The following is a 53550-nucleotide window of genomic DNA, read 5'->3' on the forward strand; positions in this document are numbered from 1 at the left end:
ATGATGAGACATGCAGGCTCGAACCACTCCAAAACCCCTTCGGGCCAAAAGTGTTACCCATGTCTCCGATATAAACCGTAACCTATGTGTCCGGAATGGACCCCGGCAAAATTGGCGATCCCGACAGGATTCGAACCTGTGACCATCGGCTTAGAAGGCCGGTGCTCTATCCAGCTGAGCTACGGGACCGCTGGCCGGCATTTGATATCTTGGCCGGCTGGTGTCTATGTGCCAGGCGCTGACCGCCGGTCAATGCGTCCAGGGTATCCTGCGGTCATAGCGGAAATTTTCCGCATAGGAAATCTGCCGGCGCTTGGTCTCTTTCGGCTCCTCGACACGGAAGGCCAGGCCCTGCTTTTCGGCATAGGCCACCGCCTCTTCCCTGGTGTCGAAGGTCAGCCTGATCTGGCTCAGCATGTCGCCCGATGTGGTGTAGCCCATCAGCGGGTCGATCTTCTTGCGTTGGGCGGGATCGAATTCCAGCACCCAATGGCCGGTCTTGGCCTTGCCGGACTGCATCGCGGTTTTGGCTGGGCTGAAAATTCGCGCGGACATGGGCACCTCGTAGCTGCGTTGGCGGTAGCGCCGCCTTATTTCAGTCAATACTGTGCAACACTGCCGACGGCAAGGCCGAAGCGGCCTGCAACCAGGCCGCTTCGGCAGCGGCATCGGCCCGATACACTGGCGTAGCATCAAAAGTCATGGTCATGATGGCGACACAAAGAGGCATGGACGCAGGGATTTTGCACGCCGAGGCCGACAGCCAAGCGATTTTCGACGGCGCGATCGTGATCGGCGCCGGGGCAGCCGGCTTGACCGCAGCCCATGCGCTGCTCAAGACCGGCGTGCCTGTGATGGTGTTGGAAAAGGAAGCCCGGCTGGCCGAGCCATGGCACGGGCGGCACGAGCGACTGCATCTCAACACGCATCGCGACCTTTCGGCGCTGCCGGGCGTTTCCTTTCCTGCCGGCACCCCTGCCTTTCCGCACCGAAACACCATCATCGGCCATTTGAACGAATTCCACGCCATGCACCGGCTGCCGGTCGAGTTCGGCATCGCGGTCGAGGAGATTGGCTTCGAGGGCGACCACTGGCTTGTGCGGACCAGTGCCGGGCCGCGGCTGGCGCGCCATGTCGTCATCGCCACCGGGCGCGACCGGCAGCCCTTCATCCCGGCCTGGAAAGGCATGAAGGCCTTTGCCGGACGCATCATCCATTCGGCCGCATTCGGTAACGCCAAGGCCTATGCGGGCAAGAAAGTGCTGGTCGTCGGCGCCGGCAATTCCGGCTTCGACGTGCTCAATCACCTGGTGGCAGCCGACGCGGGACAGATCTGGCTGTCGGCGCGCAACGGTCCGGCACTGCTGCCCAAGCGCCTCGGCCAGATCGCCGTCCACCGGTTTTCGCCGATCCTGGCGCGGCTGCCGTTCAAGCTCGCCGATGCGGTGATGGCGGCGACGCAGCGATGGGCCTTCGGCGACCTCACGGCCTACGGCCTGCCGCCGACGCCTTCGGGCGGCGCAAGCCGGCTGGCGTCGGATTATACCGCCATCGCCACCGATGACGGCGCCGTCGATGCCATCAAGGACCGCAGGATCATCGTGCTGCCAACCGTGCGGGAATTTACCGGCGACACGGTCGTTTTCGACGATGGCGCGACGATCCAGCCCGATATCGTCATCGCCGCGACCGGCTACCGCACCGGGCTCGAGGCCATGCTGGGCAGGCTCGGCGTGCTCGACCAAAAGGGCGTGCCGCTGTTCAACGGCGCCGACAGCGACCCGAAACTGCCGGGCCTGTGGTTCACCGGCATGCGGCCAAGCATCCGCGGCTGCTTCGCCAATGCTCGCATCCAGGCCAAGGCGATCGCAGCCAGGATTGCGCGGGAGCGCATACCGCCAAGCCCCGTTTAATGTTTTAGGGGTTGCGCGACAGGGTCCGGAACCGTATACGCCGCAGGGCCTCGGAGTGTAGCGCAGCCTGGTAGCGCATCTGGTTTGGGACCAGAGGGTCGGGAGTTCGAATCTCTCCACTCCGACCATTTTTTCCCACAAAGCCAGTCCTTGCCCAAGGTATCACTCCCAAGGTCGCCAATGGCTGCCTCGCCGGTAGCGCATGGCGGCACGCATTGCCCAAGCAGCAGCCGCTCGCCGATCGGACCCTACATTGGAACACCAGTTCGCTCCGAGAGTTGTGTATGTTCAACCCAAGGAGCAAACAATGAAAACCCTTCTCGTCGCCTCGATGATCGCGTTCGCCGGAACGGCGGCTTTGATCGCACCGGCGCAAGCCGCCAGTCTGACTATCCAGTCCGATGACGACGATCAATATTCGTCCGACGATGGCGATATACAGATTCTTCGCCATCACCAGCGCCACAAAGACTATAGCGACGACTATGGCGACGACTACAGCGACAACCAGGATGGCCAATGGCGGCGCCACCATCGCCATCACCGCTGCCATATCGAACTGGTCAGGCACTGGCGCCATCACCACAGGGTCGTCGAAGAGGTCAGGGTCTGCGGCTGATCCGATCGCTTTAGACCTGCTACGGCCGAGTTTGGCGACCGGAGCACCAATCTGACCTAAAGCGCGCCTCATTTGAACGGACTCACGCGACGCGCTTGAGGTCTTGTTTGATGCATGTGGTTCTCTCAAAACCGGGGCCACTTGAGCGGCGACATCAGGCGCCCGTATCATCGAACAGCATCCCTTCTGCGGGTTTGGCTGAAAATCCGACGCAGGGATAATCCCCCCGCTTCCACCTCTACCGCCGGTCTAAAAGTACGTCGCGCTGAAACGTATCCAGGTGATGCATGTCGTTCTCTCAAAACCGGGACCACTTTTGAGCGACATGCATTAGACTCCGGGCAAAGGGGAGATTCTGGATGCTTGGTCTCGAGACATGGCTTTCGCTGATTGGCCCTGCCTACTTCGCTTACATCGGCATCACGGTTCCGTTCGTCGTCGTCTGGGCCATTATCTGTGCAGCCCTGTGGATCTGGAACAACCGGCCGAGCAAGAGGCAAGGCCGTCCCCGCTCGTGGCCCGCCAGCGTCCTGTTCTTTGTCGTCGTCGCCGCGTGCTACGTGGCAGCGCATACGGTGGTCTATCTGCTGGTCCGGTATCTGGCGGCGTTGTGGGCATAAACGTAGCTCTATAGAGCGCTCTCGATATCGGTCTTCGAAAAATCGTCGCCAACATAGAGCAAGCGGCAGGCTCGATCCTTTGCCACTTCATAGGCAAAGCAATCGCCGAAATTGAGCCCGGCCGGATGAATACCCTTGCCCCATCGCCCATACGCCTCGGCTATGCGTCGGCCAGAGGCTGGTGTCACCGCCGTGACCTCGAAGCCGAGCCCGTCGATCAGGCCGGCCATTTCCTCACCGACATTGCGCCTATCCGCCACGATCAGCGCCTCGGCCACTGTGCCAGCCGAGATCAAAATATCGTCTTCGGCTTCCAGCGCCGCAATGCAGGCACTGGATTGAGATTCGGCAAGAACGATCGCCATCAGGGCCGAGGTATCGACCACGATCATTCGGGCAGGCCATCAGCGCCATAGAGGAAATCCTGGCTCCGCGCGGCATCCGACCCGGCCTTTGCCTTGGCAGCGCCGGATGCTCGCATTGCCTCCAGCAATGCCCGGCGGCCTTTCCTGTCAGGGGCAGCCTTCACGGGAACAAGGCGCACGGCTGCATGACCATGGCGGGTCAGGATAATTTCATCCCCAGCCTCGGCACGACGCACCAGTTCGGTGAGCTGCCCCTTGGCGTCTGTAACGGATACCTGCATTGACCGCTCCTTTATGGACCATGCTCTGGTCCATATCCAAAAAGTAGACCATCTAATGGTCCATTTCAATGCAGGACGATGAGATCTTGCGGCTTGGTGAAGTCTGAATGACAGCTGGCGCGCAATCGTAGGCCTTGCGGCGATTCTATCTGAAGGTAAGCTCGCCGGGCGAGAACCCCAATCATCACTCCCGGCGAGCCTACAACCCGATCAGGAACGCGATCAGGACCGGGGTCAGCCGGCAAACGCAGTGTTGCAAGATGGATGCCAGAGGTTTCTTCTCGAAATGGGACAGGAGCGGAGTCTTCTCCTTCCACTGCCTAAACCTCGAACTCGCCCTGCCCTTCATCCATGGCGCTGACGATCTCGGCGGCGAGCGCCCTGGTGATCGGCGTCTTGCGCTCAAGCGCCGTGCGGTCGAGGCGTTCGACCACGCGCATGGCGGTGGCCAGCGAGCGCTCGATGCGGCGCACCAGATATTGCACGACATGCGGCTCGACCTCGACCTGGCGGTCGGCGAAGAGTTTGGCGATGACACCGGCCAGAAGCAAATCGTCCGGCTCATGGATCTCGACGGTTGCCGCCGCCTTCAGCCGCGAGGCAAGATCGGGCAACGTCACCCTCCAGGCGGCGGGGAAGCGCCGCGCCGTCAACAGCAAGGTGGCCCCGGCGCCGCGCACTTCATTGATGAGATGGAACAGGCCCGCCTCGTCGATGGCTGTCTTGTCGACATCGTCGATCAGCGCGGGCCTGCCGCCAAGCCCGGTGATGGCATTGCCGATGCGCTGGGCATCGACCGCCACAGCGTTGGCCCGCGCCTGCCAGATCGAGCCCAGATGTGTCTTGCCGGAACCGGCCGGGCCAGCGAGCACGATCACCGGCGACGGCCAGTCCGGCCAGCGATCGACAAGGGCTGCCGCCTCGCGGTTGGTGGCCGACACCACCAGTTCGTCGCGCGAGTAGCCGGTGCCGTGGCCAAGGTCGAGCGGCAGTTGGCGCGGCGGTTCGGTCTTATGATCCGTCACGTTCAGCCGCGCGGCGACCGGTGGCCGCCGCCGCGAGCGGCGGGCAGCGGCGGGACTGGCTCGGTGGAGTGTCCCTTGTAGAGCGGCGATTCGAGATAGCGGGCAATGGCAAAGCGCACCAGCACGGCAACCGCCGCCGAAGCAGGAACGGCGATCAAAAGGCCGACGAAGCCGAACAGGGCGCCGAAAGCGAACAGCGCAAACATCAGCCAGACCGGGTGCAGGCCGACGCTTTTTCCGACCAATCTGGGCTGCAGGATGTTGCCTTCGATGAACTGGCCGATGAAGAACACCACGGCGACAGCAACGATCATGGTCCAGTCCGGCCAGAACTGGACGAAGGCGACGCCGACGGCCAGGACCAGTCCGGTCAGCGAGCCGACATAAGGGATGAACGAGATCAGCCCGGCGAAGAGGCCGATGAGGATGGCGAAATTCAGCCCGGTCAGCGTCAGGCCGGTGGCATACATGCCGCCGAGCACCAGGCACAGCGTGCCCTGGCCGCGCACGAAGCCGGCGGTCGCGGTGTTGATGTCCCTGGAGATCGCCCTGACCGTCCCGACATAATCGCGCGGCACCCAGCTGTCGACGACCGCCACCATGCGATCCCAGTCGAGCAGCATGTAGAAAGCGACAACCGGAGTGACCACGAACAGGCTGACCACCGACACCAGAGCAACGCCGGAACTCCAGATCGAGGTGAAGACGGTGCTCAGCAGGCCGAAACCGGAAGTGAGCAGCGAATTCAGCCCGTCGCGCAGGCCATTGGCATTGACGCCGAATTTCTGCTCCAGCCATTTCGGATCGAAGCTGGTGATCAGCGACTGCAGCCGGGTCAGATATTCCGGCAGCTTGCTGGCGAAATCGGCCATCTGCGTGGCCAGTACCGGAACCAGGATGACGAAGGCCAGCACCAAAAGGACGATGAAGGCAATCAGGATGACCACCGTCGCCATCAGCCGGGAGAGGCCGAGGCGTTGCAGCCGGTCGGCGACCGGGTCGAGAAAATAGGCCAGCACCATGCCGGCAACGAACGGCAACAGGATGCTGGAAAAAATGTAGAGGAACAGCGCCAGGAAGATTGCCGTGCCCAGCCAGAAGAAAATCTGGCGGCGAAACGCCAGGGACGCAGCCGCCTCTGCCAGCGCGGCAGTCGCGGCATTCTTGTCAACTACCCGGGGTGGAGCCTTCGCCATAGCCGCTCATATGCCTCAGCCAAGCCACGAGATAGGCCGCGGCCGAAGCCACGGTCAAGACCCCGGACAGCAATATGAGCGCAGGCCTGAGCGGGTCGAGGTGGAGGCCAAGGGCAAGTTCGCCCAGCACCACGGCGCCAGCACGATCTGGGCGGCGGTGTTGGCCTTCGACACATAGAGCGGCTTCATCTCGACCGGATGCGCCATGACCGTGGACAAGAGCACGGCGCAGATGATCAGCGCATCGCGTGACACCATGGTCACCACCAGCCACAGCGGCAATTTCCCGATGAAGCCCATGACCACGAACACCGAGACCAGAAGCACCTTGTCGGCCATCGGATCGAGATAGGCGCCTAGTCTCGATTGCTGGTTGAAGCGGCGGGCGATGAAGCCGTCGACGCCATCGGAAATGCCTGCAACGAGAAAGCCGGCAAAGGCCCAGTCCCAGCGCATGTTCAGCATCGCCAGTACGACGGCCGGAACCAGCACGAAGCGCAGGATGGTGATGAGGTTGGGAATGGTCAAAGGCATGTCCCGCCATGCTTATTCTGCAGATAGATGATGGAGTTGGATTGTGGGTGCAAGGACCAGCGGTGAAGGGGCGACTGTCCACGTATTTATCTTGGGCAAAAGCCCGGTATCCTGTCGTCATCCTTGCCCCCCGAAACCATTCATGCGAAGAGCCGCCGAGGGAAACAGGGATGCGCCGACGATGAGCAAGGGCGACCGGGCCAAGCGCAAGAACGGGCTCACCTATGCCGAGGCGGGCGTCGACATCGATGCCGGCAACCTCATGGTCGAGAAGATCAAGCCGCTGGTGCGCGCGACGCGCCGGCCGGGCGCCGATGGCGAGATCGGCGGTTTTGGCGGCCTGTTCGACCTCAAGGCGGCGGGTTTCACGGATCCGGTGCTGGTTGCCGCCAATGACGGCGTCGGCACCAAGCTGAAGATCGCCATCGATGCCGGCAAGCACGACACGATCGGCATCGACCTCGTCGCCATGTGCGTCAACGACATCGTCGTGCAGGGCGCCGAGCCACTGTTCTTCCTCGACTATTTCGCCACCGGCAAGCTCGACCCCGACCAGGGGGCGGCAATCGTCGGCGGCATAGCAATCGGCTGCCGACAGGCCGGCTGCGCGCTGATCGGCGGCGAGACGGCCGAAATGCCCGGCATGTATCACGACAAGGATTACGACCTGGCCGGTTTCGCCGTCGGTGCTGCCGAACGCGGCCAGTTGCTGCCGACCGACGATATCGTCGAAGGCGACGTGCTGCTTGGCCTGGCTTCCTCGGGCCTGCATTCGAATGGCTTTTCGCTGGTGCGCCGCATCGTTGGCGTCAGCGGTCTTGCCTGGGGCGATCCGGCGCCGTTCAACGATGAGGCGACGCTGGCAGAGGCGCTGCTCGAGCCGACCCGCATCTATGTGAAGTCGGTCCTCAAAGCGATCCGTGGCACGCACGGCATCAAGGCGCTGGCCCACATCACCGGCGGCGGTTTCCCCGAAAACATCCCGCGCGTCCTGCCAAAGGACTTTTCCGCAGAGCTCGATCTCAATGCCATCGATGTGCCGCAGGTGTTTTCCTGGCTGGCGAAGACTGGCGGCGTGGCGCCGGAGGAGATGATGCGCACCTTCAACTGCGGTATCGGCATGATCCTCGTCGTCGCCTCCGGCCAGGCCGCACAGGTCGCAGCCGTGCTGCAGGAGGCCGGCGAGACGGTGACGCCGATCGGCCGCATCGTGCCGCGCCGCGACGCCGGCGTTATCTATCGGGGCTCGATCGGCCTATGAGCAGGAAACGCACGGTTGTTTTGATCTCGGGACGCGGCTCGAACATGACGGCGCTAATCGCGGCGGCGAGCGACCCGGCCTATCCCGCCGAGATCGTTGGCGTCATTTCCGACCGGGCCAACGCCGCCGGCCTCGGCATCGCGGCCGCGCGCGGTATCCCGACCAAGGTCATCGTGCGCGCCGACCATGCCAGCAAGGAAGCGCATGATGTGGCGATCGACGCCGCTCTGATTGCGTTCAACGCCGAGATCGTGGCGCTGGCCGGCTATCTGCGCATTCTCTCCCGCGGCCTGGTCGAGAAGTGGCAAGGGCGCATGCTCAACATCCACCCTGCCCTGCTGCCGGCCTTCAAAGGGCTCGATACGCATGCGCGCGCCCTGCGCGCCGGAATTCGCATTCATGGCTGCACGGTGCATTTCGTCACATCAGAGATGGATGACGGCCCGATCATCGCGCAGGCAGCGGTGCCGGTGATGGTCGGCGACAACGAAGACACGCTGGCCGCCAGAGTGCTGAAGGCCGAGCACCGGCTTTATGCGCTGGCGCTCGGGCTGGTCGCCGACGGCAAGGCGCACATGGAAGGCGGCCGCACCGTGCTGGCACATTTCGCCGACGATGCCGAAAACGGAACTTCCGTGGTGATGGCCCCCGACCCGCTGCGCGAAGAGCGCGATCTCGAACATCTGGCGCGGATCACGCCGTAGGCGCTTCAGGACCTGAAAGCCCTTGGATATTTTTGACAGCGCGATCCGGGGAAAAGGCGATCTCGCCGGCGTCTTTGAATATGACGACACTGAAGGGCCAGCAAACGCCACGGCTTATTTTTACCTATACGAAGCGCATGACGAGGTAGTTGGGCGGATCATCGGCGCAATTCATATTCGATCGGGTGCCTGGGCGATCACCGAAGCGGATATTGCCGTCCAATGGGACAAAGATGAGAGGCGCGTCGGCCTGTTCGTCTTCGGCACTTTGTCGGCAGCCTTTGATGCCGCTACGGGCGCTAAATACGGTGGCGGATACGGCAAGGACTTCCAGCGCGAAATTCCCTGGTCCTGAGATCTAACAGATGAAACAGCTGCTTCTTCTTCGCCACGCCAAGTCGAGCTGGGACGACCCGGCGCTTGCTGATTTCGACCGGCCGCTCGGGCCGCGCGGGCTGAAGACGGCGCCGATGATGGGGCGCGAACTGGCCCGGCGCAGTTGGCAGCCTGACCTGGCGCTGGTGTCGCCGGCGCTGCGCACGCGCGAGACATGGCGGCTGGTCTCGGCGGAACTTTCGGCGAGCGTAACGGTGGAGTTCGCCGAGGCGCTTTTCGAAGCCACGGCTGGCGACATTCTGGCAGAGGTGCAGCAGGCAGTCGCATCGGCTAGCTGTCTCCTGGTGCTCGGCCATAATCCCGGCCTGGAGGACTTTGCCCGCCGGCTCGCCGGTCCGCGATCGGGTGTGGCTGCTCTAAGGAAACTTGAAGAGAAACTCCCGACCGGCGCCCTTGCCCGCTTTGTCATCGACGGCGACTGGGCGGATCTCGGCTTCGGCGCGGCCCGGTTGACGCATTGCATCAAGCCGAAGGATCTAAGCTAGACCAAGCTGCTTAACGGGCTAGCCGCAGGTGACAGCCGCAAACCGTGTTTTGAAAAGACCACGGTCAAACAAGGAGATAGGACCAATTGCTGGCGGATTGATTCAAGATCTTTGCGGCCCGAGTCGATTGCATAAAAACAAGAGCGGTGGGCCGGGCCCACCGCTCTTTGTGGTCGTAGATTTCTCAGAAAATCAACGACCCCAGATGCCCTGGCCGGATTCCGGCTGGTTCGAGTCGCCCTTGATCGTGAAATCGCCGAGGCTGGCCGGCTTGCGGATCGAGGCGGTATAATTGTGATCGATGTTGCCGGCGGGCGCTGTCACAGCAGGCTGGTTGACGCCGTCGGAGCCGTAGTGGTCGCTGCCTGCGAAAGCGGTGCCGGTGGCAAGGAGGATGGCAGCAGCGGTAAGTGCGATCTTGGTCATTTCAGGTAATCCAGATTTTTCAGTTCTGTCCGTCAAGTGGCGTGCCTTGGGAGGAATTCGCGTCGCTCGGACCACCCCGAAGTGGGTGTGCGTTGCTGCCATTGCCAATCACAAAAATGTGCGAACCGAACCGTTCGGTTCGGTGTTGGAAGGCGCGAAATGGCGTAGTTGTTGCTATATTCTATTCTCTAGGCGGCTCCGACCTCCAACGCCCCTCGTTGCGTTACCCTTGCATCTCAAAAGGTCGTGAAGCCCAGTACGTCGCGCATGTCGTATTCGCGGGGCGGCCGGACGGCGACCCAGCGTGCTGCCGCAATGGCGCCGCGCGCGAACATCGAGCGGTGGCCCGCCGAATGGGAAAGCGTGAGCGTCTCGCCCTCGGCCAGCAAGCTCACGCTGTGCTCGCCGACGATGCTGCCGCCGCGCAGCACGGCAAAGCCGATCTCGCCGGCAGGGCGTGGACCTGTAAGGCCGTCGCGGATGCGTTTCGCCACATCGTCCAGCCTGACGCCATGTCCGCGAGCGGCCGCCTCGCCCAGCATCAGCGCCGTGCCCGACGGTGCGTCGACCTTCATGCGGTGATGCGCTTCCAGGATTTCGATGTCGGCGGCGGGACCAAGTGCTCGCGCCGCCTGCTCGACCAGCCCGGTCAGCATGCTGAGCCCGAGCGAGTAGCTGCCGGAGCGAACGATGGCGACGGACTTCGAAGCAGTAGCGATGGCGGCGAGATCGGCCGGCTCGAAGCCGGTCGAGCCGATGACCAGCGCCGGGCCGCCGCGGGCCGCGCAAGCTTGTGCAAGATCGACGGAGGCCGAAGGCGTGGTGAAATCGATGACGACATCCGCAAGCGCCAGTGCTTCGTCGCGCTCGACCAGCCCCTCACCGATGCTGCCCGGCCTGTGAAAGCGGGCGACGAGCGTCAGCCTGGGATCGGCCTCGACGGCCAGCGCCATCTGGCTGCCCATGCGGCCGAGCGCACCGGCTATGGCTATCTTCAACAGATGCGGCATGGCGGCTTTCACTGGAAATGCGAGTCACAACAATGATCTACCATGCCGCCCTGCCAGATTGATTCAGCCGGCGCCATGCGTCTTGAGCATCATGCCGGCGATCTCCTTGACCAGCTTGGCGGCAACCAGCGCGGTGAGATTGGAGACATCCTGGCTTGCATTGTATTCGACGACATCGGCGCCGACGATGGGCTGGTCGATCCGCTGGATCAGGTTGATCACTTGCCGGGTTGTAAGACCACCGGGTTCGCGGTGCGACACGCCGGGCGCACAAGCCGGGTCGAGGCCGTCGAGATCGACCGAGAGATAGACCGGCGTCTTGAGATCGAGCTGCAGATCCTCGCTGAAATGCCGCGCCTCGATCATTTCGACGCCGAAGCGCTTGAGCTGGTCACGAAGCTCATCATTGAGGGTGCGCAGGCCGATCTGGATCAGCCGGCCAGCCAGCCCCTCCTCCAGGATGCGCGCGAAGGACGAGGTGTGGGACCGCCTGTTGCCCTGATAGGCATCGTAGATGTCGGGATGGGCGTCGATCTGGACGATCGTTAGCCTGGCATGGCGGCGGCGCACGGCACGCAGCACCGGCCAGGCGATGGCATGATCGCCACCGAGGCTGATCAACGGGTGGCCGGCATCCAGCGCGCGGCCGACCTCGGCCTCGATCCGCTCCCATGGACCGCCGGCGCCTGAAAAGTCGATGTCGCCGTGGTCGACGAAACTGTCCGCCACATCGAAGCCGGTTTCGCTCCACGAGCTGTGCGCGTCGCTTTTGAGTTCCCGCCGGATCAGGGCCGGCGCTGCGGCCGCGCCCTTGAGATAGGACGAGTTCTCGTCATGCGGTATTCCCAGAAGCGAAACCCTGGTCATCGGCGTGCGATCTCCGGCAACAGGCAATCTCCCTAAACCCGGCAGCTGGCTGGCGATAGCAGTGCCGCTTGGGCCAGTTGCGAAGGCGATCAGGCGTCATTTCCCGATCGCGCCGCACAGTCTTTGCCTGACGATCGCGATATGGAAATCCGTGCCGTGCAACAGCCCGTCATCGTTGAAGTCGTAGCTGGAATTGTGCAACGGCGGCGAGGTCTCGCCATTGCCGAGAAAGACGAAGCAGCCCGGTACGTGATCGAGGAAGCGGGCGAAATCCTCCGAGGCGGTCATCGGCTCCGCCGCGATGCTGGCGGCGCCATAGGCCAGCACGCGCCTTGCGGCGACAAAGGCCGCGTCCACCAGGTCGGCATCGTTCTGCAGCGGCACGAATTCCCTGCTATAGGTCACGTCGGCGGCGACATTGTAGGCAGCGGCGGTGCCTGCCGCGATGACCCGCATCTGGCGCTCGATCTCGGCGCTGACCTCGGGACGAAAACTGCGGGCGTCACCGAGGATGCGGGCGAGGCCGGGCAATGCGTTGCGGGTGCCGTCGGTGATCAGCTCGGTCACCGAAACCACCGAAATGTCGGCGGGACTCAGCCGGCGCGAGACGATGGTCTGCAGATTGGTGACCAGCGCGCAGGCGGCGACCAAGGTCTCGTTCCCGGAATGTGGCCGCGCCGCATGGCCGCCGATGCCCTTGAGCACGATCTCGAAATTGTCCTCCGCCGACATGAATGGGCCGGCACGGGTCTCGAAATGCCCGACGGGCAGGCCCGGCATGTTGTGCAGGCCAAAGATCTCGTCGAAGGGGAAGCGCTGCAGCAGCCCGTCATCGAGCATTGCCAGCGCGCCCTTGCCCCACTCCTCGGCCGGCTGGAAAACGAAACGCACGGTGCCGTCGAAACCACCCTCGGCGGCCAGCAGCTTTGCCGCGCCGAGCAGCATGGTGGTGTGGCCGTCATGACCGCACGCATGCATGATGCCGGGGTTCTGCGAGCGATAGGCTGTCGCGGACTGCTCGGTGATGCGCAGCGCATCCATGTCGGCCCTGAGCGCAATCGCCCGGTTGCCGCTGCCGCGCTTCAATGTGCCGACGACGCCGGTGCCGCCGACCCCCTCTGCAACATCGTCCAGCCCGAATTCGCGCAGCTTCGCGGCGACAAAGGCAGCGGTGCGCTTTTCCTCGAAGCCGAACTCGGGGTGCGCGTGCAAATCGCGCCGCCAGCCGGTCATTTCCTGCTTCAGCACATCACGATCGAGCTCAGCCATTTTCTCCCCGACCTATTTTGCAAGCTCACTGGCGACATCAAGCAGGATGTTGGCGCCGGCGACAAGCTCGGCATCTTCAGTGTGTTCGCGCGGATTGTGGCTGATGCCACCGGCGCTCGGCACGAAGATCATTGCCGCCGGCGCGAGGCGGGCCATCATCTGCGCGTCATGGCCGGCGCCCGATGTCATGCGCCTGACGCCGAGACCGCGGTTCTTCGCGGCCGCCTCGATCAGTTCGACGATGCCGATGTCGAATAGCACCGGTTCGAAGCGGGCGAGCCGCTCGACCGAGATCGATACGTTCTCCGAAACCTCAAGCTCCTCGAGATAGGCAGCAAGGGCCGCCTCATGCGCCTGCAGGCGCTGTTCGTCGGGATCGCGCAGGTCGATGGTGAAGACGGCGCGCGCGGGAATGACGTTGATGGCGTTGGGTTCGAAGCGCATCGTGCCGACCGTGGCCACGGTTGGCCCATTTGAAGCCCTGGCCCGATCGTGCAGGAAGGTGATGATGCGGGCGGCGGCGTGGCCGGCGTCGCTGCGCATCGACATCGGCGTGGTGCCGGCATGGTTGGCGGCGCCGTCGATGGTGATGCGCTGCCAGGAAATGCCTTGCAAATTCTCGACCGCGCCGATCGGCACGCCTTCACGCTCCAGCACCGGCCCTTGCTCGATATGAAGTTCGAGATAGGCATGCGGCTTGAGGAAGCCGGGTTCGCGGTCGCCGGCATAGCCGATGCGGGCGAGCTCCTGGCCGAGCACGCTGCCATCCGTGCCGATGGCGGCCAGCACGGCCTCGGCGCTGACGCCACCGGCATGGCATAGCGAGCCCATCATGTCAGGCGTGTAGCGCACGCCTTCCTCATTGGTGAAAGCGGCGACCGCGACCGGGCGCGACGGCGAAAAGCCCGAAGCCTGCAGCCTCTCGATCACCTCCAGCCCGGCCAGCACGCCGTAGCAGCCATCATAGATGCCGGCATCGATAACGGTGTCGATATGCGAACCGATGAGCAGCGGCGCCTGCCCGGCATTGTCGGGGCTTTGCCAGATGCCGAAGATATTACCGACCCGGTCGATGGCGACTTCCAGCCCGGCCTGCCTGAGCCAGCCGACAAAGAGGTCACGGCCCTGTCTGTCTGTGTCGGAGGCGGCGAGCCGGATCAGCCTATCCTCACTGTCGCGGCCAACGGCGCCGAGTTCCCGGATGCGGCCAAGCAGACGCTGTGCATCGATCCCGATCATGGCTATGCCTCGGCCTTCAGCTTGCCGGCCAGCACATCGGCGGGGCTCTGCCCGACCAGCTCGGTATAGCGATGCGGGTCTGTGGCGCCTTCGGTGTTGATCAGCAGCACGCGGGATTTGTCGTCGAGCCCGAGCGCGGCCTTGTGGTCGGCCACCGCCCGGATCAGCCCGGCCAGACCGACGCCGCCGCTTTCGCCGGCGACGATCACTGGATCATTGCCAGCCGGCCGTGCCAGCCGCCGCATCACCGCGACCGCCTCCTCCTCATCCACTGTCATGAAGGCATCGGCAACCCGCGCCAGAACGCGCCAGGCAACTTGCGAGGCCTCGTAGCATTCGAGCATCGCCATCACCGTCGGCTGATCGTGTGCGACCTTGACCACGTGGCCCGCCCGGGCGGCTGCGACAACGCAGGCGGCGCGGGCTGGCTCGACGACGATGAAGGTCGGCCTGGCGTCACCGAGCACGATGGCGAGATGGCCGGCCAGGGCGGCGGCAATGCCGCCGACACCGGCCTGCACGAAGACATGGGTCGGCGGCTGCGGCAACTGGCGCAAGGCTTCGCGCACGATCGCCGTATAGCCCTGCATGACCAGACCGGGGATGCGCTCGTAGCCCGGCCAGGAGGTGTCGGACACCACGGTCCAACCTTGCTCAGCTGAAACCTCGGCGGCCTGCCTGACCGAGTCGTCATAATTGCCGTCGACGCGGATCATCTCGGCGCCATAGCGGGCTATTGCTGCAATGCGCGCCTCGCTGACGCCGGCGTGAACGAAGATTGCCGCTTTCGCGCCAACCAACTGTGCACCTTGCGCGACCGAGCGGCCATGATTGCCGTCGGTGGCGCAGGCAACCGTCATGCCGGCAGCGACCGCCCGGACGTCGAACCGGTTGAGATCGGCCACGTCAACGGGCCGACCAAGCGATCGGCTCGCCTCCTCCAGCACCAGTCGAAAAACGGCATAGGCGCCGCCGAGCGCCTTGAAACTGCCGAGACCGAGGCGAAAGCCTTCATCCTTGATGTGGACGGCGCCAAGGCCGAGTTCGCCGGCCAGCGTCGGCAATGCATGCAACGGAGTTGCGAGGTGATTGTCGCGATGGGCAAGAAAGCGCTCGACCTTATCGGCACCGGCATTCCCCAGCGTTTCGGCATCGACCGGATCGAGCGGCCGGCGGTGCAAGGCATTGCTGTTGAGCAGGAACACGGGTGGCCTCCTTTGGGTGTGACGAAATCATATTGCAGCCGAGGCGCAAATAGCGCTGTTATTGGCGCTTCGAAATGCAAGTTTGTTTCGCCAGGATAGCGCTTTGCCTCGATCGCCTTCGCTCGACAGTTTCGACCTCGCCATCCTTGCCATCCTGCAGCGGGACAACACGACGCCGCAGCGGCTGATCGGTGAAGCCGTCAACCTGTCGGCGCCGGCGGTGCAGCGGCGCATCAAGCGCATGGAACAGTCCGGCGTCATTGCCGGCAACGTCGCTGTCATCAACCCCGTTGTGGTCGGCCAGCCCATCACCATTTTCGTCGAGGTCGAACTGGAGAGCGAACGCTCGGACCTGATCGACGCGGCCAAGCGGCAATTCTCGGCAGAGCCCGAAGTGCAGCAATGCTACTACGTCACCGGCGAGGCCGACTTCATCCTAGTCATCACCGCGGCCGACATGGGGGCCTATGAGGCCCTGACGCGCAGACTGTTCTTCGACAGCAAGAATGTCCGAAAATTCCGCACCTTCGTTGCCATGGACCGTGTCAAGGTGGGGCTGACGGTGCCTCTGCCGGGATAGCCAGTCTCTTTTACGCAATTCCGGACGGAAAACCGCTCACACTTTTCCTGGAATTGCTTTAGCCCGCCGGCCGCAGCCAGACCTTGTTGTCGTGAAAGGCAGCGCCGCCATAAGGTGCCGGCGCATCGGCGCCGGTGAGCACATTGATGCCTTCGCCACGCTCATGGGCGCTGTTTGGCCAGATGCCCTCGCCGATCACCACGCCGCGCTTGAGGCCTTCGAACAGCTTTGCGTGCAGCACCACCTCGCCACGCCGGTTGCCGACCTCGATACGGTCGCCGTCGCCCAATCCAAGCGCGGCGGCATCGTCCGGGTGCACCAGGAGTTCCGGCCGGCCTTCCTTGGCTCTCGACACAGGTGTCTCGGCGAATGTCGAATTGAGAAAGTTGCGCGCCGGCGATGTGGCGAGCCGGAACGGATGCTCCGCATCCGCGACCTCGATCAGGTCGACATGGTCGGGGAATTCCGGGAGCTCCGCCACCGGCCCGAACAGGCCCATGATTTTCGGCGGCCGGTTGGGCGCCGCCTGCCCGCTCCAATTGGCGCGGAAGTGAAATTTCTTGTCGGCATGGCCGAAACCATCGATGAAATGCGCCGCCTCGAAATCCGGCTGCAGGTCGACCCATTTGTCTTCCTTGAGGCTGGCGAAGGAGCCCAGCCCGCGCTTGCCGAGGATGATGTCGATATGCTGCTGCTCGGTCAGGCCAAAGCCCGGCCGGTCTGCGACGCCGAGACGTTGCGCCAATTGCTCGATGACGAAATGGTTGGTGCGCGGCCCTTCCGGCGGTTCGATCAGCTTGGGGCCGAGCGTGATGTGCTGGTTGCCACCGCCCTTGTAGACGTCGTCATGCTCGAGAAACATCGTTGCCGGCAAAACGACATCGGCGAGCTTTGCCGTGTCGGTCATGAACTGCTCGTGCACGCAGGTGAACAGGTCGTCACGCAGGAAACCCTGCTTCACCAGCCGCTGCTCGGGCGCGACATTCACCGGGTTGGTGTTCTGGATCAGCATCGCCGTCACCGGCGGGCCACCGTAAAGCGCGTCCGCTGCACCGGTCAGCACCGGGCCGATACGCGACTGGTCGAGATGGCGAATATTGGGATCGCGCATCGCGGCGCCTTCCAGCACATCCTGGTTGAGCTTGAAGATGCCGGAATTGGAATGGAAGGCACCGCCACCCTCATATTGCCAGGCGCCGGTGACGGCGGCGATGCAGGATGCCGCGTGCATGTTGACCGAGCCATTGCGCTGGCGGGCAAAGCCATAGCCGAGGCGGAAATAGGTTTTCCTCGTCGTGCCGACGAGGCGTGCGAAAGCCTCGATCTCGGTGACGGCAAGACCGGTGATGGCGGAAGCCCATTCCGGCGTGCGCGTCTCCAGATGCGCTTCCAGCCCCTTCGGATCGTCGGTGTATCTTTCGAGATAGGCGCGGTCGGCCATGCCTTCCCTGAACAGCACATGCATGACCGCGCAGGCCAGCGCGCCATCGGTGCCGGGCTTCAGCACAAGGCCTATATCGGCCTGCTTCATCGTCGCGTTCTCGTAGACATCGATGACGACGATCCTGGCGCCACGCTCCTTCCGCGCCTTGATGGCGTGGGTCATGACATTGACCTGCGTGACCACGGCATTGGTGCCCCAGATCACCACGCAGTCGGACTTCGCCATCTCGCGCGGATCGGGACCACGCAAGGCGCCCGCTCCCATCATCCAGCCGGTCCAGGCCAGATTGGTGCAGATCGAGCCGAAGAAGCCGGAGTATTTTTTCGCATGGCGCAGCCGGTCGATGCCGTCGCGCTGCACCAGCCCCATCGTGCCGGCATAGAAATAAGGCCAGACGGTCTCGGAGCCGTATTTTTCCTCGGCCGCGATGAATTTCTCGGCGACGAGGTCGAGTGCCGCTTCCCAGCTGGATTCTTTCCAGATGCCGGCGCCCTTGGCGTCGGCGCGAACAAGCGGCTTCAGCAGCCGGTCGGGATGGTGGACACGGTCGGCATAGCGCGCGACCTTGGCGCAGACCACACCAGCCGTATACGTATTGGACTTGGCGCCATGGACACGGCCGATGCGGTTGCCATCGAGCAGTTCGACCTCGAGCGCGCAGGTCGAAGGGCAATCATGCGGACAGGCGGAGTGGCCGATTCTGACCTTGGCGTGCTGGTTCATGCGGCGTTTTTAGCGGGTTTCGCGGGCGGCGTGTAGGGCCAGATCTTACCCTCCCCTTGATGGGGAGGGTCGGCGCGCAGCGACGGGGTGCGGCGCGGACCCCCACCCCGCTCCGCTTCGCGGATCGACCCTCCCCACAAGGGGGAGGGTAAATCACTCCGCCGTGCCTTCCTCGTACTCGGCCGACATGGTCAGCCACTTTTCCTCGTGGCCAGCCAACTGCTGTGCCAGCTGCGAGCGCTCCTTGGCGAGCCGGGTCGCGGTCGACGGATCCTTTTCGTACACCGCCGGATTGGCGAGTTCATCCTCGATCAGGTCGATGCGTTTGCGGATGCGGTCCATCAGCGCTTCGGTGGCGCGGATTTCCTTGGCCAGCGGCTCGAAGGCGGCGCGGCGCGCCGCGGCATCGCGGCGGCGATCGGCCTTTGATGCCTTCTCGGCCTCGCGCTTGCCGCGTCGATCGCCGGACACGCCGGTGACGAGCGTCTTGTAGTCCTCTAGGTCGCCGTCATACGGGTTGACCGCACCATCCTTGACCAGCCACAGGCGGTCGGCGGTCGCTTCCAGCAGATGCCGGTCATGCGAGATCAGGATGACGGCGCCGGGAAACTCGTTCAGCGCATGGATCAAGGACTCGCGGCTGTCGATGTCCAAATGGTTGGTCGGTTCGTCGAGGATGAACAGGTTTGGACCCTCGAAGGCCGACAGGCCCATGAGCAGGCGCGCCTTCTCGCCGCCGGACAGGTCCTTGGCGGCGGTGTTCATCTTTTCGGTGGTCAGACCGAACTGGGCGACGCGGCCGCGCACCTTGGATTCCGGCGCTTCCGGCATCAGCCGGCGGACATGCTCATAGGCGTTTTCATCCGGGCGTAGGTCGTCGAGTTGGTGCTGGGCGAAGATCGCCACTTTCAGGCCCGGCGCCACCGTCATGGTGCCGCTCTCCTGCTTCAACCGGCCCGACAGAAGCTTGGCGAAGGTCGACTTGCCGTTGCCGTTGGCGCCGAGCAGGGCGATGCGGTCGTCGGCATCGATGCGCAACGTCATCTTCTTGAGGATCGGCTGGCCCTCGGTGTAGCCGACATTGACGTTGTTCAAGGCAATGATCGGCGACGCCACCGTTTTCACCGGTTCGGGGAAAGAGAACGGCCGCACCGTGTCGTTCACGATCGCGGCAATCGGCTTCATCTTCTCCAGCGCCTTGATGCGCGACTGCGCCTGTCTCGCCTTCGAAGCCTTGGCGCGGAAGCGTTCGACGAAGGACTCCATGTGTTTGCGCGCGGCTTCCTGCTTGACGCGGCCCTTCTCCTGCAATTCCTTCTGCTCGGTGTACTGGCGCTCGAACTGGTCGTAGCCGCCGCGCCAGAAGGTCAGCTTCTTCTGGTCGAGATGAACGATGGAATTGACGGCGCGGTTGAGCAGGTCGCGATCGTGCGAGATCAGAAGCACGGTGTGCGGATATTTCGACACGTAGTTTTCCAACCAAAGCGTGCCTTCGAGATCGAGATAGTTGGTCGGCTCGTCGAGCAGCAGAAGGTCGGGCTCGGCAAACAGCACCGCGGCGAGCGCCACACGCATGCGCCAGCCGCCGGAGAAGGACGAGGCCGGGCGGCGCTGCGCGGCGTCGTCGAAGCCAAGGCCGGCGAGGATGGTGGCCGCGCGGGATTCCGCCGAATGCGCATCGATATCCGCCAGCCGCATATGGATGTCGGCAATGCGGTGCGCGTCGGTGGCGGTCTTTTCCTCCTCGAGCAATGCGGTGCGCTCGAGATCGGCCTTGAGCACGATCTCGATCAGCGGCTCCTCGGTGCCGGGCGCTTCCTGCGCCACCTGGCCGATGCGGGTGTTCTTGGGCAGGCTTATCGAGCCGGTCTCGGAGGGAAAGTCGCCGGTGATGGCCTTGAACAGCGTCGTCTTGCCGGTGCCGTTGCGGCCGACGAGGCCGGCCTTTGTGCCGGCCGGCAAGGTCAGCGAGGCATGATCGAGAAGCAAGCGTCCGGCCATGCGGAGCGAAAGATCGTTGATGATAAGCATGCCGGGGCTTTTGCACGGGAGGGCGGCGCTTCGCAAGGGCCTGGGCGCCGGCGGGGGCATAAGGCATGAAAACGGCGCGCCTTAAGCGCGCCGTCCATTGCAAACAGCAGACCGACTTTTCAGAGGCTGCCTGGTTCAGGCTTTGGGTTTGCGCTTCGTCACCTTGGCCGCGGCGGCCGGAACGGCCGGCTTGCGGCCGAGGCCCGAGGACTTGGCCAGTGCCGAACGGGTCGCGGAGTAGTTCGGCGCCACCATCGGATAGTCCGACGGCAAGCCCCATTTGCCACGATATTCCTCCGGGCTGAGACCATGGTCGGTCATCAGGTGGCGTTTCAGCGACTTGAATTTCTTGCCATCTTCCAGACAGACGATGTGGTCGGGAAACACCGACCGCTTCGGATTGACAGCGGGGTTCAGCGCGGGGCTTTCCACGGCGGCAATGCTGCCCAGCTTGCGCACCGATGCGCTGACGCTGGCGATCAGATCCGGCAGGCCGGACGCAGGGAGAGGATTGTTGCCGACATAGGCCGAGACGATGTCAGCAGTCAGTTCAATAGCGGTCTTGCTGTCGATGGTGTGCAATTCTGTTTCTCCCCGCCGGTCATGAAGTTGCCGGCTTTTTTTAAGACTTCTCTTGATGTATCGACCTAGCTGCACCCCCCAACGGGTCGCTAAGTCTCAATAAACGATCAAGAATCGGAACAGGAGGATGTTTCCACAACAGGTTGCAACGTTGCAAATTAGAAAATCTAATACTTGGAAACGGCCGACTTCGCGCCAGCAGATTTCAACTGCACGGACCCGGCAGGTTTGGAGTCGGCCAGTATCTCCAGAATGCGCTTCCAGCGGGCGCACCGGCCGAAATCTTTTTGCTCTATCGCCTTTTCGGCCTTCATGGCGGCATAGAGCGGCGCCTCGGCGCCGAACTCCTTGATCAGCCAGAATGCTTCCTGTCTGGCGAGGCGTTCATCGTCGTCAAGCATGTTCAGCCTCCGAGCGTTCTATGCCCACCGCAATACAGCTGCCGATGACGAGGACCGCACCGGCTATCGCGGTCAGCGTCAGCCTTTCGCCTGACAGTGTCAGCAGCAGCGTCGACGCGATCGGCGTCAGATAGGCGATGACCGCAACCTTGCCACCGCCTTCAAGCTTCAAGGCGCGCGACCAGAAATAATATCCCAGCCCCATCGGACCGGCGCCGAGATAGAGGCCAAGCAGGAGGTGCTCGCTGGATGGCCAGGCTGCGCCGTCGTGAATACACCACAGCAAGGTCAGGCCGACGCCGACCAATGCCGAAGGCAAAAGCAAACGCTCCGACGGTGTGGCCAGGCGGGCGACCGCAATCGAATAGAAGGCCATGCACAGCGCCGAGCCGAAGGCAGCGAGATAGCCGACGATGCTGCCCTGGAGAAAAGGCTGGCCGCGGCCACCCGAGATCACCAGCGCCACGCCGACAAAGCCGAGCACGGCAGTCAAACCCAGAAGCACGGGGCGTTGCCGCTTGCCCAGCACGATGACCGCCGCCGCGACCATCAGCGGCCAGGTGTAGGCGACGAGATTGGCCTCGATCACCGGCATGGACGCAAAGGCGATGTATTGCAGCACCATGGTGCCGACCAGGCCAATAAAGCCGACCGCGACCGGCGCCAGGGTGCCGTCAGCACCCTTGGAAAAGGCTGCGTCTTGCAGGCCCCTCTTCCGGCTCGCCAGATGGATGACGGCGAACACCAGAGCCGCTCCACAAAATTGCAGCAACTGCACCAGCGACACCGGATGGCTGGCCAGCAGCGATTTGCCGACCAGCGCGTTGGTCGACCACAGGGCGACCGCGCCGGCGGCGAAGACCAGGGCCGATGGCGAGCCCGATCCATCCCGGAATCGCCGAGACGGTGCCTTGTCATTATCGCCGACCATGATGTTACCGACGGCCAAACCGGCGTCCACTTCTATGCTCTGGCTACCAGGATTCCCTTGACCCGCCCGGGACCGGCGCATCGGCCGCCGCCGTAACCGGACGTTCTTCCTCGAAGCGGCGATAGGCCGGCAGCTGGTTCGTCCAGACGTCTTCGGCCAGTTCGTTGACCCATTCGCGATCTTGATCATTGTCGGCTGCGAGATAGAACATGCGATTGTCGTCGACATAAGGCTTGGCCACCGAGCGCTGGTTGAGGACCAGCGTGACGCGCGAGCCGAGCTGGATCGGCGCGGTGCGGTGCAGGACGCCGAGAAACTGGCCGAGCGTGGCGTAGTTCATCTTGTGGTCGATGCGCATGACCTGGTTGCGCGGAATCTCGCGGCCGGATTCAAGGATGGCGCGGCCGGTCTCGGAATCGTCGCAGTAGATTTCGAGATGGCCGCCGACCAGCGGATTGCTGATCGACAGCGGAATGAGTTCGGTGACCGGGACACCGTCGCAATGCCAATCGACGGCGCCGTCCTTGGGATTCATGAAAGTGACGGTCGAGCCGACGATCGACAGCGGATAGGGCTCGAGCTTGGTGCCCATCATGTCGGACAGACGTTCCAGGCGCAGCTTGTCATGCAGCAACTCCTTGATCTCCGGGATAAAACGGTCGGCGCCGGTGATGAAGGTAAGGTCGAGGTGCTTGTGCACGGCGTGGCTGGCCTTGAGCTTCAACGCCGCCTCTTCGATCGCCGCCAGCAGCGCCGGGTCGTAGCCATGCAGATACTGCGCAACGCCGAAACCGGACACTTTCCAGGCCGTCTCATGACCGATAATGGCTTCTCGGCTCATCGCGTAGCGCAGTTCAGGTATGGTATGGGCGTTCATTCTACTTCTCCAGGATGGGGGCATCACTTGGTAAACTGTCGATTAATTTCCCCACCCCTGTAAAATTAGGAATGCTGGTGCTAGTGTAAGCCCAGCTTAAGGTCGAAACGCGTGCGTCTGCTCAGTCAGGTCAACCTCAATTCGCTGAAGATTGTCGAAAGTGCCGCCCGGCACCGTAACTTCACGCGCGCCGGCGAAGAGCAGTTCATTACTGCTTCCGCCGTCAGCCAGCGCGTTAAAAGCCTCGAGGACCAGCTGCGCTTCAAGATCTTCCAGCGCGGTGGCAATGCGGTGTCGCTGACACCCGAAGGCGAGACCTATGTGTCGCGCGTTCGCGAGGCGCTGGAGCGCATCGTGGCGGCCAGCATGGAGGCGACCGGACAGTCGCAGGCGCATGTGCTGAAGATTTCGGTGCTGCCGACGTTCGCGGCGCGCTGGCTGTTTGCCCGCCTGCCGCTGTTCCAGCGGCAATATCCCGAAATCGAGATGCGCGTCTCGACCTCCTACGCCACCAATGAGTTCGCCACCTCCGAGTTCGACCTCGAGATCCGCTATGGCGACGGCAGCTTTCCCGACCTCAAAGCGGACCTGCTGTTCAAGGAGGATTTGACGCCGGTGTGCAGCAGGAAGCTGTTCCACGAGGTTCTCGGCGATAGGCCGCCGTCAAAGGTGACGCCCGACGACCTCAGGCATTTCACGCTGCTGCATTCCGACACCTGCACGCAGAACTGGCAGTCGTGGCTGGGTTTTGCCGGCGCGAGTTCCGTGCTCGGCGAGACCAAGAGCATCTATTTCGATTCCTGCATGATGTCCTATGAGGCGGCCAATGCCGGCATGGGCTTTGCAGTCGCCAACCGCGCCTATATGGCGAGCGAGATCCGCGCAGAGAGACTGGTGGCGCCGTTTGCCGTGCATCACCCCAACACCGCCGGCTGGTATTTCGTCTGCCCGGTCACCGCGCCCTACACGCGCAAGGTGGAACTGTTCAAACAGTGGATCATGGCCGAGGCGGCGCTGACGCAGTGCCAGCTGGACGCCGGGATTGCCAGCGGCCCGGTGCTGCGCAAGGCCATTGCCTGAGGTCGGATTCTTTCCGCGGCCTTGCGGGATTTGCGGCCGTTTCAGCTGGTTTTGCGCAGACGGCACGAGCAGAACCGGCACGAAAACTGCCACCTCATGACGCAGGCGAGAGACTCAGCTATCTTCGGTTGTTGCGGCGGACCTGATATCCGCCTGGCCGGCGCTATCAGCTCACCTCCCAAGCGGCGCCGGCCTTCTTCTCCCGAAGGCTACCTTCAGCCTTGTCGTCCCGCTAAAACGATCATTGCGCCGGCTGATCGCCGCTGGCCGCCGGCTTTGGCGCCGAATCCGTCTGCGGGGTTTGATCGAGCACCGGGGCTTTGGTTGGCTGGATGTCGCCGTCGCAGGCGGCGAGCGCCAAGCTGGCGGCCAACAGAATCAGAAGCCTCTTCATGGCGACCTCCTAGGTCTGCCCTCTCCTTCGTAAGGCAACGAGGTGGTTCTTCGTAAGGCAACGAGGTGGTTCGGCTTTGGTTGCACGCTCGCAAACGACGCCGCGTCGGCTGGAACCAAACGGCGGCTCTGAGGTTGGTTGCCCAAAGGAGATCGCGCCATGATCCGTCTGCTCATTACCGGCCTTTTCGCTTACGCGACCTATCGCATCGCCAAGGAGATCATCAAGGACGTGCCTGACAATTTGGATCCGTTGCCGGTGCCTGGCGACGAACGCGCCGCCTTGCGGCGCCAGTCGGCGGCAACGGGTGTCGCGCCACGGCGGTAAGGGCGACTTCCGCCCGTTGCGAACAAAGCGGAAACGATGCTTGATAGGCGATGACCATCGCCATCAATGATTCGTCCTTGCGGCCCGCCTATCTGGCGAAGCTCAACGCCGAGCAGCGGCTCGCTGTCGAACATGGCGACGGCCAGATCGCCGGGCCGCTGCTGGTGATCGCCGGCGCCGGCTCCGGCAAGACCAACACGCTCGCCCACCGGGTTGCGCATCTGATCGTCAAGGGCGCTGATCCCAGACGCATTCTGCTTATGACATTCTCGCGCCGCGCCGCCACCGAAATGGCCAGGCGGGTCGAACGCATCGCCGGCGAGGTGCTGGGCCGAGACGCGTCCGTCATCGCCGATGCGCTGGCCTGGGCCGGCACGTTTCACGGCATCGGCGCCAGGCTGCTGCGCGACTATGCGCTGACGATCGGCCTCGACCCGGCCTTTACCATTCACGACCGCGAGGATTCCGCCGACCTGATGAATCTTGCCCGGCATGAACTTGGATTCTCGAAGACCGAAAGCCGTTTTCCGACCAAGGGCACCTGCCTGGCGATCTATTCGCGCGCTGTCAACGCGCAGGCGCCGCTTGGCGAGGTGCTGGGTTCGGCCTTTCCGTGGTGTGCCGGCTGGGCCGAACAACTGAAGGCTCTGTTCGCCCGATATGTCGAGGCCAAGCAGGCGCAGAACGTGCTCGATTACGACGACCTCCTGCTCTACTGGGCGCAAATGGCCGCCGAGCCGGAGATCGCGGCGCATCTGGGCTCGCGTTTCGACCATGTGCTGGTCGACGAATACCAGGACACCAACCGGCTGCAGGCCTCGATCCTTTCGGCGCTGAAGCCGGACGGCGCCGGACTGACAGTGGTGGGCGACGACGCGCAGTCGATCTATTCGTTTCGCGCCGCGGAAGTGCGCAACATCCTCGATTTCCCGCAACAATTCGCGCGAGCCGCCGATATCATCATGCTGGAGCGCAACTACCGCTCGACCGTGACTATTTTGGCGGCAGCCAACGCGGTCATCTCGGAGGCGTCGGAGCGATTCACCAAGAACCTCTGGTCGGAGCGCAAATCCTCGCAAAGGCCGAAACTGGTCAGCGTGCGCGACGAGGCCGAGCAGGCGAACTATGTCTGCCAGGCCATCCTGGCCGAGCGCGAGGCCGGCACGGTGCTGAAATCGCAGGCGGTGCTGTTTCGCGCCTCGCACCACAGCGGCCCGCTGGAGATCGAACTGACGCGCCGCAACATCCCCTTCGTCAAGTTCGGCGGGCTCAAATTCCTCGACGCCACCCATGTCAAGGACGTGCTTTCGGTGCTGCGCTTTGCCGAGAACCCGCGCGACCGCGTCGCCGGCTTCCGCGTGCTGCAGCTCCTGCCCGGCATCGGCCCTTCGGCGGCGAGCACCATCGTCGAGACCATGGCGACATCGCTCGACGAGGAAATGGGGCTGGCCCGCTACCGGCCGCCGCAACGCGCGGCTGAGGACTGGCCAGCCTTCGTTGCGCTTTATTCCGGCCTGCGCGCCCGGTCGGGGAAATGGCCGGCCGATCTCGAACAGGTCAGGCTGTGGTACGAGCCGCATCTTGAGCGCATCCACGAGGATGCGACGACGCGGCGAGCCGACCTCATGCAGCTCGAGCAGATCGGTTCCGGCTATGCTTCGCGCGAGCGCTTCCTGACCGAGCTGACGCTGGATCCACCGGATGCGACCAGCGACCAGGCCGGGCCGCCGCACCGCGACGAGGACTATCTGATCCTGTCGACCATTCATTCGGCCAAGGGCCAGGAATGGAAGAACGTCTTCGTGCTCAACACCGTCGATGGCTGCATCCCGGCCGATCTCGGCGTCGGCACCAAGGAAGACATTGAGGAGGAGCGCCGGCTGCTTTACGTCGCAATGACGCGGGCCAAGGACGGCCTGCATCTGGTGACGCCGCAGCGCTTCTTCACTCACGGCCAGGCAGCGCGCGGCGACCGCCACGTCTATGCCTCGCGAACCCGTTTCATCCCGGCCTCGATCCTCGGCGCTTTCGAACAGACCTCTTGGGCGAGCGTCCACGCAAAGGACGATCCGCGCCACAGACCTGAAGTCCGCGTCGACCTCGGCGCCCGCATTCGCGGCATGTGGAAATAGCCGCAACCGCGAATTGCCGGCCGGGGAGCGACTTCAAGAAGCAAATCGTCCTGTCATGGCATCTCTCAGGGAACCTCGGGCCGCCGGCCGCGTTTTCTGGCGTCCAACCCGCGATCGGAGGGCGGCGGCCGCCGCCCTTCCGCCCATCCAGAGAGGCCAGAATGCACGACGCGATGTTCTTCACCCCGGTTGCCGTTAGCGTTGGCGCCGGCCACAAACGCATGCTCGCCTCGCTGTTCGACATGCATGATTTCCTGACCGAATTTCCGCCGTCACGCCGGCGCCTGAGCTATGGCGCGGCCGTGAGGGCTTGCGAGGCGGCGCGCGCCGGAGAAATCTCGACCGAGGCCGCACGCGATGCCCTGATCACCTTTGCGGTCACGGCAGGCATCCTCTGGCCCGCGGTCCAGCCGGCCGTCTCGGTCAAGCCGGTCGCACACGGTTATGGCGGCTACGCCGTCTGAGACGGCCGGGACCAGGCCTGCCCAGCAAAAAAGATCACTCGGACTTGCCGGCAGACGTCGGCGAGGCCTCTGCCAGCCTTGCCGGCGGGGCGGTCTGTTCGGTGTTGCCGACAAGAGTTGATCGCCGACAAAGGGATAGGCAAGCTGCTGATGATAGAGCGAGGGAACCGGGTCATCGGTGTCGTATTCTGCGGCATCCTTTCGGGCATGAACAATGTGCCTCCCAGCATGTCGAGCAAAGGCAGCTGCCCGGCGAAATTCTTGTCCCAGGCTTCGCGCTCATTGGCATGATGCCAGTGATGAAATTGCGGCGACGCCAGCCATTTCAAAGGCCCGAACCCGCCTTGAGGTCTACGAGATTGGATACCCTGCCCTCGTTGTGGCCGAAGATCAGCTCGCCAGAGATTAACTCCAAGGAATAAACGGATTGCTGACGGCTGGCGGCTGCTGATCGCCATAAAATCGAGATTCCGAGCTTTAAGCGATATTTCCAGCCACTTTCATGCAATATCGCGACTAATCGCGAAGTCGTTCCCAGAAGCGGTAGTTTTACCTGCAACAGGCGAACAAATATGTTTGCCGGTGCTGCACCAAAAATTCGGCCGCATTTTCGGTTTTTTTCTTCACGAAAACTCGCGCCCCACGTAGATCAATCCAAGATGTACATAACTCTCTAGAGCATATTGTGCGATCAAGCTTTGGGGGCTAACGTGCCTTGGGGTGACGGGGAGGACGATCAAGCGACCTGTGCGCTGAACACGTTAATAAACGTAAACTCATAAGTATATCAGCGTAGAAATGGGTGGAATCTTGCAGAATATACAAGGGGTATTGACGTTTAGATCGGGTCATTTTTGGAATAGAGCCAATTTTGGCTCGCTGTTCACAACAGCTGAACGATTGGGTGTTCGGCGGCTTTTTCCCGCAATAGACGAGCGCTTTCGAAACCTTGACCGGCTGCGAGGCTTCGCCGCTGTGGTGGTGCTACTAGGACCGGCACCGCTATCCGGGGTCGATGCAATAGCACCCTTTAAGCGCAACTCCGCCACGATCGGAATCGGCCATGCTGAACAGGACTGAGTTGCTTCTTTCAATGTTCGACGCGAGCGGCTTCGGTCTGGAAGTAGGTCCAAGCTACAATCCTCTGTTGCCAAAATCACGTGGCTACAATGTTGAAACGATCGATCATGCCGATGCCGCCACCTTGCGCAAGAAGTACAGCGATAACGCATTACAGATTGAAGAGGTTGACTACGTTTCGGATGGACGCAGCCTCAGCGAGGTTATCGGTAAAAAGGAGAGGTATGACTTCATTTTCGCTTCCCATGTGATCGAGCATGTGACCGACATTGTTCGCTTCCTCCAGGACTGTGAAACCCTGCTAAAGCCGAATGGCCTGCTGGTTCTGGCCGTGCCCGACAAACGGTTCTGCTTTGACGCACTACGGCCACTGTCCACCGTGGGGCAAGCGCTGCAGGCATATATCGAGCAGCGCAAACGCCATACGCCCGGAACTCTATTCGATCAGGTCTCCTACGTTTGCACAAAGGCTCAACAGATCGTCTGGATCGAACCAACATTCGATGATGTTGCCTTGCTGCAGAGCAGTGAAGAAGCAAAGAGCCTGTTCGAAAGCGCGCAGTCCAGCGCAGACTATCACGACGTCCATGGGTGGCAGTTCACGCCGACCTCGTTTCGATATCTGATCAAGAAACTTCGCTCACTCGGCTACATCAAATCAGGCGAGATTGCTTTTCACAAGAATGACTCGATCCAGCTACACATGCACGAGTTCTACATCAGTCTGTCGAAGACAGCTCCTGTCCTGCAAGAAACCGATATCGATCTGCTCAAGGAGACGGAAAGGGAACTGCACGAAATTTCTGTTAGTCGGCAGGATTTGAATCTGAAACATGAAGTTGATGCCTTAAGGCGCCGTGTCGCGGCCGTGGACCAACAAATCGAGTGCGCAAACCTGCAGATCCAGAGCCTGACCACCAGGACCGATGCCTTGCTGCGTTCGACCTCCTGGAGGGTGACAGCCCCCCTCCGCTATATCAGGTCGGTGTTCCTATGATGCACGTGTCCCCCAAACTTTCGAAGCTCTCGTCGAAAAAAGCCCTGACCGTGGTGGTTGTCATCCCCTACTATAACGGGTCGGCATTCATAGAGAGATCGGTCAAAAGCGTCCTCAACCAGACGGTGCCGCCCAACGAGTTCATCGTCGTCAACGATGGCTCGACAGAGAGCGAAACCGCGTTTCTGCACAAGTTGGCCAAGCGACTGGATTTCAAGGTGATCGACCAGCCCAATGGCGGTCAGGGGTCGGCCAGGAACGCCGGCGTGCGTGCGTCGACTTCCAACTACATCAGCTTTCTCGATCAAGACGATTTCTATCGGGATACGCATGTCGAAGCGCTAGTGCGGGCAATTCCGGCCGACGATCCGCATTTTGGCTGGGTCTATGGCGATCTCATGGAAGCAGATGGCGCCGGCAATGTGCTGCGGACAGCGACCGTGAAACGTCACAGCGCCCACCCTAAACGAGATATCGAGCAGATGGTGGGCTACGACATGCATGTCCTGCCGTCCGCATCGCTGATTTCGCGTTGTGCCTATGAGGCCGTAGGCGGTTTCGACCCTCAGTTCATCGGCTATGAGGACGACGATCTTTTCCTCCGGATTTTCCGACGGGGCTACAGCAATTACTTCGTCGACCAGCCGGTCACCGTCTGGTGTATCCGCCCCAACAGCACATCTTATACGGTGATGATGTCACGCAGCCGGTTTCGATACTTTAATAAACTCCTGGAAATGTTTCCAGACGACCGCAAGATGGTGCGTTATTACATGCGGGATTTGCTGATCCCTCGCTTCCACTCGCAGTTCGTTCACGACGCCGTCAGATGGGCTATTCAGGAGGACAATAATCTTCCCGAGCACAAGCACGAGTTGCTGTCTATCTTTAATGGTTATGGGCGGGCCGTGTTCAGCAACAAATCAATACCCTGGCGTTTCAAGGCAAAGGTCTGGCTCGAGCGCCTTGTGGTGAACACCAATTCCAAAATGATCATCCTTACGGCGATCAGGCTGGCCCAAGCCGGCCACGGCCTGCGCGTGTTCTTCTCTCAGTCGCTGCGCTAGCGAGAGCGTAGGGAAATGAGAGAGCAGTTGCCATTCATTCAGACGCTGCGGGCCGTCGCTGCAATGCTGGTGTTGTTCGACCATTCGCCGAACCATCTGTGGTTCTTCAAGCTGGGCTATTCCGGAGTGGATTGCTTCTTTATCCTGAGCGGATTCATCATGGTAGTGAGTACGGCTGACCAGACTGGAGCCAAAGCTTTCAAGCTGTTTGTGATCAATCGTTTTGCGCGAATATGGCCAGTCTATGCCGTTACCAGCGCTGTGATGGCGGTTGCCTTCTGCTTCATTGGGACTGTCTCATCGCAAGAAGCACTAACGCGATTGGTCCACGACCTGACTTTTCAACCGGCGTGGAACAGCCCGCCGATCAACGCACCCGGCTGGTCCCTAACCTTCGAGATCGTTTTCTATACTCTCTTCGCGGTCAGCCTGCTGTTCGGTCGCTGGCGCTATCCGATTCTGCTTGGGACAATGGGGACGATGCTGCTCTTTAGTGGCCAATCCGCCCGAATCGACGGTCTGTGGGGTTATGTTGCTCTTGCGACAAATCCGATATGCGGATGCTTTGTAGTGGGAGTCCTCTGTGGCCTCATTTATCGCGCCAAATGGCGTGGCATACCTTACTCCATTGCGGTCTGCCTGCTTGCAACGTTCTCAATCTTTACCACATACCTGCTGTTTTTCAGTCTCCGCGAATTCAATCATGGTTTTATGTGGGCGACTGCATACGGCGGCATCGTCCTGTCGCTGACGCTGATGGAAAAGCATTCCCCTGTGTGGGTACCGATATCGTTGGTTCGCATGGGAAACGCATCTTTCTCAATCTATATTTCGCAGTGGCTGGTTATCATACCCTTCCTCAAATACGCGCCGCAGGCAGCCGATTCCACGCAACTACTGACGCTGGGCGGGGTGTTTCTTCTGATGGTAGCAGCTGTGTCATTCCTGACATATCGTCTCCTGGAAAAAGGCCTCTCCCAGTGGGCTCGGGAACAACTCCAGCGTATCTTCCTAACCCCAGGTCGCCAACCCGACGAAGCCAGCCCCAGCATTGTTCCCGCTCAATGATATCGGCGACGCTCAAACCCACTAGTGCAATTCCAGGAAAAGTGTGTGCGGTTTTCCGTCCGGAATTGCGTAGAAACAAAAAAATAGAGCGGTTCGCCGTTTCCGCGAAGCGGTGAAACGCTCTAGCGATATCCCGATATCGGAGATCGATTTTCAGATAGCCAAGTGACGGATTTCTACACTGCTACTATCTCAACACGGGGGGAAGCAGCCACTATTTCGATATTTACGAACGCCATTTCGAGCGAGTCAGAGGAAGAGCACCGACGATCCTTGAGATAGGCGTGTTCGGCGGCGGCTCCCTTCAAATGTGGAAGGCTTGTTTCGGCCAAGGCGGACGAGTGATCGGAATAGACAATGATCCAACCTGCGAAGCGCACGAAGAAAGACGGAATCGAGATATTTATCGGTAGCCAGGAGGACCCGGCACTGATCGATCAGATTGTCGACAAATACCATGCCTTCGACATTGTCATCGCGATGGAAGTCACGTTATGCGACACACAATGAAGAGCTTCGAGCTGCTGTAAGACAAGGTCGACCCTCACGGCGTTTACCTCGTCGAAGATCTCCATACTGCGTATTGGGATGAATATGAGGGCGGCCTGAAGCGAGCCGAGATTTTTATGGAATTCGTCAATGATAAGCTCGATAAGATGAATGCGCCACACAAGGGGTGCGATCCCCGTCTCCACATTTACCCAGTCGACAACCTGCATCGCCGTTTACGACAGCGTGGTCGCGTTCGAGAAGCCTCCGCAGGGGCGGAAAACCTATATCGCGATCGGAATGGGCCGTGCTGTGGGGAGGGCTGAGTTTCTCGGATGCCGATACCGCGAAGGCGCGCGGAAAGTTGGCCCGCTCGAATGTCGAAGCCAGGCTCGTACACCTATCTGGCGCCAGTCCTGGTCTCAATGCAGCGTCGGGTCGCCGGACAGCAGGCCGCGCGGCCCGGTCGTTTCGAAACTGACCTGGTCGCGGCCGTTGGACTTGGCCTTGTAGAGGTGCCGGTCGGCCGTCAGGAACATGTCGGCATAGGTGGTGGGTCCGCTGAAGGCGACGCCACCGATGCTCACCGAGAGGGGACAGGGCCGTCCATCCGGGGCAAACTCGACCTCGCGGATGCGCCGCCGGATCCCCTCGGCAACCAGCCAGGACTGCGACGGGTCGGCGCCAGGCAGGAAAATGGCGAACTCCTCGCCGCCGATGCGCCCGACGATGTCGGCGCCGCGCAGCTGGGCCTTGATCGTCTGCGCAATCAGCTTGAGCGCCTGATCGCCGCAATCGTGGCCCAATCGATCGTTAATGGTCTTGAAATGATCGGCGTCGACGATCAGCAGGGCGCCGGCATCGACGACGGCCTGGCTGCGCGCCTGTTCGAGATAGGCCTCGACCAGCATCGAAAACGCGCCGCGGTTGAACACCGCGGTCAGGCTGTCGGTCGCCGCGACGATGCTCAGATTCTTCTGGGCGATCGCCAGCTGGCGCATCTTGTACATCAGGAAAGAGAAGAACGATCCACCCAGCACGAGCGGCAGCAACAGGTCGGTGAGCTGCGCCCAGCGCAACGCTTCGGGCGACAGCGACGGAAAATTGTAGGAATCGACAAGGAAGGCCGCCGCGATACAGATCGCCGTGCCGACAACCGTGACTGCTATGACCCTGCCCAAGCTCGTGGGCGAAAGATCGACCCGCATGCCATTTCTCCCACTGTGTTCGCCATTTTGCAGCGGGAACACAAATGAAACCCTAAAATCTTACCTGCAATTCGAATGTGGTTAACCAGAACAATTCCAGGAAAGTGTGAGCAGCTTTCCCGGGAGAAGCGCGTGGGCGCTTTCCCTGAGAATTACCAAGACAAAGGGATAGCGCGTTTCACCGTTTCCGTTAAACGATAAAAAACTCCGGCAATCGAAAGGCGCGATCGGTTGCCTTGTGAGTGGCGACAAAAAGCCCGCCACTTGCGCGGCGGGCTTTCCGACTGGCCGGAGGCTTCTCGTCAGCGCATGTCCCTCGGGAAGTCTGGGCCATGCGGTAGGAGAGTGCCGTAAAGCCTCACGGCTGGCTCGACACTCCCGGCGAAACCTGTCTCAGCGACGCGAGATCATAAGGCATAGCTGCCGCAGATCGCTGTCGTAGGTGCCCTCGCTGGCGAGCACATCGACGCAGCGCTTCTTCATACGTGTCAGCTGGCTGTTCGACATGCTAGCGACGATACCGGGTGTCCCAGGGGTGCCTGGTGTTCCAGGAGTTCCTGGAGTGCCGGGGGTACCGGGCGTGCCCGGCGTTCCGCCAATGCCGACGCCGACACCGACGTTGATGCCGCTGCCGACGTTGACGCCGACACCGGCATTGATACCTCCGCTGCCGCCGACCGTGGCCCCAACACCGGCATTGATGCCACCGGCTCCGCCGACCGTCGCGCCAGCGCCAGCCTTAATGCCGCTGCTACCGCCGACTGAGGCGCCGAGGCCTGCTGTAACGCCGCTATTGCCGCCGACCGTTGCGCCAGCACCCGCCTTGATACCGCCGCTGCCGCCAACCGAGGCGCCGGCACCGGCCTTGACCCCGCCGCTGCCGCCGATCGAAGCGCCAACACCGGCATTGATGCCGCCAGCACCGCCGATAGATGCGCCGACACCGACGCCAATTCCGCCGCCTGCATTCGCGGGAGCGGCAAAAATGACGATAATTGCACCCGCCGCCAGTGTTCTAGCGATTTTTTGAGTGATATTAACCATGACACTCTCCTTGTTGCCGTTCTGCTTTGTGCATTGCAACATGCCAGCAAACCAAAGCAGACATATGCTTATGCACTCACAGCTACGCACGAGTCTTCCTTATAGTTTCTTTATTTTTTCCAAGAATAAGGATTGTAGTTCTCAAGGCGTGCACTGGTCTGCTAAAAAAAAATATGTTTTTGCTTCAATATTTAAACTTTGTTTAATTCTCTCGACCGAAATTCCACCGGAGTTGGAGCGGGTTGTGGCTGCGGCGGCCTGGAGCCGAAGGCCCACAAAAGGCGGGCCACTGACAGCCCAGCCATCTGGCCCAGTCACCGGGCAGCGTTGTGCCGACAGGGTCCTCAAACCCGGCTTGGATCCAGAGCTGGTGCCGGGCATCGACGGCCGCGCAAATGCACCGGTTAACGCTCCCGTGCGTTTAAACGGGAAGCGCGGTCAGGAGATCAGGCGTAGGCGCGGCCTTCGTCGGTGCGTTGGAAAAACGCCAGGTCGAGCTGCACCGAAGGCCGGCCGAGAATGGTCAGGATGGTATGCGCCTGGCCGCGGTGATGGGTCTGGTGGTTGAAGACGTGTCCCAGCGCCGGCGCCAGCCGCTGCGAGACGGTGCGCATGTCGGAAACGGTCATGTAGGAGAAGCGGCCGGACAAAGCCTTTTCGGTCAAACCGCCGACCCAGTCGACGATCCGCCTGTCCTCGGCCTCACGCGCCAGCTTTAGACCAGGCAATGCGCGGTGCAGGATGGCGTCGAGCTTTGCCGGCGCGTCGCCCTCGCCGGTGAAGCGTTTCATCCAGATGCGGTCGGTGGCCAGCAGATGGTTGAGCGTGCCCATCATCGAGCCGAAAAATGCGCCGACATCGCGGTTGAACTCTTCTTCGTCAAGTGCGGCGACGGCATCGTAGATGCGGCCATTGGCCCATTGATTGTAGGCCGCGAACATCATGAAATGCTGTTTCATCTTTTTCCCGCCGACGAGTTCCGCTTCAGCCGCAGGCGCCTAATTAGACCGCGAGGACGCAGCCGCCAATGACCATTCTGTTCTATGAACTCGCCGGACACGACGCGACCCGTCCGTTCAGCCCGCCTTGCTGGAAGGAGGCGGCGGCCGCAGCTTAGGGAATAGGCAGTAGGCAATAGGGTCTGAGGGCTGTACTGCCTACTGCCTACTGCCTACTGCCTACTGCCTACTGCCTACTGCCTACTGCCTACTGCCTACTGCCTACTGCCTCTTCCCCACACAAGTCTCCTGATCGCCATGCCACCACCCCCCGATTTCACCGATGATTTTCGCGCCGGGCTGGTCACGTTGCTGCGCTGGCGCCGGGATGTGCGGCGCTTCGAGCGGACGGCTTTGCCCGAGGGTACGCTGGAGCGGCTGCTGGAGCTTGCCAGCATCGCGCCGTCCGTCGGTCTCAGCCAGCCGTGGCGCTTCGTGGTGGTCGAGAGCGCCGAGCGGCGGGGCGCGGTGAGAGACTGTTTCGAGCGGTGCAATGCCGAAGCTCTTGAATGCTTTTCAGGCGAGCGCGCCGCTCTCTATGCCCGGCTGAAGCTCGCCGGTCTCAATGAAGCGCCCTGCCAGTTCGCGGTTTTCGCCGACCGCACGACGCAACAGGGCCATGGGCTCGGCCGCATGACGATGCCGGCAACCATCGACTATTCGGCCGTCATGGCGGTGCACACGCTGTGGCTGGCGGCGCGGGCGGAAGGCATCGGCATGGGCTGGGTGTCGATCCTCGACGCCGCCGAGATGGCCGCAATCCTGGACACCCCGCCTGAGTGGACGCTGATCGGCTATTTCTGCCTCGGCTATGCCAGCGAGGAGCATGATCTGCCGACACTGGAACGCGAAGGCTGGGAGCGGCGGCGGCAGCCGGTGGTGATCAGGCGGTAAAGCTGCCCATCACTTCGTCTCTTCCTTGGCGATGAGCTTGACGCAGATCGGGTCGCCCTTCGGCATCGGAGTGCACTGCCATCCAGGCCCGAAACCGAAATTCGTATCTGTGCGGCGACCCGAAAAGAGCAGCAGAACAAGGCCCACGGCAGCCAAGATGCCGATAATCCAAAGGCTCCCTTTTATGTCGCCCGGTCTGAGGTGGAGGTGGGGCCAGCGCGTCCCGTCAAACATGGTCCGATGTCTTTCCGTTCCGCTGATTTCCGTTCGAAACCGTGCGTGCCTGCGCAATCACCATTTTCCCGCAAGCCTTGCCTTTGACCAGAGCGTTGCGAACAGCCATGCTGGCGGTCGCGGCCGAATAACGCTGCCGGGGCGCGTCCCCTTGGCAATGGGCCGGGCGGCTTGTATAGAGCCCGCCACTCCACATTCCGATCTCAAGACTTTCCATCTCAAGACAAGGACGACCCCATGGCGCTCGAACGCACCTTTTCCATGATCAAGCCGGACGCGACCCGGCGCAATCTTACCGGCGCCATCACCAGGATGCTGGAAGAGGCCGGCCTGCGCGTCGTCGCCTCACGTCGCGTGTGGATGAGCCGCCGCGAGGCCGAAGGCTTTTACGCCGTCCACAAGGATCGTCCGTTCTTCGGCGAACTGGTGGAATTCATGTCGTCGGCGCCGACCATCGTGCAAGTTCTGGAAGGCGAAAACGCCATTGCCAGGAACCGCGAAGTTATGGGCGCGACCAACCCCGCCAACGCCGCCGAAGGCACCATCCGCAAGGTGCACGCGCTGTCGATCGGCGAGAATTCCGTGCACGGCTCCGACGCGCCGGAAACCGCCGCGCAGGAGATCAAATACTGGTTCTCCGACACCGAGATCGTCGGCTGAGCCGACGCGAACCAATGTATGCAAGAGGCCGGCACTTCGCCGGCCTTTTTCTTTGGTCAGGTCCCGGCTTCGGCTTCATGCCGCTTTCAACGGATCAGCGGCGTATCCCAGAGGTCGCCGAGCAGCGTTTTCAGCTCCGTGAAACGCTTCTCGCCCAGTTCCTCGGCCCATTCCCGTTCGACGTCGAGCAGGATGTCGGCCATCTTCTGGTATGCGGCGCGCCCGCGGTCGGTGAAGTGGACGACGGTCCCGCCGCTCTCATCGGGTGCCGCCGAGCGAGTGATATAACCCATCGCTTCCAGCGTCTTCAGCAGTTGATTCATGGCCTGCTTGCTCATCGCGGCGCGCTCGGCGAGCGCGCTCGGCCGAAGACCATCCGGGCCGGGATATTGGATCACCGCCATATGCGGCGGGCTGAGGTCCTCGAAACCCGACGCCCTGAGATCCCTGATCAGCTTGCGGTGAATGGCCATGGCCGGAACGCGCAGCAGTGCACCGATCAGCGGTGGCTTCTTTGGCGGTTCTTCCCTGGATAATGGCATTGACACTCTGGTAAATCGAGTTTACTCATTTCGGTAAATCGGATTTACCACATGGGAGGGTGAAATGCTAGACAGAGCTAGCCAGATCAGCGTCAATCCGGCCGACGAGACAATCAGCCATGGCGGCCTTGCCGTGCGCTTCCTGCTTACCGGCGACCAGTCGAACGGCAGCATCGCCGCCTTCGAACTGACGGTCGCCGGCTCGCAGCGCCTGCCCGCCCCGGCGCACAGCCACGATCACTATGAAGAGACGATGTACGGGATCGAAGGCGTGCTGATGCTGACCGTCGACGGACACCGGCACGATATCGGGCCGGGCCAGGCGCTGTGCATTCCGCGCGGCGCGGTTCACCGCTTCGACAACGACACCGCCACGACCGCCAAGGTGCTGTGCGTGGTGACACCGGCGGCGATCGGCCCGGACTATTTTCGCGAGGCCTTCGCCATCTTCAGCACTGGCGGCCCGCCAGACCGCACCAGGCTGATGGACCTGATGCGCCGGTTCGGCCTGACGCCGGCGCCCCCGCCGCCGCCGCAGTCTTGATCTTAACTCGCTGCGTTGAAGCGCAAGATATCGTGGCCGTCCTTGTCGGCGATGATCAGCTTGCCGCCATCGACACGGTATGACGCCGCCTTGGCGAGCGCCTCGAACAGCGCCTTTTCCTCGGCCATGATCTCCGGCGCGCAGGCTTTGTAGGTCGAGCCGATGTCGCTGATGACGATGGTCTCGCCATCGACCTTGGCGGTGGCGAAATAGGCGTTGCACGGGCCGCTGCCGCCGGCCTTGCCGGCTTCGCTGACCCGGAACGTCGCCTGCGGCTCCGAAATCACGCCGATACCGTCGATATACTCGACCAGCCAGCTCTGGCCGAACAGCGAGGCCGAGGTCGGCTTGTCGCTCGGCGCCACCATTTTCAGCACAATGGCCTGCGGCGCGTCGCTGAGCGGATCGACCTGATAGCGCGAGTCCGTGACGAACAGCAGCTTGTCGTCGGCGGTGATGCGCGCCTGCAGCGCATAGGTCATGTTGGGCCGGATCACCGTTGGATCGAAGCTGATCTCGAACTTGATCGGCACCTGGCCGGCCGGCGCTACCTTGCGCTCGCCGACAATGGCGGCCGGCGCATCGGCCAGCGATACATCGGCAAGTTGAATCGACAGCACGGCGTTGGGCGGCAGCGCGATGCGCTCGCGATACATCACCTCGCCCTTCAGGGTTTTCTCGGCGGCGACGGAAGGCTCGGGAACGGCCAGAACGCCGATAACCAGCGGCACAAAACCGAAAATGAAGAACTCGGCGATCCTGTCCAGCATGCCCTTGCTCCCTTTTTGCCGATGCGATTTGGCCAAGGGAATGCGGTCAATACATGGCTGCGCCGAGATTTATTCGGGCCGCGCCTTCCAGCGCGCCGCAGCCTGGTCGTCGGCGTCCTTGGCCTCGACCCAGCCGCCATCGCTGCCGTCCACGCGGTGCTCCTTCTTCCAGAAAGGCGTACGCGATTTCAGGAAATCCATCAGGAAATTCGCCGCCTCGAACGCCGCCTGCCGGTGTGACGACGCCGCCACCACCAGCACGATGTTTTCGCCCGGTGCGATCTTGCCGTGGCGGTGGATGACGGTCAGGCCTTGCAACGGCCAGCGCTGAAGCGCCTCGCCGGCGATCCGGCTGATTTCGGCCTCGGCCATGCCTGGATAGTGCTCGAGTTCCAGCGCCGACAGCTGGCCCTGCTCGTCGCGGCAAAGTCCTGAGAAGGACACCACGGCGCCGATGTCGGCGCGACCCCCGGTCAGTTTCGCGATCTCGGCGGCAACGTCGAAATCGTCGCGCTGGATGCGCACCGTCGGCGCGCCGGACATGGTGTCAGCCCCCGGTCATCGGCGGAAACAGCGCGATCTCGCGCGCGCCGGCTATCTTCTCGCGATGCTCGACATGTTCCTGGTTGATGGCGACGCGGATCACATCAGGATATTGCAGCGCGTGCTCATATTCCTCGCCACGCGATTTCAGCCAGCGCAGGAGGTCGGCCACCGTCTCGATACCGGCGGGCAGTTCGACATCCTCTTCCGGCTTGCCGATCCGTTCGCGCACCCAGGCGAAATAAATGAGCCGGGTGATCATCTCACTCGTCCATGATGTGCTTGAGGCCGGCGCGGAAATAGTCGTAGCCGGTGTAGAGCGTGACGAGGGCTGCGATCCACAGCAGCACCAGTCCGGTCTGCGTGGTCAGAGGGAAGATCTTGTCGCCGGCAGGCCCGGCCAGCAGGAAGGCGATGGCGACCATCTGGATGGCGGTCTTCCATTTGGCCAACTGCGTCACCGGCACCGAGACTTTCAATGCCGCCAGATATTCGCGCAGGCCCGAGACCAGGATTTCGCGGCACAGGATGATGATTGCCGCCCACAGCGACCAGCCTGCGATGCCGGCATGGCGGTCGGTATCGGCGGCGAGCAGCAGCAGGCAGGTGGCGACCAGCAGTTTATCGGCGATCGGGTCCAGCATCTTGCCGATGTTGGACGTCTGCTGCCAGGCGCGCGCCAGATAGCCGTCGAGATAGTCGGTGATCGAAGCCAGCAGGAAGATGATCAACGCCGACCAGCGGGCGAAGTCGCTCGATTTCAGATGCCCCTCGAGAAAAAAGCACAGCACCACCAGCGGCACCGCGACGATGCGGGCATAGGTAAGCATGTTGGGCAGGTTGAACGCGCGCTTGGCCATATCTCAGGGACTCTTTCTGCCTGCGTACTCAAATCAGAACCGGATGTAGGGGGTCAACAGGCGAGATTCGATTGGCCAGACGAAAATAGCACCCCGGCAGTCAGCTTTCGTGGAAATGGTTGTAGACCAGTTTCGCCACCTGCTCGGAAATGCCGTCGACCTTGACCAGATCCTCGACAGCCGCGCGGCTGACCGCCTTGGCGGTGCCGAAGGCGAGCAGCAAGGCGCGCTTGCGGCCGGGACCGATGCCGGCGATCTCGTCGAGCGGGCTCTTGACCAATTCCTTCTTGCGCCGCGCGCGGTGCGAACCGATGGCAAAGCGGTGGACCTCGTCGCGCAGCCGCTGGACGAAATAGAGCACAGGGTCACGCACGGGGAGCGAAAACGAGTCCCTGCCCTTGACGAAGAAGCGCTCCCGGCCGGCGTCGCGGTCCTGGCCCTTGGCGATGCCGATCGCGACGACGCGGTCCTCGATGCCGAGATCGGCGAGGATCTTGCGCACCGCACTCATCTGGCCCTGGCCGCCATCGATCAGGATAACGTCGGGCCAGGCCGGGAAACTGCCGGAAATGTCGTCCTCGATATCGTCTGCCGCCTCGCCTGCGGCCGCATCGTCGGCCACGGCGACATCGCCATGCTCCTTCAGCAGCCTTGAAAAACGCCGCTCCATCACCTCGCGCATCATGCCGAAGTCGTCGCCGGGGGTGATCTCGGTCGAGCGGATGTTGAATTTCCGGTACTGGTTCTTCACGAAACCTTCCGGCCCGGCGACGACCATGGCGCCAACGGCGTTGGTGCCCATAATATGCGAATTGTCATAGACCTCGATGCGCACCGGCGGCTTCGGCAGGCCGAAGGTCTCGGCAAAGCCGGCGAGCAGCCGGCCTTGCGTGGAGGTTTCGGCCAGGCGGCGGCCGAGCGCCTCGCGGGCATTCTGCAGCGCGTTGTCGGTCAAATCCTTCTTCTCGCCGCGCTGCGGCACCGAGATCGACACTTTACGGCCGGCGCGGGTGGACAGCGCTTCGGCCAACAGTTCCTGATCCTGGACGCCTCGCGACAGAAGGATGTTCCGTGGCGTCGGCTTGTCGTCATAGAACTGCGCCAGGAACGAGCCCAGCACTTCCGCCCCCTCCAGTGCCGGATCGGCCTTGGGGAAATAGGCGCGGTTGCCCCAGTTCTGGCCGGTGCGGAAGAAAAACACCTGGATACAGACCTGGCCGCCCTCCTGATGGATGGCAAAGACATCGGCCTCGTCGACCGTGGCCGGGTTGATGCCCTGATGGCTCTGCACATGGGACAGTGCAGCCAACCGGTCGCGATAAATGGCGGCGCGCTCGAAATCGAGCTCCTGCGAGGCCTGCTGCATGGCGGCAGAGATTTCGGTCTTCACCTTCTGGCTGCGGCCCGACAGAAAATCCTTCGCCTCGCTGACCAGCTCGGCATAGTCGCGATGCGAGATTTCGCCGGTGCAGGGACCGGCACAGCGCTTGATCTGGTAGAGCAGGCACGGCCGGGTGCGGTTTTCGTAGAAGGAGTTGGTGCAGCTCCTGAGCAGGAAGGCGCGCTGCAGCGAATTGATGGTGCGCCCGACCGCGCCGGCCGACGCAAAAGGTCCGAAATAGTCGCCCTTGCGCGAGCGCGCACCGCGATGCTTGTAGATGCCGGGCGAGACGTGATCGCCGGTCAACAGGATGTAAGGGAACGACTTGTCGTCCCGCATCAGCACATTGAAACGCGGCCGCAAGCGCTTGATGAGATTGGCCTCGAGCAGCAGCGCTTCGATTTCGGTGCGGGTGACGACGAACTCCATCGTCGATGTCTCGCGCACCATGCGGCCGATGCGGGCGGTGTGGAACCGGCCTTGCGCGTAGTTGGTCACCCGCTTCTTCAGGCTGCGCGCCTTGCCGACATAAAGCACGTCGCCGGCAGCGTTCATCATGCGGTAAACGCCGGGCGCATTGGGCAGCCGCTTGACCAATGTCTGGATGACCTCCGCGCCGACCATGCCGTCGGCGTCGCCGGCATGCGGCGCCCAGTCTATCGCTGTGAAGGCGACATCGGGCCCGGTGGCCTCGGGCTCGACGATCTCCTCGACCGCTTCATCCTCAAGCTCGATGTCGGGCGGCATATCGTCGGCGGCGCCGGCGCGCGTCTTGTGTTTCTGGTCTGCGGGACTCATTCCACCATGCCTGTCACATCCGGCGTCTGCCATGCAAGATGCTGGCCGCCGTCGAGCGCGATCATCTGGCCGGTCACCGAGCGCGCCTCCCAGAGATAGCGGATGGTGGCGCCGAATTCGGCCAATTGCGGGCCGCGCTTCAGAATCAGGCCATCGACCTGCTTTTGGAAATCATCATCGTCCTGGCGGGCATTCTTCAGCGCCGGACCGGGACCGATGGCGTTGACGCGGATGCGCGGACCGAGCGCCTGTGCCAGCATTTCGGTCTGCGTCCACAGGGCCGACTTCGACAGCGCATAGGAGAAATAGCGCGGCGTCGGCCGCCAGACGCGCTGGTCGATGATGTTGACGATCAGCCCCTCCTGCCCTTGCGGCAAGGCGCGGGCGAAGTTTTGCGCCAACAGCGCCGGCGTCTTCACATGGATGGCGAAGTGAAGGTCCCATGCCGCCCAGTCGAAGTCCTCGACGCTATCGTCGACGAACAGCGACGCATTGTTGACAAGAAGCGTGACCGGGCCGAGCGCTGCCGCGGCGCGGCCGACGAGATCGCCAACCGCATCCATGTCGGTCAGATCGGCGGCTACCACGCCGGCGCGGCCGCCTCCGTCCCTGATGCTCGCAGCCAGCGCGTCGGCCTCGGCGGTCGAGCGGTTGGCGTGGATGGCGACGGCAAAACCGTGCGCGGCCAGATCCTCGACGATCGCCTTGCCGATCCGCCTCCCCCCGCCCGTCACCAGCGCCGTTCCAGCGGCTTCGATCATCTGTCAATCCTCAATCTGCGCCTCAATTCGGCTGGCGGCACATTGTGACGCGTCCAGGGGTTAAATGCCGTTTCCACCTGGGGCAGGAATGTGGCGAAACGGCTTTTTCGCCGCCGGCACCGCCCCGGATTCGGGTCGGCAGGACCGCAATATAGGACGCTGAACCCGTTGCACCAAGCCGAGTGCAGTGCAGCATCGCCTGCGTACTGACATTTCGCTGTTGCGAAGATGCAACGTCAAGCTTCGGCCTCATTCGTGCCGGGGAATGACCCATTTTCAGGTTCGCTGCCGCCGCATTTTGACACGACATTCGGAACCGTTGAGTGCCAGATCCGTTTCACCCCCCGGACGGGTTGATGGCGCTCAGGACAAACAAGCCTACGTGTCTTGTGGCTTAAGGAGTAAACAACAATGCAAACCAATCTCAAATTCGCGCCGCTCGCGGTTGCGCTCGGGCTCTTCGCCCTCAGCGGTACCGCTTTTGCTGCCGATGTCGTCTCGGAAGAGCCCCCGGCGCCGGCCCCGATCGCCGAGCTCCCCGTCGCTTCCTGGGCCGGCCCGTATGCCGGTCTCAGCGCCGGCTACGGCTTCAGCGGTCATGCCAAAGTCCAGGACGGCGGCCCCGACATCAAGACCAAGGGCTTTGTCGGCGGCGTTTTCGGCGGCTACCAGTGGCAGCAGGAAAACTTCGTGTACGGTGCTGAAGCCGATCTCGGCTACAATGGCGTCAAGGGTGACAGCGGCGGCGTCAATTCCAAGGGCGGCTTCGAAGGCTCGCTGCGCGCCCGTCTGGGTTACGCCGTGACCCCGGAAATCCTGCTCTACGGCACCGGCGGCGGCGCCCTGAAGAACCAGAAGGTCTCGGTCCCCGGCGACAGCGACAGCAACACCATGCTCGGCTGGACGGCCGGCGTCGGCACCGACATCAAGATCACCGACAATGTGTTCGGCCGTGTCGAGTACCGCTACACCGACTTCGGTTCCAAGAGCTTCGACAGTGTCGGCACCAAGGTCAAAGAGAGCGACAACCGCGTCACCTTCGGCGTCGGTATGAAGTTCTAACTGTCGTTCAAGCCACGACACAAGAAAGCCGGGCCTCGCGCCCGGCTTTTTTTGTTTCGCCCGTCAGGCCGGCACAGCCACCTTCAGCCCCGGAAACTTCTCATCGAAACGCGCTGCCCAGCGGGTCAGGCGGCCGCGGCCCTTTTCCCATTTGCCGGCGAAGCGCAGAGAGAGGTAGCCGAGGCAGGCACGCAACGCCAGCTGGCCAAGCGTGATCTTCTTCGGCAGCTTCGGCGGATTGGCGTTGAGGAAATCGAGTGCGGCGGTGATCTTGGTCCACTGGCGATCGAGCCAGGGTTGATAGACCATCTCCTCCGGACGCGTGCGCCGCTCATAGACCATCGACAGCGCGCAGTCGCATATGCCGTCGGCCAGCGCCTCCAGCACTTCGGCCTCGAGGCGCTTGTCGGCATTGCGCGGCAACAACAGGCTCTTCGAAGCGCGGTTGAGATGCTGAGTGATCGCGCGGCTGTCATGGATCGAGCGGCCGTCGTCGAGCACCAGCACCGGAATCTTGCCGAGAGGATTGGCTGACATCAGTTCAGCAGGCTTGTCCTCGGTCTTGACCGGCACGAGCTCGACGGCAATGCCGGCATGGAGTGCTGCCATGCGCACCTTGGAACTGTAGGGGGATGAGGACGCGTAGAGCAGCTTCGGCATGATCGGTTCCCTGTTTTCGGACGGCCAGTGCATGTCGCTCAAAAATGCGATTCCGGTCTTGAGAACGACGCGCGTAAAACAAAGGTCTAGAGCGTGTCGCCTGAACCCCATCGAATGCGACCGCCTTAGTGTTGGCCGATCTTCCCTGAGGGAGCAACTGCCAGAAGGGCAAAACCAGGCGGCCAATCCGCCGACAATGAAATCGCCATGCATGTCTCACAGAAGTGGCGTCAATTTCGAGAGAACGACATGCATCAAAACAAGACCTAAATCACAACAAAAAAGCTCCCGGGAATCTGCCAGTCGGCAAAGTTCCCGGGAGCTTTGAGATGGACCGCTGTTACTTCTTCTTGGCGGCTGGCTTTTTGGCCGGTGCAGCCTTCTTCACAGCGGCCGTCGACTTGGCGGCGGCGGCCTTCATCGGAGCCTTGGCGGCGGGTTTTGCCGCTGCCTTGGCTGCCGGCTTCTTGGCGGCGGGCTTGGCTGCTGCCTTCGCAGCAGGCTTCGCCACAGCCTTGGCGGCCGGCTTCTTGGCGGCGGGTTTCGCTGCTGCCTTGGCGGCGGGTTTTGCTACTGCCTTAGCTGCCGGCTTTGCCGCTGCCTTGGCGGCCGGCTTTGCCGCTGCCTTCGGTGCTGCCTTCTTTACTGCTGCAGGTTTCGCGGCAGCTTTCGGTGCCGCTTTCTTTGCCGGCGCTTTCGCCGCCGGCGCCTTCGTCGTGGTCTTTGCCATGCGATGCCCCTTGCGTTTGTGCCGATGGCCGTGAGTGACCCGGCGAGCTAATGCATATCTGACTCGTGCGTATCTAGCCAGCGAAGCATTACATAGAATTTCGCAGATTAAGTTTCGGTTACGCTGAGAGCATGATCGCAATGATCGGCACAGAAATCGGCAAGAAATCTTCCCGCTTCGCAGCGAACTGTTGCGAGAGAAATCTCTGATATCGCGACTCACACGTTCTTCTCGTCAAGCTCACATTCTCTTGCAACGCCGTCGATCTCACGCGGTCATCGGCGGCCTATTGGATGGCAACAATCATCGCACCGCAGAGGCTGATCTTGCTTCATCCCCACGGTTGCAGGAACAGCACTAAACTAAACGCGAGCTTTTTACTCGTATATCGAAAGTGGTTGGATGGAAGCCAGGAAAGACAGTACTTGAAGGGACAGCCTGTTGTGTTGGACGTTTCCCAGACGAGAAGGGGGATCGCCAGCTTCGGCGCAAGAGATGCCCAACGGAAATGGGAAACGAAAGATCGGGGAATCCTCCTCCCGGGAAGCCGCGGTCCCTTGGAAGCCAACGGGTGCGGGCCCCTAAGCGCCAACCCGTTCGCGCACCTGCAGCCGGCGCGAAGGCTCGGCGTGGTGGAGGTGGACGGCAAACGTATCCCACGGCGGCGCAATGCCGATCTGCATCAGGATCCGCCCGATCTCGCCGCGGTGATAGCCGCCATGCGTGACGACATGTGTCAGCATTTCCTGGCGTGACATCATCGCCCTGTCGCCGTCGGTGAAGGTGAAAGGCACAGGCTCTGACATGAGCTTTGGCGAGACGGCTTCGATATAGTCGAGATACCAACGATCCACCGCAGCGACATCAGCGCTCAATTCATCGAGTGCCGGTGTGTCCTCGGTGTTGTCGGACGCATAGCCATGACGCGTGCCGGAAAGATGCGCGGCGAATATCTTCGATACGACAAGGTTGTGGTTGATGAGACGGGTCGCCGTGTGGCGCTGATCGACATGCTCCTGCTGGTCGAGGCCCGCAAGCTTCTGCAGCAATTCACCATTCGCCCAGGCTTGATAAACGAAGAGGCTGCGGAGCAAATCCAGCGCGTCCATGGTCTGTATCCTTTGCAAAAAATGTGAGTATATTATCTATATTCTTGGCTGCTGGAGCAGACATGTCTACTCGCATTGCAAAGCCGCGCTCACGCATGCGCAAGCAGCCGCGCCAGGCGCGTTCGAGAGCGACGGTCGAGGCGATCATCGAAGCCGGTGCTCATGTTCTAAGCGCGCTCGGCTGGGCCGGCTTCACCACCAACAAGGTGGCCGATGCGGCCGGCGTCAGCATCGGCTCGCTCTATCAATATTTTCCCGACAAGCTGTCGCTGGTCGAAGCAATTCGCCGGCGACATTTCGATCAGGTGCTGTCGGTGATCGCCGAATCAACAGAAGGCGACAAGCCGCTCAAACGATTCGCGCAGGAGCTGGTGCGCGGCATGATCGATGCGCACAGCATCCATCCGACGCTGCATCAGGTGCTGCTCGACCAGGCGCCGGGCGATCGCGGCTCACGCGCCGCCCATGCCTCGTTCCAGTCGCGCTATCTTGATCACTACACGGCGGCGGTGGCGCAATATCGCAGGCGCAGAAAGGACAATGAGACCGTGGCCCGGGTGCTGTCCTCAGCGGTCGAGGGCGTCATCCACAATGCCGCGCGGCGAGACATGCTCGACTTGCCGGAACTGCAGAAGCAGTTGGTCGAGCTGATCTGCGCTTACGTATCTGGTGGGAAGGCGATGTGAGGCAGCGGCAGCAGTTCGGAGATTGGCGAAACCGGAGCGACATCAGATCTCCCCCTTGCGGGGAGATAGCAGGTTCAACGGCGGTTCTTATCCGACCTTAGCGCAGGACGCGGCAGCGGCCGTTGTAGACCATCCAGCGGTCGAAGCCCGAGACGCAGAATTCGACATTGTCGCCGATCGAGGCAAAACCCTGGCCTTCCTCGATCAAGTACCAGATCGTGCGGGCGCGGCCATCGGAAAGGCTGACGGTGGCGCCGCAATAGCGGCGGCCGATCGGCCATTCTTCGCTGGCCGGGAGATAGCGATGCTGGTGGATGCGCTGGAAATCGGTGATCGAAACATCCGGCAGATGCGGCACGTGATGCACCTGGTAGGAGAAGCGGCTGGAGATTTTGCTTAGCACCCAGGCCTCGCCGCAAACGCCGCTGTCCTCGTCGGAATAGACGGAAAGATCGGCGGCCTGCGCTGGCTGGCCAAGGGGTGCGGCCAGCGGCGTGCAAAGCGAAATCAGGGCAGCAAGAGCGGATTTGGCAAAGCGAGTCATGGCAGCCTCTCAAAGGTCGACTGCGCCCACTTTGCGGATTCGGCGGCGCGCGGTCAAGCGGTCGCGCTGACTATGGTTTCCCGCCGCAACCGGTTTTGCCGGTGCGATGCTGCGAAACCACGTCCTGACCTTTGAAAAAGCTCGCCTTGCCCATTTAGGAAGCGGCCTGCCATGGCCGGCGGGGCGCCGAAACCCGGTTCAGCTTTGCTTGGCGTCGCCCTGCGGTACGGCGGCCGGGTCCATCCACATCGCTTCCCAGACGTGGCCGTCAGGATCGGCCAGGCTGCGATTGTACATGAAGCCATAGTCCTGCTGGGCGTTGATGTCGGCGGCGCCGCCATTTTTCGCCGCCGCCTCGTTCATCGCATTGACCGCCGCGCGGCTGTCGCAGGACACGGCAAGCATGACCTCGCTCGAGGTGGCCGGTGGGATGGGGCGATCGGTGAACTGACGCCATTTGGCATGGGTGAGCAGCATGACGTTGATCGTTTCGCTCAGCACCATGCAGGCTGCGGTGTCGTCGGTGAAGTGCGGGTTGTTGTCGAAGCCGAGGGCTTTGTAGAATGCCATCGACGCAGCGAGATCGGCGACGGGCAGGTTGACGAAGATCATGCGGGGCATAGGGTCTCCTTGACAGTACACAGTTGAAACCGGACCGGCGTTTCGCCGGACCATCCTCCGATGCCTTCTCTCAACGCACCGGTTTTGCTTTGCCGCGCACCCTCTCGGTCTGCGCCTTCTGCATCGCTTCGACCTCTTAGATGAAGCCGAGCAAAAACTGCATCTCGGCCGCCGAATATTCTCCAGCAATGCGGCGCCCGCCTCGAGGATCGGATGGTAGCAGCGCCGGACGAGTTCCTCGGTCTTCTTGCCCGCCGCGACCATGACCTTGCGCCTGTCATCGGGATCCGGCTGACGGCTGACGAAGCCGCGCTTTTCCAGCCGGTCGATCAACGTCGTGACCGCCGCCGGCGTGAGATTTGTCTCCCTCGCTACGAGGTTTTCCGGCCCCGCCGGCCGTGATTGATCGCACCGAGACAGCGGCGCTCGGCAGCGCTCAGCACATAGATTTCGGCGACGGTCCCATCGAACGTTTCGACGGCATCCTGCCAGCGCGACATCGCGAAGCCTATCGCGTTAACCAGTTCCTCTTCTGTCGATCTTGGCTTCGATTCGAAATCTAATAATTAGATATCTATCTATCTGATTCTGGGATTAGCGTCAACGCCGAGCCGATTAGATGTGCATCTCCATGGTTTCGGTTCGTTGAACACAGCTGAGCATTCGCGGATGGCGCCCACCGTCAAAACCTCTAGCGACTTTGTGTCTTTGCCGCGGGCGTCGCCCGCTGCGAAGCGTCGCTACTCCCCGGCCAGCCATTCCAGCGACCAGTGCGCCGGCTTTTCGACCGCCAGCAATCTGTGCAGGACCGGCAGCACGATGCGCAGTTCGCGCTCCAGCGTGAAGGGCGGGTTGACCACCACCATGCCGCTGCCGTCGAGGCTTGGTTCACGCGATGCCGGCCGGATCTCGAACTCGATGTCGAGCAACTTTGGGACGCCGGATTGCTTGAGCGCCTTGCGGAAGGCGATGATCGCTTTGCGATCCTTGATCGGATACCACAGCGCGTAGATGCCACCCGGCCAGCGCCTGTGCGCTTTCTGCATGCCGTCGACCAGGCGGTCGAATTCGCCGGCTTCCTCGAACGGCGGATCGATCAGCACCAGGCCGCGCTTTTCCTTCGGCGGCAGATGCGCGCCAAGCGCCAGCCAGCCGTCGAGTTCGATCACCCTTGTCTGGAAATCGCCGGCAAACAGCGTCTTCAGCCTGGCAGCATCTGCCTCGTGCAGTTCGATCGCCGACAACCGGTCCTGCTTTCGCATGAGGTGCCTGGCGATCAATGGCGAGCCCGGATATCTCTTCACCCCGCCATCGGGATTGAGCGAACGCACCGCTTCAAGATAGGGGGCAAGCAGCGCGGCCGCCGATTTTTCGATCGGGGCGTCGATGAGGCGGCCGATGCCGCCTTGCCATTCACCGGTCTTTTGCGCTTCCGCCGACGACAGATCGTAGCGGCCAATGCCGGCATGAGTGTCGACGACACGGAACGCCTTGTCCTTCTGCTTCAGATAGTCGAGCAGAAGGCTGAGCACGACATGCTTGACGACGTCGGCGAAATTGCCGGCGTGATAGGCGTGACGGTAGTTCATGCCGCGCTCATGTCGAGGAGCCTCTGCCCCAACGCGGCGGTGGCGGCTTCGAGTTCGGGTTCTCCGGCCGGCGACCGCCAAAAGCCAGAGCAAGCAGGAAGCCGATCAGGCCGACGGCCATCAGCCCGTAGCCGACCGGCCGTGCGCGTTGATCGATCTCACCGGCGCCGGAGCGCAGTATCAGATCCACTGCGCGTATCGGGATATCGTCGGCGTCGCCCGGGCCGGCGGTGAAGAGATAGGCGCCGGGACTGACGGTTTCTATCACGCCGGCCTCGTCGCGAAAGATCTTGTCGGGCAGTTGCGGGCTGACCTGGCGCGGATTGTCGGCGTGGTTGAATTGCAGCGTCGAGGCAAGCACCGTGCGGCCGGCTGTGGCGGCAGTCAGCGTCAGCACGGTGCGCTGCTGCGAGACAATGCGCTCGGCCTTTGCCGTCAGGTCGACCAGCACTCTGACCGGCGCGTCGCCAGCTTTCAGCGTCACCGTCACAGGCCTAAACCGTCCCTGGTCGTAGACGCGCCAGGCGCCGATCTCGTGGCCGGAGAAATTGCTCATGGCCCAGGGATAGACGAAGCCAATGGCGGCGCCGGCAAGCAGTATCAAGACAAACAGAAGGCGCATTGAGGAGATCCGGGTGTTCGACAGATTGCCAATAACGCCCTGAAGGCCAAAAAGCGATGGCTGACGCAGCGGAGCCACCTTTGTGGAGTCCGTTGGCGGCACGCAAGCCATGTGGCACTTATGGCGAATGAAGCCTTCCGCAGAAGCATCGACTTGTCTTTTCCAACCGATGCCGGTGGCTCATGCCCAATAGCACCGTGCTGATCACCGGTGCCCGCGCGCCGGTGGCGCTGCACCTGGCGCGGCTATTGCATGGCGCCGGTCGCCGGGTGATCTTGGCCGACAGCCCGGCCCGGCCGATCGCCGCAGCGAGCACGGCCTGCGCCGCCTACCATCGCCTGCCGCCGCCGCGCTTTGCCGCCGACGCCTATGCCAAGGCGGTGGAAGCGCTTGTCCGCGCGGAAGGCATCGAACTCGTTGTCCCGACCTGCGAGGAAGTCTTTTATCTCGGTCGTCTCTGGCAGCACCGCGCCATGCCGGCCCGCCTCTTCGCACCCGAGATGGCGATGCTCGCCCGCGTTCACGACAAGCATGCCTTCATCCGGCTGGCGCAGAGCCTTGGGCTCGACGTGCCGGAAACGATACTGCTGCAAAGCGAGGCCGATCTCGACGGCGTTCGTGGCCAATCGCGCGAATTGGTGTTCAAACCTGTGTGGTCACGTTTTGCCCGTGACGTACTGCTGCGGCCATCGCCGGACGAACTCGACGCCGTCCGCCCCTCGCCCGCCGCTCCTTGGGTGGCGCAGCGCTACATCGCCGGTGAAGAGATCAGCGCCTATGCGGTGGCGATCGAGGGTGAACTCAAAGCGCTGGCGCTCTACCGTTCGCTCTATCGCGCCAGCAAGGGCGCCGGCATCTGTTTCGAGCCGGTCGAGGATATCGCGGCGCGGCGCTTCGTCGAAATCTTCGTCGCCGGCGCCGGCTGGAACGGCCAGATCTCCTTCGACCTGATGCGCGAGAATAACGGCACGGTGCTGCCACTGGAGTGCAATCCGCGCGCCGTGAGCGGCCTGCACTTCTTTCGTGCTCCGCGGCGCTTCGCCGACGCGGTCCTGGAGGATGGCGCCGAGGTGAAGCCCGACGTGACGGCGCCGCAGACGGTGAGGCTGGCGATGTGGATCTACGGGCTGCCGGCGGCACTGCGCTCCGGTGGTCTCGGCCGCTTCCGTCAGGCGATGCGCGAGTCTGATGAGTTGCTCGCCTGGCCGGGCGACCCCGCGCCGAAGCGGGCGCAATGGCGCACTCTGGCCGAGATCGCCGGCACAGCACTGCGCCAGCGCATCAGCCTTCAGGCTGCGTCGACGCGCGATATCGAGTGGAATGGGCCGGAGCAGGACTAGTCGAGTTGAAGCGGAACTTCCCGTTTTCAGCTGAGTGCGTAAGTCCTGCTAAGGTTGCCTAAACGGGATTAACTGGCTTTGCGGACAATTGCAGGCCAAGCGCCTTGGTTACGCCCAGCAATGTACTGAGGCGCGGATCGCCCTTTTCGCTCAGCGCCTTGTAGAGTGCCTCTCGGGTCACGCCGGCGTCCTTCGCTATGCTTGTCATGCCGCGGGCGCGCGCGACAATGCCGAGGGCGTGCGCAATATAAGTCGCGTCCCCGGTCTCGAACGCATCAGCGAGCAGTTCGGCTTGAGACTCAGCATCATCAAGATATTCGGCGGCGTCGAATGGTGTGGTTCTGAGGGTCATATCAAACTTCCTTTGCCATTTTCCTGGCTTTTCCGATGTCCTTGTCCTGCGAGCCTTTGTCACCGCCGCAGAGCAGGATAATGACCGTGTTGCCGCGCCGGACGAAGTACACGCGGTATCCCGGACCGTAATCTACGCGCAATTCTCCTATGCCATCGAAGAACTTGGCGTCTCCCAACAGCCCAGCCTGAACGCGGACAATCCGTTGGGTGATCTTCTTTACGGCGCGAATGTCCGTGAGCCCTCTGAGCCATTTTCGGAATTCGTCAGTGGATCGAACTTCGATCATCCGTGAACTATAATTTACAGCAGAACTGGAATCAAGTGCCGTGAACTTTAGATTACAGCTCGATTTGGTGCACCCGCGGCTCTGCCGCCGCCGGTGGCATCTTGCCGTCGATGATCGCCGCTATGTCGCGGCGCAGGAAATCCAGCGGGCCGATCGCCGGCTGAACCTGCGGCGATATACGGGCGTTGTCGCTGGCCGATTTCAGCACACGGCGATCCTGCTGCAGGGCAAAGGCAAAGAGCGGCCGGAAAGCAAGCGCCTTGAGTTCGCCGAACAGGCCCTGTCGCGGGCCGATCAGCCAGCCGACGCCTTCGACGGTCCGTTCGTCCGCCTGACGCAAATGGAAAGTGGTCGCCAGCGCCAAGCCGCCCTTGCCCCAATATTCGAGTTCGACGATGCCGGGATGGCGGTAGCGGCCGATGGTCTTGGCGCGCTCGCCTTCCAGCAGCCGGCTGACCAGCCCCTGTTGGCGGTCCTCGCCGGTGTAGCAGCTTTCGACCCAGCCCTTGCCGCCGGTCACCTCGACGCGCACGAGATGGCGCTTTGCGGTCAGGCCGCGCAGCACACCCTTGTGGGTGAAGTGGGTGTGAGTGGCGTCGAGAATGTTCTCGGCGGCGTCGAGCACCG

The 53550-nt window shown here is 62.2% G+C and carries 61 protein-coding genes, 2 tRNA genes and 2 pseudogenes (1 of these 65 only partly in view); 23 read left to right on the forward strand and 42 right to left on the reverse strand.

Features of this window, described 5'->3' with window-relative positions:
- Window positions 1–112: 112 nt before the first annotated feature.
- Window positions 113–189 (reverse strand) — tRNA-Arg (locus NKH54_RS27385).
- 60 nt (window positions 190–249) lie between these two features.
- Window positions 250–555 (reverse strand): ETC complex I subunit, encoded by a 306-nt coding sequence (locus NKH54_RS27390; RefSeq protein ID WP_023670294.1) that lies wholly within the window; start codon window positions 553–555, stop codon window positions 250–252.
- 173 nt (window positions 556–728) lie between these two features.
- On the opposite strand from NKH54_RS27390, the gene NKH54_RS27395 reads away from it, so the two are divergent.
- From NKH54_RS27395 to NKH54_RS27410, 4 genes are all read left to right on the forward strand, one after another.
- Window positions 729–1913, forward strand: coding sequence for a flavin-containing monooxygenase (locus NKH54_RS27395; protein WP_353029392.1), 1185 nt, complete (start codon window positions 729–731; stop codon window positions 1911–1913).
- A 51-nt stretch (window positions 1914–1964) separates the two neighbouring features.
- Window positions 1965–2041 (forward strand) — tRNA-Pro (locus tag NKH54_RS27400).
- Window positions 2042–2220: 179 nt separating this feature from the next.
- Window positions 2221–2532 carry a hypothetical protein gene (locus tag NKH54_RS27405; RefSeq protein WP_023670292.1) on the forward strand — a complete coding sequence of 104 codons (312 nt, stop codon included), beginning with the start codon at window positions 2221–2223 and terminating at the stop codon, window positions 2530–2532.
- Between the two features lie 359 nt (window positions 2533–2891).
- On the forward strand, window positions 2892–3152 hold the full coding sequence (locus NKH54_RS27410) for a hypothetical protein (RefSeq protein WP_353029393.1): 261 nt from the start codon (window positions 2892–2894) through the stop codon (window positions 3150–3152).
- A gap of 8 nt (window positions 3153–3160) precedes the next feature.
- Here the strand turns inward: NKH54_RS27410 and NKH54_RS27415 are convergent, their stop codons facing one another.
- The 5 genes and pseudogenes from NKH54_RS27415 to NKH54_RS27435 all read right to left on the reverse strand — a co-directional run bounded on the left by NKH54_RS27415 (window position 3161) and on the right by NKH54_RS27435 (window position 6547).
- Window positions 3161–3544 (reverse strand): type II toxin-antitoxin system VapC family toxin, encoded by a 384-nt coding sequence (locus NKH54_RS27415; protein ID WP_023713400.1) that lies wholly within the window; start codon window positions 3542–3544, stop codon window positions 3161–3163.
- Window positions 3541–3798 (reverse strand): type II toxin-antitoxin system Phd/YefM family antitoxin, encoded by a 258-nt coding sequence (locus NKH54_RS27420; protein ID WP_023711889.1) that lies wholly within the window; start codon window positions 3796–3798, stop codon window positions 3541–3543. Before NKH54_RS27420 ends, NKH54_RS27415 begins: the two co-directional genes overlap by 4 nt.
- 320 nt (window positions 3799–4118) lie before the next feature.
- Window positions 4119–4823, reverse strand: coding sequence for a DnaA regulatory inactivator HdaA (hdaA, locus tag NKH54_RS27425; RefSeq protein ID WP_023711890.1), 705 nt, complete (start codon window positions 4821–4823; stop codon window positions 4119–4121).
- Between the two features lie 2 nt (window positions 4824–4825).
- Window positions 4826–6019, reverse strand: a complete 1194-nt coding sequence (locus NKH54_RS27430; RefSeq protein WP_023705318.1) for an AI-2E family transporter — start codon at window positions 6017–6019, stop codon at window positions 4826–4828.
- A pseudogene (locus tag NKH54_RS27435) lies at window positions 5991–6547 on the reverse strand (CDP-alcohol phosphatidyltransferase family protein). The gene NKH54_RS27430 and the pseudogene NKH54_RS27435 overlap by 29 nt, the downstream one beginning before the upstream one ends.
- A 187-nt stretch (window positions 6548–6734) precedes the next feature.
- On the opposite strand from NKH54_RS27435, the gene purM reads away from it, so the two are divergent.
- Genes purM through NKH54_RS27455 form a run of 4 tightly spaced genes read left to right on the forward strand, consistent with a single transcriptional unit; the run spans window position 6735 to window position 9399 of the window.
- Window positions 6735–7814, forward strand: coding sequence for a phosphoribosylformylglycinamidine cyclo-ligase (gene purM / locus NKH54_RS27440; RefSeq protein WP_023689059.1), 1080 nt, complete (start codon window positions 6735–6737; stop codon window positions 7812–7814).
- Window positions 7811–8518 carry a phosphoribosylglycinamide formyltransferase gene (gene purN / locus NKH54_RS27445; protein ID WP_023670282.1) on the forward strand — a complete coding sequence of 236 codons (708 nt, stop codon included), beginning with the start codon at window positions 7811–7813 and terminating at the stop codon, window positions 8516–8518. Before purM ends, purN begins: the two co-directional genes overlap by 4 nt.
- 22 nt (window positions 8519–8540) lie before the next feature.
- Complete coding sequence (locus tag NKH54_RS27450; protein ID WP_023731097.1) at window positions 8541–8873, forward strand: hypothetical protein; 333 nt, start codon at window positions 8541–8543, stop codon at window positions 8871–8873.
- A 10-nt stretch (window positions 8874–8883) separates the two neighbouring features.
- Window positions 8884–9399 carry a SixA phosphatase family protein gene (locus NKH54_RS27455; protein WP_352545410.1) on the forward strand — a complete coding sequence of 172 codons (516 nt, stop codon included), beginning with the start codon at window positions 8884–8886 and terminating at the stop codon, window positions 9397–9399.
- 192 nt (window positions 9400–9591) lie between these two features.
- Here NKH54_RS27455 and NKH54_RS27460 read toward each other — a convergent pair whose 3' ends face one another.
- From NKH54_RS27460 to NKH54_RS27485, 6 genes are all read right to left on the reverse strand, one after another.
- Window positions 9592–9825 carry a DUF680 domain-containing protein gene (locus NKH54_RS27460; protein ID WP_023727317.1) on the reverse strand — a complete coding sequence of 78 codons (234 nt, stop codon included), beginning with the start codon at window positions 9823–9825 and terminating at the stop codon, window positions 9592–9594.
- Between the two features lie 236 nt (window positions 9826–10061).
- Complete coding sequence (gene dapB, locus NKH54_RS27465; RefSeq protein WP_023727318.1) at window positions 10062–10835, reverse strand: 4-hydroxy-tetrahydrodipicolinate reductase; 774 nt, start codon at window positions 10833–10835, stop codon at window positions 10062–10064.
- Between the two features lie 63 nt (window positions 10836–10898).
- Window positions 10899–11702 (reverse strand): agmatinase, encoded by an 804-nt coding sequence (speB, locus tag NKH54_RS27470; RefSeq protein ID WP_023727319.1) that lies wholly within the window; start codon window positions 11700–11702, stop codon window positions 10899–10901.
- Window positions 11703–11798: 96 nt separating this feature from the next.
- On the reverse strand, window positions 11799–12971 hold the full coding sequence (locus tag NKH54_RS27475; RefSeq protein ID WP_023831116.1) for an amidohydrolase: 1173 nt from the start codon (window positions 12969–12971) through the stop codon (window positions 11799–11801).
- A 12-nt stretch (window positions 12972–12983) separates the two neighbouring features.
- Entirely contained in the window at window positions 12984–14210 is a 1227-nt protein-coding gene (locus NKH54_RS27480; RefSeq protein ID WP_031195177.1) for a Zn-dependent hydrolase, read from the reverse strand.
- 2 nt (window positions 14211–14212) lie between these two features.
- Entirely contained in the window at window positions 14213–15415 is a 1203-nt protein-coding gene (locus tag NKH54_RS27485) for a diaminopropionate ammonia-lyase (protein WP_352538109.1), read from the reverse strand.
- 103 nt (window positions 15416–15518) lie between these two features.
- On the opposite strand from NKH54_RS27485, the gene NKH54_RS27490 reads away from it, so the two are divergent.
- Entirely contained in the window at window positions 15519–15995 is a 477-nt protein-coding gene (locus NKH54_RS27490; RefSeq protein WP_023738646.1) for an Lrp/AsnC family transcriptional regulator, read from the forward strand.
- A 58-nt stretch (window positions 15996–16053) separates the two neighbouring features.
- On the opposite strand, the gene NKH54_RS27495 is transcribed toward NKH54_RS27490, so the two are convergent.
- The 6 genes from NKH54_RS27495 to NKH54_RS27520 form a co-directional block, all read right to left on the reverse strand.
- Complete coding sequence (locus NKH54_RS27495; protein WP_023711902.1) at window positions 16054–18162, reverse strand: molybdopterin-containing oxidoreductase family protein; 2109 nt, start codon at window positions 18160–18162, stop codon at window positions 16054–16056.
- Between the two features lie 153 nt (window positions 18163–18315).
- Entirely contained in the window at window positions 18316–20193 is a 1878-nt protein-coding gene (locus tag NKH54_RS27500) for an ABC-F family ATP-binding cassette domain-containing protein (protein WP_023705325.1), read from the reverse strand.
- 135 nt (window positions 20194–20328) lie between these two features.
- A complete protein-coding gene (locus tag NKH54_RS27505) occupies window positions 20329–20775 on the reverse strand; it encodes a Ros/MucR family transcriptional regulator (RefSeq protein WP_023670270.1) in 447 nt (148 codons plus the stop codon).
- Window positions 20776–20942: 167 nt separating this feature from the next.
- Complete coding sequence (locus tag NKH54_RS27510; RefSeq protein WP_023711903.1) at window positions 20943–21176, reverse strand: hypothetical protein; 234 nt, start codon at window positions 21174–21176, stop codon at window positions 20943–20945.
- The gene (locus NKH54_RS27515) at window positions 21169–22137 is read right to left on the reverse strand and encodes a DMT family transporter (RefSeq protein WP_245262692.1); all 969 of its coding nucleotides are present in this window, start codon (window positions 22135–22137) and stop codon (window positions 21169–21171) included. Before NKH54_RS27515 ends, NKH54_RS27510 begins: the two co-directional genes overlap by 8 nt.
- Window positions 22138–22150: 13 nt before the next feature.
- Window positions 22151–22984 carry a hypothetical protein gene (locus NKH54_RS27520; protein ID WP_023689075.1) on the reverse strand — a complete coding sequence of 278 codons (834 nt, stop codon included), beginning with the start codon at window positions 22982–22984 and terminating at the stop codon, window positions 22151–22153.
- Between the two features lie 111 nt (window positions 22985–23095).
- On the opposite strand from NKH54_RS27520, the gene NKH54_RS27525 reads away from it, so the two are divergent.
- Window positions 23096–24064 (forward strand): LysR substrate-binding domain-containing protein, encoded by a 969-nt coding sequence (locus NKH54_RS27525; protein WP_023705327.1) that lies wholly within the window; start codon window positions 23096–23098, stop codon window positions 24062–24064.
- A 241-nt stretch (window positions 24065–24305) separates the two neighbouring features.
- Here the strand turns inward: NKH54_RS27525 and NKH54_RS27530 are convergent, their stop codons facing one another.
- Entirely contained in the window at window positions 24306–24458 is a 153-nt protein-coding gene (locus tag NKH54_RS27530; protein ID WP_023693936.1) for a hypothetical protein, read from the reverse strand.
- 159 nt (window positions 24459–24617) lie between these two features.
- Between NKH54_RS27530 and NKH54_RS27535 the strand changes: the two genes are divergently transcribed.
- The 7 genes from NKH54_RS27535 to NKH54_RS27565 all read left to right on the forward strand — a co-directional run bounded on the left by NKH54_RS27535 (window position 24618) and on the right by NKH54_RS27565 (window position 32103).
- Window positions 24618–24785 carry a hypothetical protein gene (locus NKH54_RS27535; protein WP_353029394.1) on the forward strand — a complete coding sequence of 56 codons (168 nt, stop codon included), beginning with the start codon at window positions 24618–24620 and terminating at the stop codon, window positions 24783–24785.
- Between the two features lie 50 nt (window positions 24786–24835).
- Window positions 24836–26917 (forward strand): ATP-dependent helicase, encoded by a 2082-nt coding sequence (locus NKH54_RS27540; protein ID WP_353029395.1) that lies wholly within the window; start codon window positions 24836–24838, stop codon window positions 26915–26917.
- A 161-nt stretch (window positions 26918–27078) separates the two neighbouring features.
- On the forward strand, window positions 27079–27381 hold the full coding sequence (locus tag NKH54_RS27545; RefSeq protein WP_023684743.1) for a DUF982 domain-containing protein: 303 nt from the start codon (window positions 27079–27081) through the stop codon (window positions 27379–27381).
- 1063 nt (window positions 27382–28444) lie between these two features.
- A complete protein-coding gene (locus NKH54_RS27550; RefSeq protein WP_353029396.1) occupies window positions 28445–29458 on the forward strand; it encodes a class I SAM-dependent methyltransferase in 1014 nt (337 codons plus the stop codon).
- Window positions 29455–30525, forward strand: coding sequence for a glycosyltransferase family 2 protein (locus NKH54_RS27555; protein WP_353029397.1), 1071 nt, complete (start codon window positions 29455–29457; stop codon window positions 30523–30525). The genes NKH54_RS27550 and NKH54_RS27555 overlap by 4 nt, the downstream gene beginning before the upstream one ends.
- Window positions 30526–30540: 15 nt before the next feature.
- Entirely contained in the window at window positions 30541–31593 is a 1053-nt protein-coding gene (locus NKH54_RS27560; protein ID WP_353029398.1) for an acyltransferase family protein, read from the forward strand.
- 357 nt (window positions 31594–31950) lie between these two features.
- Window positions 31951–32103 carry a hypothetical protein gene (locus NKH54_RS27565; RefSeq protein ID WP_353029399.1) on the forward strand — a complete coding sequence of 51 codons (153 nt, stop codon included), beginning with the start codon at window positions 31951–31953 and terminating at the stop codon, window positions 32101–32103.
- A 401-nt stretch (window positions 32104–32504) separates the two neighbouring features.
- On the opposite strand, the gene NKH54_RS27570 is transcribed toward NKH54_RS27565, so the two are convergent.
- The 3 genes from NKH54_RS27570 to NKH54_RS27580 all read right to left on the reverse strand — a co-directional run bounded on the left by NKH54_RS27570 (window position 32505) and on the right by NKH54_RS27580 (window position 35293).
- Entirely contained in the window at window positions 32505–33290 is a 786-nt protein-coding gene (locus NKH54_RS27570) for a GGDEF domain-containing protein (protein ID WP_352462880.1), read from the reverse strand.
- A gap of 393 nt (window positions 33291–33683) precedes the next feature.
- Window positions 33684–34334 (reverse strand): hypothetical protein, encoded by a 651-nt coding sequence (locus NKH54_RS27575; RefSeq protein WP_023689083.1) that lies wholly within the window; start codon window positions 34332–34334, stop codon window positions 33684–33686.
- Between the two features lie 446 nt (window positions 34335–34780).
- Entirely contained in the window at window positions 34781–35293 is a 513-nt protein-coding gene (locus tag NKH54_RS27580; protein WP_023673440.1) for a DinB family protein, read from the reverse strand.
- A 297-nt stretch (window positions 35294–35590) separates the two neighbouring features.
- Here NKH54_RS27580 and bluB point away from each other — a divergent pair, with 297 nt between their 5' ends.
- A complete protein-coding gene (gene bluB, locus NKH54_RS27585; protein ID WP_352462883.1) occupies window positions 35591–36226 on the forward strand; it encodes a 5,6-dimethylbenzimidazole synthase in 636 nt (211 codons plus the stop codon).
- 9 nt (window positions 36227–36235) lie between these two features.
- Here bluB and NKH54_RS27590 read toward each other — a convergent pair whose 3' ends face one another.
- Window positions 36236–36460 (reverse strand): hypothetical protein, encoded by a 225-nt coding sequence (locus tag NKH54_RS27590; protein WP_023673442.1) that lies wholly within the window; start codon window positions 36458–36460, stop codon window positions 36236–36238.
- 237 nt (window positions 36461–36697) lie between these two features.
- Between NKH54_RS27590 and ndk the strand changes: the two genes are divergently transcribed.
- Complete coding sequence (ndk, locus tag NKH54_RS27595; RefSeq protein WP_023673443.1) at window positions 36698–37120, forward strand: nucleoside-diphosphate kinase; 423 nt, start codon at window positions 36698–36700, stop codon at window positions 37118–37120.
- Between the two features lie 86 nt (window positions 37121–37206).
- On the opposite strand, the gene NKH54_RS27600 is transcribed toward ndk, so the two are convergent.
- On the reverse strand, window positions 37207–37662 hold the full coding sequence (locus NKH54_RS27600) for a MarR family winged helix-turn-helix transcriptional regulator (RefSeq protein WP_023711913.1): 456 nt from the start codon (window positions 37660–37662) through the stop codon (window positions 37207–37209).
- A gap of 64 nt (window positions 37663–37726) precedes the next feature.
- Here NKH54_RS27600 and NKH54_RS27605 point away from each other — a divergent pair, with 64 nt between their 5' ends.
- On the forward strand, window positions 37727–38206 hold the full coding sequence (locus tag NKH54_RS27605) for a cupin domain-containing protein (RefSeq protein ID WP_353029400.1): 480 nt from the start codon (window positions 37727–37729) through the stop codon (window positions 38204–38206).
- A 2-nt stretch (window positions 38207–38208) separates the two neighbouring features.
- On the opposite strand, the gene NKH54_RS27610 is transcribed toward NKH54_RS27605, so the two are convergent.
- From NKH54_RS27610 to NKH54_RS27635, 6 genes are all read right to left on the reverse strand, one after another.
- Window positions 38209–38976 (reverse strand): YbaY family lipoprotein, encoded by a 768-nt coding sequence (locus NKH54_RS27610; protein WP_353029401.1) that lies wholly within the window; start codon window positions 38974–38976, stop codon window positions 38209–38211.
- 69 nt (window positions 38977–39045) lie between these two features.
- The gene (locus NKH54_RS27615; RefSeq protein ID WP_353029402.1) at window positions 39046–39519 is read right to left on the reverse strand and encodes a molybdenum cofactor biosynthesis protein MoaE; all 474 of its coding nucleotides are present in this window, start codon (window positions 39517–39519) and stop codon (window positions 39046–39048) included.
- 4 nt (window positions 39520–39523) lie between these two features.
- Window positions 39524–39781 carry a molybdopterin converting factor subunit 1 gene (gene moaD / locus NKH54_RS27620; protein ID WP_023673448.1) on the reverse strand — a complete coding sequence of 86 codons (258 nt, stop codon included), beginning with the start codon at window positions 39779–39781 and terminating at the stop codon, window positions 39524–39526.
- Window position 39782: 1 nt separating this feature from the next.
- Entirely contained in the window at window positions 39783–40379 is a 597-nt protein-coding gene (gene pgsA, locus NKH54_RS27625; protein WP_023673449.1) for a CDP-diacylglycerol--glycerol-3-phosphate 3-phosphatidyltransferase, read from the reverse strand.
- 100 nt (window positions 40380–40479) lie between these two features.
- On the reverse strand, window positions 40480–42558 hold the full coding sequence (gene uvrC / locus NKH54_RS27630) for an excinuclease ABC subunit UvrC (protein ID WP_353029403.1): 2079 nt from the start codon (window positions 42556–42558) through the stop codon (window positions 40480–40482).
- The gene (locus NKH54_RS27635; RefSeq protein ID WP_353029404.1) at window positions 42555–43319 is read right to left on the reverse strand and encodes an SDR family oxidoreductase; all 765 of its coding nucleotides are present in this window, start codon (window positions 43317–43319) and stop codon (window positions 42555–42557) included. Before NKH54_RS27635 ends, uvrC begins: the two co-directional genes overlap by 4 nt.
- Before the next feature lie 411 nt (window positions 43320–43730).
- Between NKH54_RS27635 and NKH54_RS27640 the strand changes: the two genes are divergently transcribed.
- Window positions 43731–44381, forward strand: coding sequence for an outer membrane protein (locus tag NKH54_RS27640; protein ID WP_023673452.1), 651 nt, complete (start codon window positions 43731–43733; stop codon window positions 44379–44381).
- 63 nt (window positions 44382–44444) lie between these two features.
- Here the strand turns inward: NKH54_RS27640 and NKH54_RS27645 are convergent, their stop codons facing one another.
- The 3 genes from NKH54_RS27645 to NKH54_RS27655 form a co-directional block, all read right to left on the reverse strand.
- Complete coding sequence (locus NKH54_RS27645) at window positions 44445–45041, reverse strand: glutathione S-transferase family protein (RefSeq protein WP_023689091.1); 597 nt, start codon at window positions 45039–45041, stop codon at window positions 44445–44447.
- A gap of 340 nt (window positions 45042–45381) precedes the next feature.
- Complete coding sequence (locus tag NKH54_RS27650; protein ID WP_023673454.1) at window positions 45382–45771, reverse strand: hypothetical protein; 390 nt, start codon at window positions 45769–45771, stop codon at window positions 45382–45384.
- A gap of 581 nt (window positions 45772–46352) precedes the next feature.
- Complete coding sequence (locus NKH54_RS27655) at window positions 46353–46880, reverse strand: DinB family protein (protein ID WP_023705340.1); 528 nt, start codon at window positions 46878–46880, stop codon at window positions 46353–46355.
- Window positions 46881–46942: 62 nt separating this feature from the next.
- On the opposite strand from NKH54_RS27655, the gene NKH54_RS27660 reads away from it, so the two are divergent.
- The gene (locus NKH54_RS27660) at window positions 46943–47566 is read left to right on the forward strand and encodes a TetR/AcrR family transcriptional regulator (RefSeq protein WP_502907574.1); all 624 of its coding nucleotides are present in this window, start codon (window positions 46943–46945) and stop codon (window positions 47564–47566) included.
- A 97-nt stretch (window positions 47567–47663) separates the two neighbouring features.
- On the opposite strand, the gene NKH54_RS27665 is transcribed toward NKH54_RS27660, so the two are convergent.
- The 5 genes and pseudogenes from NKH54_RS27665 to NKH54_RS27685 all read right to left on the reverse strand — a co-directional run bounded on the left by NKH54_RS27665 (window position 47664) and on the right by NKH54_RS27685 (window position 50942).
- A complete protein-coding gene (locus NKH54_RS27665; RefSeq protein WP_023673457.1) occupies window positions 47664–48110 on the reverse strand; it encodes a hypothetical protein in 447 nt (148 codons plus the stop codon).
- A 198-nt stretch (window positions 48111–48308) separates the two neighbouring features.
- The gene (locus NKH54_RS27670) at window positions 48309–48731 is read right to left on the reverse strand and encodes a VOC family protein (RefSeq protein WP_352741219.1); all 423 of its coding nucleotides are present in this window, start codon (window positions 48729–48731) and stop codon (window positions 48309–48311) included.
- 276 nt (window positions 48732–49007) lie between these two features.
- Window positions 49008–49223: pseudogene (locus tag NKH54_RS27675) on the reverse strand (MarR family transcriptional regulator); the annotation flags it as partial.
- Window positions 49224–49471: 248 nt separating this feature from the next.
- The gene (locus NKH54_RS27680) at window positions 49472–50320 is read right to left on the reverse strand and encodes a 23S rRNA (adenine(2030)-N(6))-methyltransferase RlmJ (RefSeq protein WP_352654453.1); all 849 of its coding nucleotides are present in this window, start codon (window positions 50318–50320) and stop codon (window positions 49472–49474) included.
- 7 nt (window positions 50321–50327) lie between these two features.
- Window positions 50328–50942 carry a hypothetical protein gene (locus tag NKH54_RS27685; RefSeq protein WP_352654451.1) on the reverse strand — a complete coding sequence of 205 codons (615 nt, stop codon included), beginning with the start codon at window positions 50940–50942 and terminating at the stop codon, window positions 50328–50330.
- A gap of 182 nt (window positions 50943–51124) precedes the next feature.
- Between NKH54_RS27685 and NKH54_RS27690 the strand changes: the two genes are divergently transcribed.
- Window positions 51125–52282, forward strand: a complete 1158-nt coding sequence (locus tag NKH54_RS27690) for an ATP-grasp domain-containing protein (protein ID WP_352741218.1) — start codon at window positions 51125–51127, stop codon at window positions 52280–52282.
- 58 nt (window positions 52283–52340) lie between these two features.
- Here NKH54_RS27690 and NKH54_RS27695 read toward each other — a convergent pair whose 3' ends face one another.
- The 3 genes in view from NKH54_RS27695 to NKH54_RS27705 are tightly spaced (at most 52 nt apart) and all read right to left on the reverse strand, a layout consistent with a single transcriptional unit that may run on beyond the window.
- Window positions 52341–52634, reverse strand: coding sequence for an addiction module antidote protein (locus NKH54_RS27695; protein WP_023672747.1), 294 nt, complete (start codon window positions 52632–52634; stop codon window positions 52341–52343).
- 1 nt (window position 52635) lies between these two features.
- Window positions 52636–52923: a type II toxin-antitoxin system RelE/ParE family toxin gene (locus NKH54_RS27700; protein ID WP_352654447.1), complete on the reverse strand. Its 288-nt coding sequence runs from the start codon at window positions 52921–52923 to the stop codon at window positions 52636–52638.
- Window positions 52924–52975: 52 nt separating this feature from the next.
- A protein-coding gene (locus tag NKH54_RS27705) for a Rieske 2Fe-2S domain-containing protein (protein WP_023672745.1) crosses the window boundary here: on the reverse strand, window positions 52976–53550 show its 3' portion. Its footprint extends 430 nt past the window's final position; 575 of the gene's 1005 nt are visible here — the last part of the coding sequence; the start codon falls outside the window, past its right edge; its stop codon occupies window positions 52976–52978.

This window comes from Mesorhizobium sp. M1004, from assembly GCF_040318795.1.
Taxonomy (GTDB): domain Bacteria; phylum Pseudomonadota; class Alphaproteobacteria; order Rhizobiales; family Rhizobiaceae; genus Mesorhizobium.

Bases quoted from the DNA above. Each gene is read 5' to 3' on its own strand.
- NKH54_RS27495 (WP_023711902.1), bottom strand. From the start codon at position 18,162: ATGAACCAGCACGCCAAGGTCAGAATCGGCCACTCCGCCTGTCCGCAT.
- NKH54_RS27665 (WP_023673457.1), bottom strand. From the start codon at position 48,110: ATGACTCGCTTTGCCAAATCCGCTCTTGCTGCCCTGATTTCGCTTTGC.
- NKH54_RS27645 (WP_023689091.1), bottom strand. From the start codon at position 45,041: ATGCCGAAGCTGCTCTACGCGTCCTCATCCCCCTACAGTTCCAAGGTG.
- NKH54_RS27610 (WP_353029401.1), bottom strand. From the start codon at position 38,976: ATGCTGGACAGGATCGCCGAGTTCTTCATTTTCGGTTTTGTGCCGCTG.
- NKH54_RS27570 (WP_352462880.1), bottom strand. From the start codon at position 33,290: ATGCGGGTCGATCTTTCGCCCACGAGCTTGGGCAGGGTCATAGCAGTC.
- dapB (WP_023727318.1), bottom strand. From the start codon at position 10,835: ATGCCGCATCTGTTGAAGATAGCCATAGCCGGTGCGCTCGGCCGCATG.
- pgsA (WP_023673449.1), bottom strand. From the start codon at position 40,379: ATGGCCAAGCGCGCGTTCAACCTGCCCAACATGCTTACCTATGCCCGC.
- NKH54_RS27695 (WP_023672747.1), bottom strand. From the start codon at position 52,634: ATGACCCTCAGAACCACACCATTCGACGCCGCCGAATATCTTGATGAT.
- NKH54_RS27565 (WP_353029399.1), top strand. From the start codon at position 31,951: ATGATCCAACCTGCGAAGCGCACGAAGAAAGACGGAATCGAGATATTT.
- ndk (WP_023673443.1), top strand. From the start codon at position 36,698: ATGGCGCTCGAACGCACCTTTTCCATGATCAAGCCGGACGCGACCCGG.
- NKH54_RS27480 (WP_031195177.1), bottom strand. From the start codon at position 14,210: ATGATCGGGATCGATGCACAGCGTCTGCTTGGCCGCATCCGGGAACTC.
- NKH54_RS27700 (WP_352654447.1), bottom strand. From the start codon at position 52,923: ATGATCGAAGTTCGATCCACTGACGAATTCCGAAAATGGCTCAGAGGG.
- NKH54_RS27420 (WP_023711889.1), bottom strand. From the start codon at position 3,798: ATGCAGGTATCCGTTACAGACGCCAAGGGGCAGCTCACCGAACTGGTG.
- purM (WP_023689059.1), top strand. From the start codon at position 6,735: ATGAGCAAGGGCGACCGGGCCAAGCGCAAGAACGGGCTCACCTATGCC.
- NKH54_RS27650 (WP_023673454.1), bottom strand. From the start codon at position 45,771: ATGGCAAAGACCACGACGAAGGCGCCGGCGGCGAAAGCGCCGGCAAAG.
- NKH54_RS27510 (WP_023711903.1), bottom strand. From the start codon at position 21,176: ATGCTTGACGACGATGAACGCCTCGCCAGACAGGAAGCATTCTGGCTG.
- NKH54_RS27660 (WP_502907574.1), top strand. From the start codon at position 46,943: ATGTCTACTCGCATTGCAAAGCCGCGCTCACGCATGCGCAAGCAGCCG.
- NKH54_RS27655 (WP_023705340.1), bottom strand. From the start codon at position 46,880: ATGGACGCGCTGGATTTGCTCCGCAGCCTCTTCGTTTATCAAGCCTGG.
- speB (WP_023727319.1), bottom strand. From the start codon at position 11,702: ATGACCAGGGTTTCGCTTCTGGGAATACCGCATGACGAGAACTCGTCC.
- NKH54_RS27685 (WP_352654451.1), bottom strand. From the start codon at position 50,942: ATGCGCCTTCTGTTTGTCTTGATACTGCTTGCCGGCGCCGCCATTGGC.
- NKH54_RS27555 (WP_353029397.1), top strand. From the start codon at position 29,455: ATGATGCACGTGTCCCCCAAACTTTCGAAGCTCTCGTCGAAAAAAGCC.
- NKH54_RS27690 (WP_352741218.1), top strand. From the start codon at position 51,125: ATGCCCAATAGCACCGTGCTGATCACCGGTGCCCGCGCGCCGGTGGCG.
- moaD (WP_023673448.1), bottom strand. From the start codon at position 39,781: ATGATCACCCGGCTCATTTATTTCGCCTGGGTGCGCGAACGGATCGGC.
- NKH54_RS27415 (WP_023713400.1), bottom strand. From the start codon at position 3,544: ATGATCGTGGTCGATACCTCGGCCCTGATGGCGATCGTTCTTGCCGAA.
- NKH54_RS27460 (WP_023727317.1), bottom strand. From the start codon at position 9,825: ATGACCAAGATCGCACTTACCGCTGCTGCCATCCTCCTTGCCACCGGC.
- NKH54_RS27395 (WP_353029392.1), top strand. From the start codon at position 729: ATGGACGCAGGGATTTTGCACGCCGAGGCCGACAGCCAAGCGATTTTC.
- NKH54_RS27560 (WP_353029398.1), top strand. From the start codon at position 30,541: ATGAGAGAGCAGTTGCCATTCATTCAGACGCTGCGGGCCGTCGCTGCA.
- NKH54_RS27535 (WP_353029394.1), top strand. From the start codon at position 24,618: ATGATCCGTCTGCTCATTACCGGCCTTTTCGCTTACGCGACCTATCGC.
- NKH54_RS27635 (WP_353029404.1), bottom strand. From the start codon at position 43,319: ATGATCGAAGCCGCTGGAACGGCGCTGGTGACGGGCGGGGGGAGGCGG.
- NKH54_RS27580 (WP_023673440.1), bottom strand. From the start codon at position 35,293: ATGAAACAGCATTTCATGATGTTCGCGGCCTACAATCAATGGGCCAAT.
- NKH54_RS27575 (WP_023689083.1), bottom strand. From the start codon at position 34,334: ATGGTTAATATCACTCAAAAAATCGCTAGAACACTGGCGGCGGGTGCA.
- NKH54_RS27520 (WP_023689075.1), bottom strand. From the start codon at position 22,984: ATGAACGCCCATACCATACCTGAACTGCGCTACGCGATGAGCCGAGAA.
- NKH54_RS27390 (WP_023670294.1), bottom strand. From the start codon at position 555: ATGTCCGCGCGAATTTTCAGCCCAGCCAAAACCGCGATGCAGTCCGGC.
- NKH54_RS27600 (WP_023711913.1), bottom strand. From the start codon at position 37,662: ATGCCATTATCCAGGGAAGAACCGCCAAAGAAGCCACCGCTGATCGGT.
- bluB (WP_352462883.1), top strand. From the start codon at position 35,591: ATGCCACCACCCCCCGATTTCACCGATGATTTTCGCGCCGGGCTGGTC.
- NKH54_RS27615 (WP_353029402.1), bottom strand. From the start codon at position 39,519: ATGTCCGGCGCGCCGACGGTGCGCATCCAGCGCGACGATTTCGACGTT.
- purN (WP_023670282.1), top strand. From the start codon at position 7,811: ATGAGCAGGAAACGCACGGTTGTTTTGATCTCGGGACGCGGCTCGAAC.
- NKH54_RS27640 (WP_023673452.1), top strand. From the start codon at position 43,731: ATGCAAACCAATCTCAAATTCGCGCCGCTCGCGGTTGCGCTCGGGCTC.
- NKH54_RS27475 (WP_023831116.1), bottom strand. From the start codon at position 12,971: ATGGCTGAGCTCGATCGTGATGTGCTGAAGCAGGAAATGACCGGCTGG.
- NKH54_RS27530 (WP_023693936.1), bottom strand. From the start codon at position 24,458: ATGAAGAGGCTTCTGATTCTGTTGGCCGCCAGCTTGGCGCTCGCCGCC.
- NKH54_RS27670 (WP_352741219.1), bottom strand. From the start codon at position 48,731: ATGCCCCGCATGATCTTCGTCAACCTGCCCGTCGCCGATCTCGCTGCG.
- NKH54_RS27500 (WP_023705325.1), bottom strand. From the start codon at position 20,193: ATGCTTATCATCAACGATCTTTCGCTCCGCATGGCCGGACGCTTGCTT.
- NKH54_RS27680 (WP_352654453.1), bottom strand. From the start codon at position 50,320: ATGAACTACCGTCACGCCTATCACGCCGGCAATTTCGCCGACGTCGTC.
- NKH54_RS27540 (WP_353029395.1), top strand. From the start codon at position 24,836: ATGACCATCGCCATCAATGATTCGTCCTTGCGGCCCGCCTATCTGGCG.
- NKH54_RS27410 (WP_353029393.1), top strand. From the start codon at position 2,892: ATGCTTGGTCTCGAGACATGGCTTTCGCTGATTGGCCCTGCCTACTTC.
- NKH54_RS27605 (WP_353029400.1), top strand. From the start codon at position 37,727: ATGCTAGACAGAGCTAGCCAGATCAGCGTCAATCCGGCCGACGAGACA.
- NKH54_RS27590 (WP_023673442.1), bottom strand. From the start codon at position 36,460: ATGTTTGACGGGACGCGCTGGCCCCACCTCCACCTCAGACCGGGCGAC.
- NKH54_RS27455 (WP_352545410.1), top strand. From the start codon at position 8,884: ATGAAACAGCTGCTTCTTCTTCGCCACGCCAAGTCGAGCTGGGACGAC.
- NKH54_RS27550 (WP_353029396.1), top strand. From the start codon at position 28,445: ATGCTGAACAGGACTGAGTTGCTTCTTTCAATGTTCGACGCGAGCGGC.
- NKH54_RS27405 (WP_023670292.1), top strand. From the start codon at position 2,221: ATGAAAACCCTTCTCGTCGCCTCGATGATCGCGTTCGCCGGAACGGCG.
- uvrC (WP_353029403.1), bottom strand. From the start codon at position 42,558: ATGAGTCCCGCAGACCAGAAACACAAGACGCGCGCCGGCGCCGCCGAC.
- NKH54_RS27430 (WP_023705318.1), bottom strand. From the start codon at position 6,019: ATGGCGAAGGCTCCACCCCGGGTAGTTGACAAGAATGCCGCGACTGCC.
- NKH54_RS27545 (WP_023684743.1), top strand. From the start codon at position 27,079: ATGCACGACGCGATGTTCTTCACCCCGGTTGCCGTTAGCGTTGGCGCC.